Source organism: Pedobacter cryoconitis (assembly GCF_003259615.1).
GTDB lineage: Bacteria > Bacteroidota > Bacteroidia > Sphingobacteriales > Sphingobacteriaceae > Pedobacter > Pedobacter cryoconitis.
Genome location: NZ_QLLR01000013.1, coordinates 57,672 through 115,342, shown reverse-complemented (window position 1 = coordinate 115,342; position 57,671 = coordinate 57,672). Strand labels below are relative to the sequence as shown.

The 57,671-nt window shown below is 42.1% G+C and carries 40 protein-coding genes (2 of these 40 cut by a window edge); 16 read left to right on the top strand and 24 right to left on the bottom strand.

Features of this window, described 5'->3' with window-relative positions:
- A protein-coding gene (mgtE, locus tag LY11_RS14280; RefSeq protein WP_111634342.1) for a magnesium transporter crosses the window boundary here: on the top strand, positions 1–269 show its end. The gene continues 1,105 nt to the left of window position 1, outside the view; only the last 269 of its 1,374 coding nucleotides appear in the window; the start codon falls outside the window, past its left edge; the stop codon is at positions 267–269.
- A gap of 181 nt (positions 270–450) precedes the next feature.
- Here the strand turns inward: mgtE and ychF are convergent, their stop codons facing one another.
- Entirely contained in the window at positions 451–1,545 is a 1,095-nt protein-coding gene (gene ychF, locus LY11_RS14275) for a redox-regulated ATPase YchF (RefSeq protein WP_111634341.1), read from the bottom strand.
- 132 nt (positions 1,546–1,677) lie between these two features.
- Here ychF and LY11_RS14270 point away from each other — a divergent pair, with 132 nt between their 5' ends.
- The gene (locus LY11_RS14270; RefSeq protein ID WP_111634340.1) at positions 1,678–2,160 is read left to right on the top strand and encodes a DUF5362 family protein; all 483 of its coding nucleotides are present in this window, start codon (positions 1,678–1,680) and stop codon (positions 2,158–2,160) included.
- Positions 2,161–2,187: 27 nt separating this feature from the next.
- On the opposite strand, the gene LY11_RS14265 is transcribed toward LY11_RS14270, so the two are convergent.
- The 8 genes from LY11_RS14265 to tatA all read right to left on the bottom strand — a co-directional run bounded on the left by LY11_RS14265 (position 2,188) and on the right by tatA (position 11,240).
- Complete coding sequence (locus LY11_RS14265; RefSeq protein ID WP_111634339.1) at positions 2,188–2,874, bottom strand: YgaP-like transmembrane domain; 687 nt, start codon at positions 2,872–2,874, stop codon at positions 2,188–2,190.
- A gap of 2 nt (positions 2,875–2,876) precedes the next feature.
- The gene (locus LY11_RS14260; RefSeq protein WP_111634338.1) at positions 2,877–3,122 is read right to left on the bottom strand and encodes a hypothetical protein; all 246 of its coding nucleotides are present in this window, start codon (positions 3,120–3,122) and stop codon (positions 2,877–2,879) included.
- Between the two features lie 205 nt (positions 3,123–3,327).
- Entirely contained in the window at positions 3,328–6,477 is a 3,150-nt protein-coding gene (locus LY11_RS14255; RefSeq protein WP_111634337.1) for an efflux RND transporter permease subunit, read from the bottom strand.
- Between the two features lie 30 nt (positions 6,478–6,507).
- Positions 6,508–7,611 (bottom strand): efflux RND transporter periplasmic adaptor subunit, encoded by a 1,104-nt coding sequence (locus LY11_RS14250; RefSeq protein WP_111634336.1) that lies wholly within the window; start codon positions 7,609–7,611, stop codon positions 6,508–6,510.
- A gap of 7 nt (positions 7,612–7,618) precedes the next feature.
- Positions 7,619–8,908 carry a TolC family protein gene (locus LY11_RS14245; RefSeq protein WP_111634335.1) on the bottom strand — a complete coding sequence of 430 codons (1,290 nt, stop codon included), beginning with the start codon at positions 8,906–8,908 and terminating at the stop codon, positions 7,619–7,621.
- Between the two features lie 69 nt (positions 8,909–8,977).
- Complete coding sequence (locus tag LY11_RS14240; protein WP_111634334.1) at positions 8,978–10,342, bottom strand: sensor histidine kinase; 1,365 nt, start codon at positions 10,340–10,342, stop codon at positions 8,978–8,980.
- 8 nt (positions 10,343–10,350) lie between these two features.
- A complete protein-coding gene (locus LY11_RS14235) occupies positions 10,351–11,028 on the bottom strand; it encodes a response regulator transcription factor (protein ID WP_111634355.1) in 678 nt (225 codons plus the stop codon).
- 50 nt (positions 11,029–11,078) lie between these two features.
- On the bottom strand, positions 11,079–11,240 hold the full coding sequence (gene tatA / locus LY11_RS14230) for a twin-arginine translocase TatA/TatE family subunit (RefSeq protein ID WP_111634333.1): 162 nt from the start codon (positions 11,238–11,240) through the stop codon (positions 11,079–11,081).
- Between the two features lie 219 nt (positions 11,241–11,459).
- On the opposite strand from tatA, the gene LY11_RS14225 reads away from it, so the two are divergent.
- From LY11_RS14225 to LY11_RS14190, 8 genes are all read left to right on the top strand, one after another.
- Positions 11,460–11,906 carry a DUF1016 N-terminal domain-containing protein gene (locus tag LY11_RS14225; protein WP_111634332.1) on the top strand — a complete coding sequence of 149 codons (447 nt, stop codon included), beginning with the start codon at positions 11,460–11,462 and terminating at the stop codon, positions 11,904–11,906.
- Positions 11,907–12,135: 229 nt separating this feature from the next.
- Complete coding sequence (locus LY11_RS14220; protein WP_068402759.1) at positions 12,136–12,582, top strand: KTSC domain-containing protein; 447 nt, start codon at positions 12,136–12,138, stop codon at positions 12,580–12,582.
- Positions 12,583–12,789: 207 nt separating this feature from the next.
- A complete protein-coding gene (locus LY11_RS14215; protein ID WP_111634331.1) occupies positions 12,790–13,416 on the top strand; it encodes an alpha-ketoglutarate-dependent dioxygenase AlkB family protein in 627 nt (208 codons plus the stop codon).
- A 146-nt stretch (positions 13,417–13,562) separates the two neighbouring features.
- The gene (locus LY11_RS14210; RefSeq protein WP_111634330.1) at positions 13,563–14,165 is read left to right on the top strand and encodes a TetR/AcrR family transcriptional regulator; all 603 of its coding nucleotides are present in this window, start codon (positions 13,563–13,565) and stop codon (positions 14,163–14,165) included.
- A 72-nt stretch (positions 14,166–14,237) separates the two neighbouring features.
- Entirely contained in the window at positions 14,238–14,675 is a 438-nt protein-coding gene (locus LY11_RS14205; RefSeq protein ID WP_111634329.1) for a DoxX family protein, read from the top strand.
- A gap of 54 nt (positions 14,676–14,729) precedes the next feature.
- Positions 14,730–15,332 (top strand): hypothetical protein, encoded by a 603-nt coding sequence (locus LY11_RS14200; RefSeq protein WP_111634354.1) that lies wholly within the window; start codon positions 14,730–14,732, stop codon positions 15,330–15,332.
- A gap of 89 nt (positions 15,333–15,421) precedes the next feature.
- On the top strand, positions 15,422–17,851 hold the full coding sequence (locus LY11_RS14195) for a PIG-L family deacetylase (protein WP_111634328.1): 2,430 nt from the start codon (positions 15,422–15,424) through the stop codon (positions 17,849–17,851).
- Positions 17,852–17,990: 139 nt separating this feature from the next.
- Positions 17,991–19,688 (top strand): sodium:solute symporter, encoded by a 1,698-nt coding sequence (locus LY11_RS14190; RefSeq protein ID WP_111634327.1) that lies wholly within the window; start codon positions 17,991–17,993, stop codon positions 19,686–19,688.
- Here the strand turns inward: LY11_RS14190 and LY11_RS14185 are convergent.
- The 6 genes from LY11_RS14185 to LY11_RS14160 all read right to left on the bottom strand — a co-directional run bounded on the left by LY11_RS14185 (position 19,685) and on the right by LY11_RS14160 (position 43,979).
- Positions 19,685–21,703, bottom strand: a complete 2,019-nt coding sequence (locus LY11_RS14185) for a tetratricopeptide repeat-containing sensor histidine kinase (RefSeq protein ID WP_170132686.1) — start codon at positions 21,701–21,703, stop codon at positions 19,685–19,687. The two genes, LY11_RS14190 and LY11_RS14185, sit on opposite strands and share 4 nt — an antisense overlap.
- Before the next feature lie 147 nt (positions 21,704–21,850).
- Positions 21,851–22,198: a hypothetical protein gene (locus LY11_RS14180; protein WP_146610847.1), complete on the bottom strand. Its 348-nt coding sequence runs from the start codon at positions 22,196–22,198 to the stop codon at positions 21,851–21,853.
- Between the two features lie 99 nt (positions 22,199–22,297).
- Positions 22,298–23,314, bottom strand: a complete 1,017-nt coding sequence (locus tag LY11_RS14175; protein WP_111634324.1) for a PorP/SprF family type IX secretion system membrane protein — start codon at positions 23,312–23,314, stop codon at positions 22,298–22,300.
- Between the two features lie 55 nt (positions 23,315–23,369).
- Complete coding sequence (locus tag LY11_RS14170) at positions 23,370–40,028, bottom strand: T9SS type B sorting domain-containing protein (protein WP_262510927.1); 16,659 nt, start codon at positions 40,026–40,028, stop codon at positions 23,370–23,372.
- Positions 39,937–42,624, bottom strand: a complete 2,688-nt coding sequence (locus LY11_RS27175) for a DUF11 domain-containing protein (protein ID WP_111634322.1) — start codon at positions 42,622–42,624, stop codon at positions 39,937–39,939. The genes LY11_RS14170 and LY11_RS27175 overlap by 92 nt, the downstream gene beginning before the upstream one ends.
- A 503-nt stretch (positions 42,625–43,127) precedes the next feature.
- Positions 43,128–43,979 carry a DUF2911 domain-containing protein gene (locus tag LY11_RS14160; protein ID WP_111634321.1) on the bottom strand — a complete coding sequence of 284 codons (852 nt, stop codon included), beginning with the start codon at positions 43,977–43,979 and terminating at the stop codon, positions 43,128–43,130.
- A 113-nt stretch (positions 43,980–44,092) separates the two neighbouring features.
- On the opposite strand from LY11_RS14160, the gene LY11_RS14155 reads away from it, so the two are divergent.
- Positions 44,093–44,707 (top strand): DUF4142 domain-containing protein, encoded by a 615-nt coding sequence (locus LY11_RS14155; RefSeq protein WP_111634320.1) that lies wholly within the window; start codon positions 44,093–44,095, stop codon positions 44,705–44,707.
- A 109-nt stretch (positions 44,708–44,816) separates the two neighbouring features.
- On the opposite strand, the gene LY11_RS14150 is transcribed toward LY11_RS14155, so the two are convergent.
- Positions 44,817–46,625, bottom strand: a complete 1,809-nt coding sequence (locus LY11_RS14150) for a hypothetical protein (protein ID WP_111634319.1) — start codon at positions 46,623–46,625, stop codon at positions 44,817–44,819.
- Between the two features lie 165 nt (positions 46,626–46,790).
- Between LY11_RS14150 and LY11_RS14145 the strand changes: the two genes are divergently transcribed.
- The 5 genes from LY11_RS14145 to hemN all read left to right on the top strand — a co-directional run bounded on the left by LY11_RS14145 (position 46,791) and on the right by hemN (position 51,326).
- Entirely contained in the window at positions 46,791–47,117 is a 327-nt protein-coding gene (locus LY11_RS14145) for a hypothetical protein (protein WP_111634318.1), read from the top strand.
- A 45-nt stretch (positions 47,118–47,162) separates the two neighbouring features.
- Positions 47,163–48,347 carry a PAS domain-containing sensor histidine kinase gene (locus LY11_RS14140; RefSeq protein WP_111634317.1) on the top strand — a complete coding sequence of 395 codons (1,185 nt, stop codon included), beginning with the start codon at positions 47,163–47,165 and terminating at the stop codon, positions 48,345–48,347.
- A gap of 18 nt (positions 48,348–48,365) precedes the next feature.
- Positions 48,366–49,430 carry a response regulator gene (locus LY11_RS14135; RefSeq protein WP_111634316.1) on the top strand — a complete coding sequence of 355 codons (1,065 nt, stop codon included), beginning with the start codon at positions 48,366–48,368 and terminating at the stop codon, positions 49,428–49,430.
- Positions 49,431–49,513: 83 nt separating this feature from the next.
- A complete protein-coding gene (locus tag LY11_RS14130; RefSeq protein ID WP_111634315.1) occupies positions 49,514–49,972 on the top strand; it encodes a Rossmann-fold NAD(P)-binding domain-containing protein in 459 nt (152 codons plus the stop codon).
- Positions 49,962–51,326, top strand: a complete 1,365-nt coding sequence (gene hemN / locus LY11_RS14125; RefSeq protein ID WP_111634314.1) for an oxygen-independent coproporphyrinogen III oxidase — start codon at positions 49,962–49,964, stop codon at positions 51,324–51,326. The genes LY11_RS14130 and hemN overlap by 11 nt, the downstream gene beginning before the upstream one ends.
- A gap of 16 nt (positions 51,327–51,342) precedes the next feature.
- On the opposite strand, the gene LY11_RS14120 is transcribed toward hemN, so the two are convergent.
- The 8 genes from LY11_RS14120 to LY11_RS14085 all read right to left on the bottom strand — a co-directional run.
- On the bottom strand, positions 51,343–52,020 hold the full coding sequence (locus LY11_RS14120; protein WP_111634313.1) for a sulfite exporter TauE/SafE family protein: 678 nt from the start codon (positions 52,018–52,020) through the stop codon (positions 51,343–51,345).
- Entirely contained in the window at positions 52,017–52,442 is a 426-nt protein-coding gene (locus LY11_RS14115) for a FixH family protein (RefSeq protein WP_111634312.1), read from the bottom strand. Before LY11_RS14115 ends, LY11_RS14120 begins: the two co-directional genes overlap by 4 nt.
- 3 nt (positions 52,443–52,445) lie before the next feature.
- On the bottom strand, positions 52,446–53,843 hold the full coding sequence (ccoG, locus tag LY11_RS14110; protein WP_111634311.1) for a cytochrome c oxidase accessory protein CcoG: 1,398 nt from the start codon (positions 53,841–53,843) through the stop codon (positions 52,446–52,448).
- Between the two features lie 3 nt (positions 53,844–53,846).
- Positions 53,847–54,683, bottom strand: coding sequence for a cbb3-type cytochrome c oxidase N-terminal domain-containing protein (locus LY11_RS14105; RefSeq protein WP_111634310.1), 837 nt, complete (start codon positions 54,681–54,683; stop codon positions 53,847–53,849).
- Complete coding sequence (locus tag LY11_RS14100; protein WP_068402726.1) at positions 54,667–54,846, bottom strand: hypothetical protein; 180 nt, start codon at positions 54,844–54,846, stop codon at positions 54,667–54,669. The genes LY11_RS14105 and LY11_RS14100 overlap by 17 nt, the downstream gene beginning before the upstream one ends.
- 8 nt (positions 54,847–54,854) lie before the next feature.
- Positions 54,855–56,966, bottom strand: a complete 2,112-nt coding sequence (gene ccoN, locus LY11_RS14095; protein WP_111634309.1) for a cytochrome-c oxidase, cbb3-type subunit I — start codon at positions 56,964–56,966, stop codon at positions 54,855–54,857.
- A 68-nt stretch (positions 56,967–57,034) separates the two neighbouring features.
- Complete coding sequence (ccoS, locus tag LY11_RS14090; protein ID WP_111634308.1) at positions 57,035–57,229, bottom strand: cbb3-type cytochrome oxidase assembly protein CcoS; 195 nt, start codon at positions 57,227–57,229, stop codon at positions 57,035–57,037.
- Positions 57,226–57,671: the 3' portion of a heavy metal translocating P-type ATPase gene (locus LY11_RS14085; RefSeq protein WP_111634307.1), read on the bottom strand. It continues 1,945 nt past the right edge of the window; the window shows 446 of its 2,391 coding nt (coding positions 1,946–2,391); its start codon lies off the right edge, out of view — the gene reads right to left on this strand; it ends in the stop codon at positions 57,226–57,228. Before LY11_RS14085 ends, ccoS begins: the two co-directional genes overlap by 4 nt.

Below are 57,671 nucleotides of genomic sequence, written 5' to 3'. Positions count from 1 at the left end.
TAGGTTTCCTGAGAATTTTTATCTGGACATTATTCTCTAATTTATATGGGCCGCATTGGGCATTGATAGGTGTTACCGTAGGTGTAGCTCTTGTAGGTGTTGTATTGTGGGGCTCTCTTGCAGGATCCATGTTACCGTTATTGCTTAAAAAACTAGGGGCTGACCCTGCAACTTCATCGGCTCCTTTTGTAGCTACACTGGTTGATGTTACCGGGCTGATTATTTATTTCTCCGTAGCGGTGATGTTCCTGACCGGGGTATTATTGTAAATAAAGACTATTTTTACTAAAATATACTTTTCTGATAGCCGCATCAATTTTAAAACTGATGCGGCTATTTTTACTTTGTTAATTCCTATAAAGAACTATAGGATAAACCTGAATTGCAAGCGCGCAGGTATAATAATTATGGCCTGCCTGAACAACAGGCCATAATTCATTTATCAATTGATTATACGTTGAAACGGAAGTGCATAATATCACCATCCTCAACTACGTAAGTTTTACCTTCAACACCAAGTTTTCCGGCATCCTTACAAGCATTTTCTGACCCTAAAGTAATGAAGTCATTATATTTAATTACCTCAGCACGGATAAATCCTTTTTCAAAGTCTGTGTGGATTACACCAGCAGCCTGAGGCGCAGTAAAACCTTTAGTAATTGTCCATGCTCTTACTTCCTGAACACCTGAAGTGAAATAAGTATATAAGTTCAGTAGACGGTAAGCCGCAACAATCAGTTTATTTACACCAGATTCAACTAATCCTAAGTCAGATAAAAACTCCTGACGTTCTTCATAGCTTTCCAGTTCAGCAATTTCAGATTCAATTTTAGCAGAGATAATCAATACTTCTGCGTTTTCGCCTTTTACATTTTCCTTTACCAGGTCAACATAAGCATTGCCATTAATAACAGAATTCTCATCTACATTACAAACGTACATGACAGGTTTCTGCGTTAATAAGCCTAAATCCTCGATAAATTCGAAATCTTCTTCAGTCAAAGCTGCTGAACGAACAGACTGTCCACTCTCTAAATGAGGTTTGATCACACTCAGGATTTCGAAAGTCTTTTTAGCGTCTTTATCTGTTTTAGCCAGTTTCTCAACTTTCTGAATACGTTTCTCTACCGTATCCAAATCCTTAAGCTGCAATTCAGTATCGATAATCTCTTTATCACGGATAGGATCAACAGAACCATCCACATGGATTACATTTCCATCGTCAAAACAACGAAGAACATGAATGATTGCGTTGGTCGCTCTGATGTTTCCTAAGAACTGGTTTCCCAATCCTTCACCTTTGGATGCACCTTTTACCAAACCAGCGATGTCAACAATTTCGATTGTATTCGGAACTACGCGATTTGGTTTTACCAGCTCAGCAAGCTTGGTTAAACGCTCATCAGGAACCGTAATGATACCAATATTAGGTTCGATTGTACAGAAAGGAAAATTTGCAGCCTGAGCTTTTGCGTTTGATAAACAGTTAAATAAGGTGGATTTTCCAACATTTGGTAAACCAACTATCCCACATTGTAATGCCATGAATGATTTTTTTCTTGATTTGGCGCAAAGGTATCAATTTTTTTAAATCCATCCTGCAATAAACTTGTGGTACACCCAAATATTCTTTATGTTTAAAAAATTAAAATAGATTTTTCAATACAATATAAGATCATGGACAACTTTGAAGAAATAAAACCAGAATTGCAGGAGGATGCGGAGGTTGATGCATTATGGATTACGGAAGATATACGCAGCTATATCTATGATGCAGCGAAATGGACCAGGTTTCTATCAATTGTAGGGTTTGTACTTACGGCAATGTTTGTGATGTCTGCTTTTAGTGTAGGCGCAATGTTATCTACTTTAAGCACCACCATGCCAGGTAATCCAATGTTGAAATTAGGATCTACGGTATGGACAATAATTTATTTATTGTTTGCATTATTGCAGTTCTACCCGAGCTTTTTGCTCTATAAATTTTCTACTTCGGCCACTAAAGCTGTTTTATTTGCCGATCAGCCAAGTTTAGGTGAAGCGATCAGCAAGTTGAAATCATTTTTTAAGTTCTGGGGGATACTAACTATTGTAATCATCGCACTTTATATACTGATGATCGTTCTATTTGTCACTACAGGAGGACAAGCGCCAGCTTAATCATTTATAAAATTACCTGTATAATATTTATACAGGTAATTCTACCTGGTGTTTAAAGGTTTTGATTTCCTTAGTCAGCAAATGCTCTAAATAAGGATTTAATAACCTGGCAACACCTATTCCAAGGCCTCCTGCAGGCGGATGATAAGAAATAATAATCTTAAGGACAGTGCCCAATCCATCCGCAGTTTCCTCAAATTCTACTTTTCCAACATGACGCAGGATAGAGTCGGCAGTGGATTTCCAGCCAATCAAATGTCCGGGTTCATCTTTTACAATTTCTGCCTTCCAGTCTACCGGGATTAAATTTCCGAGCACCTTACTCTTCCAAAGAGATAAATGTTCATCGATCATCTTCACATCCATCAGGTAATTTAAACTTCCTGGGAGGTTTTTCAGATTTCTCCAGTAGCTATACACTTCAGCAGCAGGCCTGTCGATCACAAATTCACCACGCACGTTAATGGCTTGTGGCCGCCTCGCATCAATGCCTAATTGCTCGTAAAACAGGCAGTGCCCGGTAAAACCTCTGTAGGTAAGGTATGCGCCGTATAAAAATCCAGGCCTGAATGGATTACTCAGGCTTCTGCTTAATAAAACAGCTCCCGCAAATACAGAAACAAATCGTTCTGTTAAACCTACATTAGAATATTCATGTTTTTCAATAGAGAACTTACCTGAACGTAATTTAAGATGTGTCTTTGGCGCTTCCATAATTATGATTTATTTTCAATTTTATGTCCAATGCTGTCTATATCTTCCTGACTCAGGTCGCCCCAGAGCTGCTCCCATTTACCATCTTCATCACGTCTGATTTGAGTGAGTTGCTCACCCTTGGATTTACAGATAAAATATTCAACGCCATCGCTCGTTTCATCTGGCTGTACCTGAATGGTTTGATTTGCCCCATTCAGCTCTACTGTAATTTCAAATTCCGGATTGTGTAATTCTAAATCTGCCATAGTTTAATTGCTTATTCAATTTACTTAACACCTCAACAGCGGGACTGTTTCACAAAAGATAGATAAAAATTAAAAAGGGGTAGCCGCTTTCGCGGTACCCCTTTAAAGTGTTTGCACAATTGAGCTTCAAAAATCTGCCAATCCTTTGGCTCAATGCAAACACAACCCTAACCAACTGAAAAAAAGTTTTTAGGATTGCGCATCCTTAATGATGCGCTACTCCCGCCGTATCCCTGGTTTCTGTCAGGTGTCTGGCTTTTTTATGGTAAGCCCAATAAAATACAATCGGGTATACAAACAAACTAAATAAGGTATTCGTGATTAAACCTCCGATTACTACAATCGCTAAAGGTTTTGAAGCTTCAGAACCAATCCCTGTTGATAATGCAGCAGGCATAAGGCCAATTGCAGCCATCATAGCGGTCATAATTACCGGACGCAGCCTGGTCGCAATACCATCCTTCAAAGCATCTGGGAATGACCAGGTAGGGTGGTACTTCAGCTCTGCAATATTCGACTTGAATTTGGTCAGTAGAATTACCCCGTTCTGTACACAGATTCCGAATAAGGCTATAAAACCAATACCTGCCGAAATATTAAAGTTGACACCGGATGCCAGCAGGGCTAAAACCCCTCCAACCATGGCAAAAGGAACATTGTTCAGAACCAGCAATGAATCTTTGATATTCCCGAATAAAATAAACAGGATAAAGAAGATCAGCAATAAACTGATTGGAACTGCCTGGGACAATCTTGCAGTAGCACGCTGCTGATTTTCAAAATCTCCTGCCCATTGTAATTTATATTCTTTAGGCAATTTGATTGCTGCGTTTACTTTTGCCTGCGCTTCTGCAATAGTACTTCCCATATCTCTTCCTCTGATCGAGAATTTAATCGCACCATACCGCTGGTGTTTATCACGGTATATAATACTTGGGCCGGTTACTTTTTTAATCGTGGAAATTTCACTCAACGGTACTTTTGCACCCGAAAGACTTTGTATTCTCAGGTTACCAATAGATTCCTCATTTTGTCTGAAGGAATCCGGATACCTGATCCTCAGGTCAAACTTACGTTCTCCCTCATAAATCTGGGTCGCTGCTTTACCGCCAATCGCCATTTCAATAACTGCGTTCGCATCTTCAGTTCTTACCCCATAAAGTGCCATTTTAGTCTGATCAAGGTTGATCTGCAATTCAGGCTGTCCTAAGTTCCTTAAGATCCCTAAATCTTCAATTCCTTTCACGGTTTTCAGGATATTTTCGATTTTCTCTTCTTGTTTCTCAATGAAATGAAAGTCATTTCCAAACATCTTCACTACAATTGATCCTTTTACACCAGATACCGCTTCTTCTACGTTGTCAGAGATCGGCTGAGAGAAGTTAAGACTAATCCCAGGATAACCTTTTAACCGCTCCTGCATGCGTTCAATGAGCTGTTCTTTACTCTCTTTGCGCTTCCATTCATCCTTCGGATAAATATCTACCAGGAATTCCATATTGTAAAATCCTGTCGCGTCTGTACCATCATTAGGTCTTCCGGTTTGAGATACGACTTGTTTGACCTCATCAAAGTGAAGGAAGATCTTACGGATCTCATTAGATAGTTTTTTAGTTTCATCTAAGGATATACTCAGCGGCGCACTTGCACGGACGTAAATAGAACCTTCATCGAGTGATGGTAAAAACTCTGTTCCCAGGAATTTAAAACTGAATAAACCTAAAACCAGGATAACCACTGATATGCCGAATACGAGTTTCCTTGCTTTGAAACAAGTATTGTAAAACCTGATTGTTCCGTTGGTAATGGCACGCAGGAAGAAGTTGTTTTTCTCTTTTACATTTTTATTCAACAGGACACTTGCCAGTGCGGGTACCAGAGTAAAAGTGAGGATCAATGCACCCAGTAAGGCAAAACTTAACGTCCATGCCAATGGAGAGAACATTTTCCCCTCAACTTTCTCAAAGGTAAAAATAGGTAGTAACCCTGTAATGATAATTAGCTTGGCAAAGAATATACCTTTACCATTCTCTAAACATGCTCTTTTAATGATCCCCAATTTACTCAGGCCATTGAATTTTTTCATTCCGGAAGCTTGCGCACGGTGATCCAGGGCAACGAAAATCCCCTCGACCATCACCACGGCCCCGTCTATAATAATACCGAAGTCAATCGCCCCCATCGACAGTAAGTTGGCAGACATTCCCTTTAATTTTAAACAAATAAAGGCGAACAGTAAAGCCAGGGGAATGATAATAGACACGATCAGCGTAGTCCGCCAGTCTGCCATAAATAAGAACACAATAACGGTAACGAAGATAATCCCCTCCATCATGTTGTGCATTACTGTATGGATTGCAAAGTTAACCAGGTTTTCTCTGTCATAGAAAGTGCTGATCTTCACATCCTGTGGCAGAATATTATCATTAATATCTTTAATCTTCTCTTTTAATCTGGTCAGGACCTCGCTTGGGTTTTCGCCTTTACGCATCACTACGATCCCTTCAACAACATCAGGGTCGTTATCCCGGCCTACTTGACCTAATCTTGGTAGAGCACTCTCTGTAACGTCTGCAATAGTTTTTACATAAACTGGTGTTCCGTTTACATTGTCTACAATCACGTTATTGATTTCATCAATGTTATTCAGTACGCCAATTCCGCGAACTACGTAAGCTTGACCGCCCTGATTGATTACATCACCGCCTACGTTGATATTACTTTTGGATACCGCATCAAAAAGTTCAGAGGCAGTTACACCGTATTGTATAGATTTCTGCGGGTCAACTGTGATCTGGTAGGTTTTAACCTCTCCACCAAAGCTCACTACATCGGCAATGCCAGGTACAGAAAGCAATTCTCTTTGAACTACCCAGTCCTGCAATGTTTTTAATTCCCGGATTGACTTCTTATCGCTTTTTAAAGTATAACGGAAAATTTCACCTGTTGGCCCGTAGGGAGGTTCAACTTCAGGATTTACTCCTGCAGGAATATCTGCTTCGGCAATGTGATTGTTAACCTGGACCCTGGCAAACGCATAATCTACATCATCTTCAAAGGTTATTTTTACAATGGATAACCCAAATAGTGAAGAAGAACGGATACTGGTTCTTTTTTCGGTTGGGTTCATCGCTATTTCAAGCGGTCTGGTTACAAACTTTTCTACCTCTTCGGCACTACGTCCAGGCCATTGGGTAATGATCGTAATATTCGTATTGGTTACGTCCGGAAAGGCCTCGATGGTCGTGTGCTTAAAGCTCAGGTAACCAGCCAGGATCATCACCAGGGTAGCAAAGAATATGAAGATCTTGTTTTTTAGGGAAAAACCTATGATCGTCTTAATGAATTTATTCATTATAGTGAATTTTTATCTGGTGTAAGAAAATTAGTCTTTAAGGCTTTCGTAAAGGAATACCTGCTTGGAGGCGACAATACGGTCACCTGGTTGCAGCCCTTTGCTGATATAGGCCTTATCGCCCGATTTTCTCCCTATTTCTACTTCTTGTATGCGTACTTTTTTTACTTTATCCAGTACTAGGACGTAATTTTTATTCTCGTCGAAAATGATGTTGTTTGCATTGATAGAAGGCAGGTTGACATCAGATTTTGAAGCGATTTGTACCGTAGCCATCATTCCTGGCTTTAATAAGTAACCTGGATTCGGAATACTTACCCTCGCGTGCATCACTTTACTGTCTTCATCAAGGATATTGTAAATCTTATCAATCTTTCCTGTGAAAACTTTATCAGGGTAGGAGAGAATAGAGATTTTTACGTTATCGCCTTGTTTAACACTGGAAATATCAGATTCATAGATATTGATCAAACCCCATACGGTCGATAAATCAGCTACGGTAAATAAACTCTGGCTATTGTCTGGTCTGAGCTGCATATTGCTGTTTACATTTTTCTCAATGACGAAACCTGAAATTGGTGATTTCAAAGTATAAGTTCCATTAGTGCTTCCACCGTTCAGGTTCAGCACTGCTTTACTGCGTTTTTCTTCTGCTTGTTTAACGAGGTAATTATTTTTAGCTTCTTCCAGATCTCTGGCAGATGATAAGCCGCTTTTATAGAGATCTTCAGCAAGTTTCATGCTTCTTGCTGCATTTCTCAGTTCGGCAGAAGAACTGATCGCTTCTTTATCAAATCCGGCCATTTCGGCACTTCCCATGGTGGCTAATACTTGTCCCTTGCTCACCCGGTCACCGAGTTTAACTGGCACTGAACGTACATTTCCACTCACCATCGGGAATATTTTCGCTGTGGTTTCATCATTTGGAGCTATCTTGGCAGAGAAGCTAATGTCGGTTTCACTGTTTGGATTTCTAACTGTATCAATCAGTAATCTGTTGATCAGGGAATCAGTAACAGCAAATTTTTCATCTTTAGGTGGTTCTTTAACGTGTTCTGTACAGCTTTGTAAAAATAACAAAGCGGCTATTACGCCAATGGTCAGCCTGCTGAATTGTTTGATTTGGGTTTGCATGTGTGTATTATTTGAAAATTGTAGTACCAGTTACATAATTGATTTCTTCCTTGGCATTCATTCGCTGATATTTCAGGTCGTTCATTTGCAGGGTGCTTTCTTTATAGGAGTCATAGAAGTCCATAAATTCCAGCAGGCTCAGGTTTCTGCTTTTGAAGTTCTTAATCACTTCTGTGATCAGCTTATCAAAATCACTGCTAAAGTTTTTATCGAAACCTTTGTATAAACTCTCCGTTCTTAAGGCTGATTTATAGCTATTAAAGACTTCGTTTTGTAAGGCAGATTCCTGCTGGTTCAATTGGTTTTGTCCGGCATTAATCGCAATTTTCGCTTTTTTGATCTCTCCCTGGTTTCTGTTAAATAAAGGAAGTGGGATGTGCATGCCTAATCCGGTGTAATTATTTGGATAACTTCCCTGCAAATCATAGGTTAAAGAAAACTGCACGTCAGGTACTGCGTTCGCTTTTTGTACGCTGAGGGCTTTTTGAGCATATTCAATTCCGGTTTGCGTCATTTTCAAATCTGCACGGTTGGTACGTGCTGAATCCAGCAGATTGGTGTAAACTGCTTTATCTAATTGATAAGCTTGTTCTTCTGAAGGGTCCATCACCAACATTAAATTCGCATCTGGTTTAAGGTTAGTCATCAGTTTAAGGTCTGTTTCCATATCCTCAATACTGTTTTCCAGGTTATTGTATTCTGTTTGCAAACTATAAACCAGCGATTTGATCCTGATAATATCCTTCATCGCGATATTTCCCATTTTCAATTGCTGTTCTGAAGCGGAAAGCAGTTTTTGCAAAGAGCCGATCTGTTGTTGATAAAGCTTTGCAGATTGCTGTGCGTAATAAGTTTTATAGAAGTTAGAGCGCAAATTAAATCTTAAAGTGCGCATCAGATCGAAATATTGGTATTCTGCTAATTTTACACCTGACTTAGCAAGCTGAATGTTTTTATTTCTTTTTCCGGCAAGTTTAATCAATTGAGAAATTGAAGCTTGATACTCGCCGTCTGTTTTCGAAGTTTCAAAGAATCTCTTGGTCTTGGAATTGTATAATTGGGTTTCTACATTTAATTCTGGATTATCAAATAATTTGGCGGTAATGATTTCTGCCCTTGCCTGATCTGTCTGATAGTTTTGGGCAATTAATTGATAATTGTTTTGTATAAATAGCTTTTCTGCTTCGGGCAGACTGATTTTGAGCGTGTCAGTTGCCTGAGCTGCTGCGTTTTCGGAGAAGCCTAGCAGAGCGAAGCCGAAGATTAACAGTTGATATTTCAGGAAGTTAGAGGTCATTTGCTTAATATTTTAAACAAATCTAATTTCGAGAAATTAAAGGTGAATTAAAGGGATATTAAAAACTGATTAAAATGAATGAAATTCAATACGGAAAGTAGTACCAATACCATTAGATGACGTTACTGTGATTTTTCCATTAAACAGCGTGATGATTTTATGCGCCATATATAAGCCCATGCCATTGCCTGCATGTTCTGATTTGTGTGAGGAACTGTAAAAGGGTTTAAAGATTTCCTCCAATTTAGCTTCGGGTATGCCTACGCCATGATCACTTATCGTTACTGTCATTCCTGCGGGTGAAATATCCAGGTTGCAGCTAACTTGCTGGTCATCTGAGAATTTAAAAGCATTGCTGATAATATTGTCCAGTGCAATTTGCAGCAAGGTAGGGTTTGCAGTAATGATTAGCGGTGCATCATCAGTCATCGGCAGGTTTGTCATTTCTACCAGCAGCTTGTTTGGGCCTTTATGCTTGTTCCATTCTGCTTGCAATTGCCAGATCAGCTCATCCATACGGATTTGCTCAGCGAGTGAAGAACTATATTCGAGATCGGCCTGTGCGAGATTAAAAAGCGCAGTGATGATATTTTCCAGTTTTTCTGCATCTTCCAGAACCGAGTGAAGTGCTTTTTCATAATCTTGTTTCTGGCGATCTTTGGAAAGCGCAATTTCAGCTCCGATAATCATCCGGGTAACGGGTGTCCGCAGTTCATGAGAGGCGTTGGCAACAAATGTCTTTTGTAAAATAAAAGAGTGTTCCAAATGCTCCATCAGGTTATTGAAATTCTGTGCCAGTAAAGTGATCTCGTCTTTATTGGTTCCTTCTTCTACTCTGAAATGGAGGTTGTTTGACTTGATTAATTTGACCTGGCCGATGAATACATCAAGCGGAGATAATATTCTTTTAGCGATCCATCTGCCAGAAAGCAGCAGACCAAGAAAGATGATGATAAATACGCCAATCATCACTTTTAATAACTTATGGATTCTTAGCGTTGTACCTTGATCAATCGCAGAGGCGAGGATCACAAAATCTCCCTGGTTATCTTTATAGAAAATTCCGACTACCTGTCTTTCTCCTTCTTTGAAACGGACTTTTCCCATTTCTCTAACTTTATCAATAGTCTGACTGCTCCAGAATTGCTGGTCATCACCAATAAAAGCGGCACTGTTTCGCTCATTGTAAATGCGGATGACTTCTCCGTTCAGTTTTTCCAGATACTGTGTTCTTACTTTATTCAAAGCTTCATCTGAAATTTCATCTGCTTCAAGGTAAAGTTTGGCCGTGACCATAGTCCTGTCGGTCAGGCGGTCAAAAAACTCTGACTCCATTACTTTTTTGAAGGTGAAGTAGGTCACGGATAGTACACATAGGAGTGTAATTGTACTGATCAGCGTAAAATATAAAGCCAGGCGGTCTTTGATCTTCATGGAATTGTTTACTTCATGATATAACCCATACCAATTTTCGTATGAATTATTTTCTTGTCAAATCCCTTTTCGATCTTATTGCGCAGGAAGTTTACATAAACATCTATCACATTAGTGCCGGTATCAAAACTAATATCCCAGGCATTTTCCGCAATGTATTGTCTGGATAAAAGACGGTTTGGATTTTTAAGGAAGAGCTCAAGCAGCGTAAATTCTTTCGCAGTAAGTGTAATGTCCTTACCTGCACGCTGAACAGTCTTGGAATAGGTATCCATAAGAATATCTTCAAAACTAAGGGTGTGTTTGAGCTGACTTTGTACGGTTTGCTGTCTTCTGAGCATAGCCTCAATGCGGGCCAGCAATTCTTTGAAATGGAAAGGTTTGACCAGGTAATCGTCAGCACCGGAATTGAGCCCCAGTACTTTATCATCAATGGAACCTAATGCGGTTAGCATCAGGATGGGAACTTCTTTATTGGTTTGTCTGATCTGACGGCAAACTTCAATGCCGTTCATACCGGGCATCATTACGTCAAGGATCAACAGATCGAATTGCTCTTCCTGAAAGGTATAAAGGGCCATTATGCCATCAGGGATAGTAGTGACATTATAATTATGTTCTTCCAGTCCGGTTTTAACCAGGCTGGCTATTTTTACATCATCTTCTGCTAATCCGATATTAAACATTTGCTGCTCGGGGTTGGTTGAGCTACAAAGGTAACTATCTAAATCCAAACTCATTCATTCCCTTTTTGACCGTCTTTAAACTCTTTAACGCCCTGGCCCAGGCCTTTCATCAGTTCAGGAATTTTTTTACCTCCAAAAAGGAGTAACACAACAACCAGGATAACAAGGATTTCTGGGGTGCCCAATGCGGCTAAAATAGGGTGCTGAAGCATATTATTTTGATTAGTGGTGAGATTTAAAGTCTGTCCGGGTTTTATGAATATGGGCCGGACAGGCTTATGGTGTGTTTTGTTTGAACAAAAGTAAAATGGGATAATTAAAGTCTTGTTAAAACGGGATTAAAATGAGGTTAAAATGTTGAAGGTTAAGGAATTTGTTAGTTTTTTGAAATTAAATTAACTCTAATTGAACGATGTGGGGTAAATAGGGTTATGAACAATTACATAGATGAAATCAAGTTAATATTAAGTAAGGCAAGGCAGAAAGCTTATACAGCTGTAAATACAGCGATGGTGGAGGCATACTGGGTAATAGGCAAACGTATTGTTGAACAAGAACAGCACGGGGCAGAAAAAGCAGTTTATGGAGAAGCGATACTGAAAGAACTTTCTAAAGCTTTGACTTTTGAATTTGGGAAAGGATTTTCCTATGCTAATCTTCGTAATTTTAGGCAATTTTATCTTATTTATCCTGATAATGAGAATTGCTACACACTGTGTAGCAATTTGACATGGAGTCATAACAGGCTTATTATGAGGATTGAGGATAAAGAAGCGAGAACTTATTATTTAAGTGAAGCGGCAGAGCAAGGTTGGAGTGTTCGCACACTTGAACGCAATATTAATACCTTCTATTATCAAAGACTTTTATCGTCCTGATTGCAGAAGTTGAACGTGAAAAAGTGAAATTAAATCTGTTTAACAGTGACGAAGGTTGCATTGAAAGCCTGATTGGACCAGATTAAAATATTGTTAATCACTATTAATCAAAGCTTAATCTTTCTTTCCCATATAAAATTGTACCTTTGCAAAATTGTTAGTCATTATTATGGGTTGATCCTGAATTTCAGCCTGTTAAATGTAGACAATAATTGCATTAAATATATTTATGAAGAAGATTGTCGATTACAGAAAATTGTTAGGTGTTCAAAAAGATGCCGAGCTGAAAGAGCTTAAAACCATTTACAGAAATTTAATGAAGGAATATCATCCTGATAAATTTCAAGAAAGTGATGAAGCTAAATTAGCTGCTGAAACAAAAAGTAAAGAAATTATTGAAGCCTATCATTTCCTGGTTAGCATTGCTCCTGAAACACTTGCTGGCTCAATTGAAGAATATACAAGTACAATCACTTCATGTGGTATTGCTGATTATAACTGGGCTGGCCTGGTACTTACCGTTCATTTCCTTGATGGAAGCGGATACGAGTATTTTGAAGTTCCAAAAGCAATTTATGTGAAATTGGTCAATGCAGATTCTCCAGGAAGATTTGCACGTCGTCATATCTTCAATTCTTTTCCTTACAGAAACATAGTAAAATTAGAAACAGCTTAATTCCTGTTCTGATTTAACGAATAGATTCACTTATCCTGTTTCGGCAGGATAAGCTTATACCGTCGGTCAGCGTGCTTTTTGTAGCCTCCTATAAAGAACATACTGGCCGATAAATTTTTAAGTATTTCCCGCAACAATAATAAGCTGCATGATTGTTCAGCATAAAAGACGTTATTTGATCCTGCAAAGTATCTCAATTCGTACATTATGCAACATCTGATTGACGCAGATCACCACAACATCCTCCCATCACATGGCGAGGCATTGTTATTCCCGGATTTCTTTACTACACAAGAGAGCGATAGTTATTTTGACCATTTTAAGCATGATATTTCCTGGATACAGGAACCTGCCGTTCAATTTGGTAAAAAGAAAATGGAACCTCGTTTAACGGCTTTTTCCGGTGATGAAAATGCGGAATATCATCAGGGGAGCTTAATGCTGAAAGCCCGGTACTGGACTGTACCTTTGTTAAATATCAAAACGAAACTCGAAGCTAAATTTGAAACTTCATTCAATGAATGTTTACTGAACTATTATCGGGACGGAAAAGATTATATGGGCTGGCACCGGGATAATGCGCATGCTCTAGGAGAATACCCTGTTATTGTTACGGTGAGCTTTGGGGCAACAAGAATTTTTCAGTTCAGGGACTATAAGGAAAAGGTACCTGTGGTTTCTCTGGAACTGGATCATGGTAGTGTTTTATTCATCAAAGGACAAACTCAGGAATTTTGGGAGCAGCGTTTACCTAAAACTTCTATTTTGGTTGGGCCAAGAATTAATTTAATTTTCAGGCTGATGCTGAAAAAGGGATTTTCTGATCATCTCTAACCTATCGTATTAAAATAGCTCTTTACAGCAAAATAGCTCCGTTCATCAATGTGCAATTGTTGCAGCTAAGTCAAAATTCCCTGTCCTTTCTGAATGATAAAATAATAGGCTTACATTTGCTAACAGTGTTAACTTAGGTAGATCAAATGGGAATAGTGGAGCGCAAAATGCGTCATAAAGAAGAAATCCGTACTGGAATTCTGGGTGCTGCATGGCATATGGTAGTAACTGATGGCTGGCAATCACTTTCCATCCGGAAGATAGCCGATGCCATAGAATATAGTATTCCGGTTATCTATAATCACTTTGAAAATAAAGAAGCGATATTGCTTGAATTTTCCAAAGAAGGTTATCAGAAATTAGCTTTAGCCTTGCAAGAGTCAAAAGACTCAGTGACTTTACCTGCAGACCAGCTGAAAGTGATGGCAATTGCTTATTGGGATTTTGCTTTTGAAAATAAAGAATACTATCAATTGATGTTCGGTCTGGGAATTCCAGCATGTGAAATGGTCAATCAGATCACAGAAATTAAAGAAATGACCAGTATCCTGGTTTCTACTATACGTGAGGCCTTAATCCAGGCTAAGAATGAAGAAGCTGACTATTTCTTAAAATATCATGGCTACTGGTCCATCCTGCATGGTCTTGTTTCTATACAAATGATTGAAAACAGTGGTAAAACTGATGCTTTTAAAAAGATGATTTTAAAAGATGCAATCAGTGGGTTCTGCAGATCCCTTGCTTTATAAGAAGCGGCAGGATTGTTGTTGGTTCAGGGAAAAATATTAAGTTTACGCTTAAATTAAAACTCATACAGACCGATGAACAGATTATTTAACACGAATTACAATCACAGAGGCCTTGATTTTGTTTTACTGATCTTAAGGATTGGTGTAGCTGGTCTGATGCTTTCTCATGGAATACCTAAACTTGAATTGCTGCTTGCCGGTGGTGAAATTAAATTTATGGACCCTATTGGCCTTGGTGATACTACGACTTTGGTTTTAGCTGTTTTTGCAGAGGTAATCTGTTCGGTATTAATTCTTCTGGGCGTTGCCGTACGTTTAGCTGTCCTTCCTTTAATGGTGACTATGCTGATCGCTATATTTGTTGCTCATGGTAATGATGGACTCAAAGAAAAGGAACTGGCTATCCATTATCTCCTTACTTACATTGTTTTGTTATTTGCTGGTGGTGGAAGATTGAGCATTGATAGTATCATCAGCCAGAAGTCTGCCAGAGCCAGAAGAAGTTACTAGCCGGGCAATAATTCCCGGTTAAACCGTTATTAGTAGAATATTAAAGAAATGTATATGAACAGGATAGTATTGATTTGCCTGACGGTAATGACAGTGATGGGATGCGGCGTGAATAAACAAGCACAGCAAATCAAAGCACTTGAAAATTGTAAGTACAGAATCGTTTCGGCTGAAAATCTTTCAGTGGCCGGAGCAGATGTGAAGAAAATAGTAAGTGGTCAGGATATTAACCTGGCAAGCTTACCAGGTTTGGCATTCGGACTGCTTAGAAGAGACGTTCCTTTTCGCGCCAGGCTAAATATGGAAATTTCTAACCCTTCAGGTAACCTTGCTGCAATCAATCAATTTGAATATAAAGTGCTGATCAATAAACAAGAACTGGCTAACGGTTTTGTGAATCAGCAGGTAAGTATTCCTGCAGGTCAGTCTGTAGTTGTACCGGTAGATTTGAATGTGAATGTTTACCAGTTTATTTCTAACCAGAAAGTAATGTCTGAAATTTCAGATTTCTTACGTGGTGGTGCAAATGGCGGCTCAGAAAGAAAAGGATTGGTGACGCTAAAAATCAGACCTAGTATTATGGTAGGAGGGGTTTTAGTGAAATATCCTGGTTTTATCAGCATCGATAAAGAAGTGAGCAGTAAAATCCTGCTATAATTTGACAACATTGTTACCAACATTTATTTCCAAATAAACGGATAGACAGGGTTATTTTAATTATTTTCGACAATTGATCTAACCCTGTTATGCGGAATCGTCTGTTTTTTCTTTGTTTACTATCCTATGCCCCATTTTTTGGTAAAGCCCAGCAAGTTGAACTCAATGCTGCGGAAATCAGGCAGGGATTAGCCAGCTTAAACGTTACTGGAAGTGTGCTATATATTGCTGCACATCCTGATGACGAAAATACCCGGCTACTGGCTTATCTCTCTAAGGAGAGAAAAGTAAGGACTGGTTATTTATCATTGACCAGGGGTGATGGCGGACAAAACCTGATAGGTACCGAACAAGGAGAGCTATTAGGATTGATTCGTACGCAGGAACTCTTGGCTGCAAGGCGGATGGACGGCGCAGAACAGTTTTTTACCCGGGCAAATGACTTCGGTTTCTCTAAAAATTCGGCAGAAAGCTTTAAGATATGGAATAAAGAACAGATCCTTTCAGATGTGGTCTGGGTGATCCGTAAGTTTCAGCCGGATGTGATTATTACCCGTTTCCCGGAAGATGCACGTGCAGGTCATGGGCATCACGCAGCCTCGGCAATTCTTGCCAGGGAAGCTTTTGTTGCTGCTGCAGATCCCAAACGTTTTCCTGAACAGCTTAAACAAGTTAAAGTCTGGCAGGCGAAACGGATTTTATGGAATACCTTTAATTTTGGTTCTACCAATACCACTGCCGATGATCAGCTGAAAATTGACGTGGGTGTTTTTAATCCTTTATTAGGAAAAGGTTATGGTGAAATTGCAGCCGAAAGCCGCTCTAACCATAAAAGCCAGGGCTTCGGATCTGCAAAACAGCGTGGCTCAGCTATAGAATTTTTTAGCCCGGTAGGTGGTCAGGCAGCCAAAACAGATCTGTTTGACGGGATTAACCTGAACCTCGATAGAAATAAAGGAACAGAAAAAGCACAGCAAATACTCAATGGAGTGATTGCTGATTATGATTCTTCAGATCCTTCAAAATCCATCAATGCCTTATTACAATTGAGAGAAGAAGTCAAAGATTTGCCTTTTAAACATCAGCAGCTGGATGAATTGATTTTAGCCTGTGCAGGTATCTGGATAGAAACTACGGTTCCAGAACCATCTTATGCGATTAATGATTCAATCCCTGTCACTATCAATGCAATATCAAGGGTGCGAAAATATTTTCCGATTCGAATTTCTTTACAGGAATTAAATCCGGAGCATACAGAAGAATTGATTCCGAACCACATGCTGACCGGAGAAACTAAAATCTCAGCCCGTCAAATCGGTTTGACTCAGCCTTACTGGCTGGAGAAAAAACATCCTATAGGCAGCTATATCATTGATTCTTTGAAAAACCTGAGTTTACCTGAAGCTGTAGCTCCTGTTGCCGGAGTATTCAGGGTATTATTTGGCAACCAGGCTATTGAAGTTACACGACCACTGGTCTATAAACATACCGATGCGGTAAAAGGAGAATTATATCAGCCATTAGTGGTTGCGCCTCCTGTTACAGCTACGCTGGCCGAACATTCTTTTGTCTTTACCAATAATTCTCCTAAAACAATTACTGTACAGTTAAAGAGTTTTGAAGCAAATGCTAAAGGGGTACTTCAGCCGGCTATTCCTTCCGGATGGAAAGTTACTCCGGAAAAGGTTGATTTTGACCTTCGTGAAAAAGGGCAGGAGCAGAATGTTGAATTTACGGTTACGCCTGCTGGTCAGGTTTCTGAAGGTCAGCTCTCTTTCTCTGTAAAGGTGGATGGAGAAACTTATCAAAAAGGACTGAAGGTGATCGGATATGATCATATTCCGGTACAGACTTTATTTCCTGTGGCAGAAGCCCGGGTGGAAAGAGTTGATTTGAAATTTGCCGGTAAAAGAATTGGCTATATCGCAGGTGCCGGAGATTTAATCCCGGAGTCACTGATGCAAATCGGCTACCAGGTGACCAGACTAACTGAAAATCAGGTCATCAATGGTAATCTTTCTGGTTATGATGCGATTATTACTGGTGTACGCTTGTATAACATCAATGATAAAATAGCACTCATGCAGCCAAAGCTAATGAGTTATGTTAAAGAAGGTGGTGTTTTACTGGTTCAGTACAATGTAAATTCACCGCTGAAAATTACAGAGCTTGGTCCTTATCCTTTTCAGCTTAGCCGTGACAGGGTCACTGAGGAAGATGCGAAAGTTACTTTTCTGAAACCTGCTCACCCGGCGTTAAACTTCCCTAATCAAATTACAGCGAAAGATTTTGAGGGCTGGATTCAGGAACGCGGTTTATATTTCGCTACTGGCATTGATGCACATTATACCCCGATTTTACAGATGAATGATACCGGAGAACAAGCAAGTAATGGTTCATTGCTAGTTACTGATTTTGGAAAAGGTAAGTTTGTTTATACTTCTCTGGCCTTTTTCAGAGAGCTGCCTGCTGGTGTTCCCGGGGCATACAGATTATTTGTGAACCTGATTTCTAAATAATACAGCACAAAATGAAAACTGAAAAACGCAGCACTGAATTGCCACCTTTTGTGAAAAGCTGGAAACAGTTTTACTGGTTGCTGGCAGGTTGGCTGGTTTTCCTGATCCTGTGCTTTTACCTATTTACCCGATACTTTGAATGAGTTATACTGACTGGGCAGTTTTATGCTGTACACTGATTGCAATTGTCTCTTACGGCGTTTACAAGAGCAGAGGTGCAAAGGACATTGATGGATATTTATTGGGGAACCGATCTTTGCCATGGTATAGTGTGTGTCTGTCTGTGATGGCTACTCAGGCCAGTGCGATTACTTTTTTATCAGCTCCGGGACTGGCCTACTCGTCAGGAATGAGCTTTGTACAATTTTACTTTGGTTTGCCTCTAGCCATGATTGTGCTGTGCGTAACCTTTGTTCCTATATTCCACCGGCTAAAAGTTTATACAGCTTATGAATACCTGGAACAGCGTTTTGATTTAAAAACCCGTGCATTGACTGCTTTTCTGTTTTTAATACAAAGAGGTTTGTCCACAGGGATTACCATTTATGCGCCTTCTATTATCCTGTCCACTATTTTAGATATTAATACGACGTATACCACTTTAGTTATTGGAGGTATTGTAGTCGCTTATACTGTTTATGGGGGCACTAAAGCTGTATCCTATACACAAATGCTGCAAATGAGTATTATCTTCTGCGGATTATTTGCTGCTGGAATTATGGTTGTTCATTTACTGCCGGGGGATGTTGGATTTGGTAAAGCCATTAGTATTGCCGGGAAGATGGGCAGAACCAATGCAATCGATTTTAAGTTTGACTGGAATAATCCCTATACGGTCTGGAGTGGATTAATAGGTGGTTTTTTCCTTCAGTTATCTTATTTCGGAACAGATCAGAGCCAGGTTGGGCGGTACTTAACAGGTGCATCTGTAAGTGAAAGCCGATTGGGCTTACTGATGAATGGACTCGTGAAAATACCGATGCAGTTTCTGATACTTTTGATAGGTGTACTCGTTTTTACTTTTTATCAGTACAATAAACCACCAGTATTCTTTAATAGTTTTGAGCTGAATAAACTGGAGAAAAGTAAATATAATCCGCAGCTGGACCAGCTGAAAAAGGATTATGAGAAAGCCTTTGAAGAGAAACAAACAGAAGTTAATAAATTGAATGATGCCTTAGATCAGCAGAATAAGCCTGTAATTGATCAGCAAAGAATTGCATTGAAGAAAGCTGATGAACAAACCAAGGTGGTTCGTAAACAAGTCACCGATCTGATGCTGCAAAATGATCCCGGTGCTGATGTCAATGATAACAATTATATCTTTCTAAGTTTCGTGACCAAGTATCTGCCTAAGGGGCTGATAGGGCTGCTTATTGCGATTATATTCCTGGCTTCTATGGGGTCTACTGCAAGTGCTTTAAATTCACTGGCTTCTACCAGTGTAATTGATATTTATAAAAGATTAATCAATAAGAATGCGACCGAAGAAAACTATCTGAAAGCATCAAGGTGGTCAACAGTTATCTGGGGATTGGTTTGTATCGCAATGGCTTTATATGCCAGTAAAATAGGAAACCTGATTGAGGCTGTTAATATACTGGGTTCTTATATTTATGGAACTATCCTTGGTGTATTCTTAGTAGCTTTTTACTTGAAACATGTCAATGGCAGAGCAGTTTTTTATGCTGCTATTGCAACTGAGGCTGTTGTTTGTATTTGTGGCTATCAGAAAGTAGTGGCTTATTTATGGCTGAACGTGATCGGCTGTTTGCTTGTAGTATTGCTTTCCTTGTTCTTCCAGGCTGTATTAAAGAAAAAAGAAATCACTACTTAAACGGGAAGCTCTACATAAAATACGGAACCCTGGCCCGCTTCACTTTCCACCCATATTTTTCCTCCATGCCGCTCAATAATTTGTTTGGAGATAGCCAGGCCCAGCCCAAAGGGTTGTTCGCCTGCTGTGCCAGATCTTTTAGCCTGACCAAACATGTCAAAGATCTTGTTTTGAATAGCAGTTGGTACGCCTATACCATGATCCTCCACGGCAATTAACACTGAGTCTTGTTTTTCTTTCAGGCTCACTGTAATCGTTGCTGATTCGGGGCTGAACTTAATTGCATTTCCAATCAGATTACTCATTACCCGCCACATTTTCTCCATATTCAACGGAATGATCACCTGTGTTCCATATAAAACCAACTGCTGATTTTTCTCCTTTGCTTTATGGCGGAGCAGGTTCACACAGTAATTAAGCAGTACATATAAATCAACGGGTTCTTTCTGAAGGTTTTCTATTTTACTATTTGATTTCAGCAAGTCATTCACAAGTGAAAGGGAGTTTTGTCCTGAAGTCTTAATCATGCCGAGCATTTGCAGATCATCTTCAGAACGGTCTTGTTCCAACAGCATTAAATTGGCCATAGAAGTAATGTTTCCAATTGGATTCCGGAGGTCATGTGCTACAATCATCATCACCCTGACATTTTCCTCCTGACTTTGTTCCAGCGAGTCTAGGGTCTGCTGCATATTTATATTTTGTTCACTGATTTGTTTATTCAGTTTCCTGGAACGTTTTAGGTTATGCCAGATAAAAAAGAGGATAATCATAACCATCAGCATGCAAATAACCGCAGCTGAGAGATAGGCTGTTTTTAACTGATTGTCCTTATTCAGCAGCTTCATCCGGTACTTTTGTGCAGTATCTTTAAATGCCTGATCTATATCTATATTCTTTTGATGTTTATCAATCTTATAGATAGAATCGCGGCCTTTATGATATTTTTTCAGATAAGGATAGGCGGTTAAAGGTTCTTTTCTTTTATCATGATATTCATACCTGAGCCTGAACCAATTTAAACGGGTACCAAAGTTTAGCTGATTCGCACCTGGTTTACTGGATAAATAAACCTGCAATTCATTTAAAAGGCGATCTGCTTTTTTAAAATTTGAATACCTGATATACAATTCCGCTAATTTAAGTTTAGCAGTTTGTGCATCCTGAATATCATAACCCGGATGGTCATTAATCAAAATGCTCTGTGTCAGGAATTTTTCCGCCTCCTCATAATTGTTGTTTCTGGCATAGATACCGCCGAGGTTCCCATAGATTACTCCATTGGCAGAAGAGATAAAGGATTCCCTTTTAGAGAATTGATCTTTTTTACTGGCGATGAATGTTAATGCTTTCTGGTAATAAAAAATGGCACTATCCGGGTGACCTGATCTTTCAAAACACATGGCTATAGTATTCAGGTTGGTTTGCGGAAAGATAAAGAGGCGATCAAATCCCATATTCGGTTTGCAGTCTTTATTTTCTGCGATAGCTTCTTTAAAATAGGGAATAGCTTTATGATACTGTTCCTGTGAAAATCTCACTAAGCCCAGCTTATTGCTGAAAATAGAGAGCGAACAATCTTCCAGGTTCTTTAGCGCAAAAGACCTTCCATCGTAATAACTTTTAAATGCTTCAGTATATCTTTTTTCTGCCATGAACACTTCCCCAAGAAAGAAAAGTCCATTTGCGTATTCTTCTTTATATAACTTTTCATGACCTTTTAAAATGTGGAATATACTATCGGTATAAAGCCGGGCTTTATCTGTATCGAAATCATAATGCAGGTAAATGTTTATCAGGTTCTCATATTTTCTATAAGTGTCCTTAATGCCTGGATTTGCAAAAGAGTGGTAGGCAGAATCGAGATACACTGCGGCTTGTTTAGGCTGGCCATGACCAATAAAGGCAGATGCCTGATTAATGACCGTATCGAAATGTGCTTTATGGTTTTCAGGAGGCCCGGGTACAGGATTACAGGATACAGCGATCAGGGTATAAGCTATACACAGCAGCAAAATAATGTTTTTACATATTCCTTGAATACGGAGGGGGGCTTGGAAGAACATGATACGGGTAGGTAGTTAATGTAGTCGGAAGTTATACATTAATCATTCCATTTGATAATAATCCCTGAAAGAGTTTATCTCTTTTAAGGATTCAGGTTAATTAAATTCCAATAATGGTTGTTCATAAATATTCAGCGCTATGGTCGTCCCATTGTCTATGTAAGTAATCTCAAGGGTTGCTGAACCTGAAGTAATTGAGCCACTGGAAACGACTGCAGGAAAATGCTTATTCTGAACATAATCATACAGATCAATTTGCTCAATTTTCGCTGTCCGGCGTTCTCCAAATAGTGCAATTCTAAACTGCCCGTACATTATATCTCCAAAATAAACCTTTTCTCTTTTCGATTCTGTAAGGGATCTGGTTTTAGCGTTTGCTGTCTGTATGGAAAGAGAGCCAATCATACTGCAAACGAATACTGATGTTAAAATTAATCTTTTCATATATTGTCTTTTATATATTGAATATAATGAATTTTAATTTCAATTAAGATTCATTATATTATACTTAATATTTACACTGTCCAGACTACGAGGACTCCATTAAAAATAGCGGGGGCTGCTTGTTCTTCTCTTATTGAACAATAAGTACCCAATAGAGATTTCATGCGTCCCGCTTTGATAGTTGGCTAATCTGCCTGTCGTAAAATCATAAGCATAGCCTAAACGTAATCTGTCGGTTGCCATAACTTCTGCCATTATACTAAAAGCATCTGCATTTTCTAAATCACTCTGCAAGGCACTTTTGCTCCATAATTTAACTCCTGTACGATAAGAGCCTCCTAACCAGAAGCGGTCAGCATATAAAAAGAAAACATTGAAATCAAGATTGGTTGGCCCTTTAAAATCGTCTTTGATCATAATTGAAGGTTTCATCTTAATATCTTCTTTTAAAGTTAGCATAGTACCAGCTGTAAAGTAATAATGCCTGGTTTTCTTAATGGAAAGATTGCCATAGTCATTGCTTCCTATAAAAATATTATCATACATATTGTTTGGGAACAGATCGAGTACCGATAAACCGGCATAGAATGTTGGATTGTAATAGTAAATACCAAAGTTGGCATTGGGTTTCAATGTACTCACTTTACCAACCGGGATATTCGGGTCATTCTGGTCAATAGGTGAGAACTTGTTTCCATCAATGGAATATTGATTAACCCCAATACCCAGTCCCAGAGATAGCCTGCTATCATCTTCATCATTCAATCTTATTCTATAAGCGTAGGAGCCATAGAATGATAAAGACTGCTGCGGCCCTAGTTTATCATATAATATCTGGGCACCCAGTCCTACGGTTTTACTACCGGATAAGTTTGCGACTCCGTCTATCGAAGCTGTTCCTGTTTCCGGTGCCCCGGGAAAACTGACCCACTGTTTCCGGTAGGTAGTATTCAGGTACATGTCTTCTTTGTAACCCGCATAGGCAGGGTTGACGCTTAAACCATTAAATATGTACTGGCTGAACTGTATGTCCTGTTGTGCAGTAGCTACCAGGCTGGAAGTTGTAAAGAACAACAGCAAAAACAGTTTCGATCTCATTAATCTAACCTTTCTCATAATATAAGTCTTTTATAAGAGTCCCGGGCTTACCGGGACTCAATCTATCGTTCTGTTATTTTAATAATTCAATCCAACCTTTATAGCCTTTGGTATTCTGACCTGTTTTCAGCTGAAGTACATAGTAGTAAGTACCTCCGCTTAAGCCTTCGCCCGTCCAGCTGTTATCATAATTTGTAGCCCTGTAAACCTGGTTACCCCATCTATTGTAAATCAACAGTACAGATCCTGGATAATGTTCAATTCCCGGAATGACAAGCCTGTCATTTTTACCATCGCCATCTGGTGTAATTACGTTTGGAATGATAATGTCAGGCAGAATTGAATTTAATGGACTAGTTGTACAGTTAGGGCAATTAGAAGAATTAGAGTTGTTCGTTCTGCTGTTGACCACTACTGTATTGATTAAACTGCCTGTGAAGGTTACTGGCGTTTGAACGGTTACCTCATAAACTGCTGTCAATCCGTTTGGCAGAACAGCTATAGTTTCATTGAGATCGGTCGTTCCGCCAATATTAGGGTAGGTTAATCCGGTTACCGGTATTGCTGCCCATTTGGTAATCCTGGTTCCGGTAGGAGCCACATCCTTGATGTTCACATCAAGCGCATCATTTGGTCCGTTATTGGTCACTTTGATGGTGTAGATGACTGCGTCTCCTGTCACAAAGTTTTGTTGTGCAGGGTCTTTCAGTGTTTTAACTACCACTAGTGTTGCTTGTGGACTAGAGTTGATTGGTGCGGTGGTGCAAGTGGTACAAGGTCCCGGAGTAGGATCGGTTGTTGTACTGGTTGCAGTTACCGAGTTACTCAGGTTACCAGTAAAGGTAACCGGGGTTTGAACAGTAACGTAGTAAGTGGCAGTTTTTCCGTTAGCTAAAGTGGCCAGCGTCTCATTCAGATTTCCTGTACCCGATGTATTCGGATAAGTAACTCCTGCAGAAGTTATGGCAGTCCAGTTACTGATCGTTGTTCCTGCCGGAGCAATATCCGTGATGGTTACCGCTGCTGCATCACCCGGACCGTTATTGGTCACGTTGATTCTGTAAAGAACTGCCTGACCAGGAACAAAACTGGTTTGTGCTGGGTCTTTCAGTGTTTTAACAGTATTCAGGTGAGCCTGGCCACTTGCTGGTAATCCTGGGGTTGTACAAGTAGTACAAGGTCCCGGAGTTGGGTCGGCCGTGGTACTGGTTGTCGTTACCGAGTTGCTGAGCGTACCTGTGAAGCTGGTCGGTGTCTGAACAGTCACGTCGTAGGTTGCAGTCAGTCCGTTGCCTAAAGTTGCTATAGTTTCATTCAGGTTACCGGTGCCCGAAGTATTCGGATAAGTAACTCCTGCAGAAGTTATAGCAGTCCAGCTACTGATTGTAGTTCCTGCCGGAGCAGCATCAGTGATGGTTACTGCAGCTGCACTACCTGGGCCGTTATTGGTCACATTGATTCTGTAAACGACTGCCTGACCAGGAACAAAACTGGTTTGTGCTGGGTCTTTCAGCGTTTTAACAGTATTCAGGTGTGCCAACTCGCTTGCAGGGAGTGGTGTGGTGGTACAAGTAGTACAAGGTACTGGATTAGGGTCGGTAGTTGTACTTGTAGCAGACACTGAATTGCTCAGGTTACCTGTGAAGCTGGTTGGTGTCTGAACGGTCACATCGTAAGTTGCAGTCAATCCGTTGGCTAAGGTAGTCAGCGTTTCGTTCAGATTACCTGTGCCCGAAGTATTCGGATAAGTAACTCCTGCAGAAGTTATAGCAGTCCAGCTACTGATTGTAGTTCCTGCCGGAGCAGCATCAGTTATGGTTACTGCAGCTGCATCACTTGGGCCATTGTTGGTTACATTAATAGTATAAACGACTGCCTGACCAGGAACAAAATTAGCTTGTGCTGGATTTTTCAACGTTTTCACGATGTTCAGATGTGCTCTGGCTCCCGGTGTTGTTGTTGCCGTAGCAGTGTTATTACCCGTAGCCGGATCATTTTCTGTACCTGTAATGGTTGCGGTATTCACATAAGAACCAGCTGCATTTACAGTAGCTGTAATGGTTAAGGTAGAGGTTGCTGCATTGGTTAAAGTACCGATAGTCCACAGACCCGTTGCGGGAACATAAGTTGTACCCGCTGGTGGGGTAGAGCTTACGTAGGTGTAACCCGCAGGCAATAGATCAGTAACCACGATACCTGTACCGTTACTTGGGCCATTGTTAGTAGCAACCAGCGTAAACACGACGTTGCTTCCAATTGCTGGATTGGCATTATCTACCGTTTTCACCAGGTCTAAATTAGTGGTTGCTGTAGGGGCAGGCGTTGCTGTTGATGTATTGTTACCCGGAGCCGGATCATTCTCGCTACCTGTAATAATTGCAGTATTGGCATAAGGGCCGGTTGCATTTACTGTAGCAGTGATGGTCAGTGTCGAGGTCGCAGCATTCGTTAAAGTACCGATTGTCCACAGTCCGGTTGCAGGAACATAAGTCGTGCCCGCTGGTGGCGTAGAGCTTACGTAAGTGTAACCCGCAGGCAATAGATCTGTAACCACGATTCCTGTACCGTTACTCGGGCCATTGTTGGTGGCAACCAACGTAAACACGACATTGCTTCCAACAGCAGGAGTTGGGTTATCTACAGTTTTTACCAGGTCTAAATTGGCTGTTGCTGTAGGGGCAGGCGTTGCTGTTGAAGTATTATTGCCCGGGGCCGGATCATTTTCTGTACCTGTAATAGTTGCCGTATTCGCATAAGGGCCAGCTGCATTTACAGTAGCAGTAATGGTTAGCGAAGAGGTAGCACCATTGGTTAAAGTACCAATTGTCCACAGTCCTGTTGCAGGAACATAGGTTGTACCCGCTGGTGGCGTAGAACTTACGTAAGTATAACCTGCAGGCAATAGGTCTGTGACCACGATACCCGTGCCATTACTTGGGCCATTGTTGGTAGCAACCAGCGTAAACACGACATTATTTCCAACAGCAGGCGTAAGGTTATCTACCGTTTTCACCAGGTCTAAATTGGTGGTTGCTGTAGGGGCAGGCGTTGCTGTTGAAGTATTGTTGCCCGGAGCCGGATCATTTTCTATACCAGTGATAGTTGCGGTATTGGCATAAGGGCCAGCTGCATTTACAGTAGCAGTAATGGTTAGCGAAGAGGTTGCACCATTGGTTAAATTGCCGATTGTCCACATTCCAGTTGCAGGAACATAAGTTGTACCTGCTGGTGGCGTAGAACTCACGTACGTGTAACCCGCAGGCAATAGATCCGTAACCACGATTCCTGTACCGCTACTTGGACCATTGTTAGTGGCAACCAGTGTAAACACGACATTGCTTCCAATTGATGGGGTTAGGTTATCCACCGTTTTCACCAGGTCTAAATTGGTGGTTGCTGTCGGAGCAGGCGTTACCGTTGAAATATTGTTACCCGGAGCCGGATCATTTTCTGTACCTGTAATAGTTGCAGTATTGGCATAAGGGCCGGTTGCATTTACAGTAGCGGTAATAGTCAGTGTTGAGGCCGCACCATTGGTTAATGTACCGATTGTCCACAATCCACTTGCCGGAACATAAGTTGTGCCCGCTGGTGGGGTAGAGCTCACATAGGTGTAACCCGCAGGCAATAGATCCGTAACCACGATTCCTGTACCATCACTTGGGCCATTGTTGGTAGCAACCAGCGTAAACACAACATTATTTCCAACAGCAGGGGTCAGGTTATCTACCGTTTTTACCAGGTCTAGATTGGTGGTTGCGGTCGGAGCGGGAGTCGCTGTTGAAGTATTGTTACCCGGAGCCGGATCGTTTTCGTTACCTGTAATAGTTGCAGTATTGGCATAAGGACCAGCTGCATTTACGGTAGCGGTAATAGTCATTGTCGAGCTGGCAGCATTGGTTAAAGTACCGATTGTCCACAGCCCTGTTGCCGGAACATAAGTCGTACCCGCTGGTGGGGTAGAGCTCACATAGGTGTAACCCGCAGGCAATAGATCCGTAACTACGATTCCTGTACCATCACTTGGGCCATTGTTAGTTGCAACCAAGGTGAAGGTTACATCTGTACCTACCGCAGGATTGGCATTGTTTACAGTTTTCACCAGGTCTAAATTGGTAGTTGCAGTCGGAGCAGGCGTTGCCGTTGAAGTATTGTTACCCGGAGCCGGATCATTTTCTGCACCTGTAATAGTTGCAGTATTCGCATATGAACCAGCTGCATTTACAGTAGCGGTAATGGTCAGTGTCGAGGTGGCACCATTGGTTAATGTACCGATTGTCCACAGTCCAGTTGCCGGAACATAAGTCGTACCTGCTGGTGGGGTAGAACTAACGTAAGTGTAACCTGCAGGCAATAGATCCGTAACCACGATTCCTGTACCGTTACTTGGGCCATTATTAGTGGCAACCAGGGTAAACACGACGTTATTTCCAACAGCAGGGGCCGGGTTATCCACCGTTTTCACGAGGTCTAAATTGGTAGTTGCAGTCGGAGCAGGCGTTGCCGTTGAAGTATTGTTACCCGGAGCCGGATCATTTTCGTTACCTGTAATACTAGCAGTATTGGCATAAGAACCAGTTGCATTTACGGTAGCGGTAATGGTTAGCGAAGAAGTAGCACCGTTAGTTAAGGTGCCGATTGTCCACAGTCCCGTTGCAGGAACATAAGTTGTACCCGCTGGTGGAGTAGAGCTTACGTAAGTGTAACCCGCAGGCAATAGATCCGTAACTACGACTCCTGTGCCATCACTTGGGCCATTGTTGGTAGCAACCAGCGTAAACACAACGTTATTTCCAACAGCAGGGGTCGGATTATCCACTGTTTTCACCAGGTCTAGATTAGTGGTTCCAGTCGGAGCCGGAGTTACTGTTGATGTATTATTACCCGGAGCCGGATCGTTTTCGTTACCTGTAATAGTTGCAGTATTGGCATAAGGACCAGCTGCATTTACGGTAGCGGTAATAGTCAGTGTCGAGCTGGCAGCATTGGTTAAAGTACCGATTGTCCACAGCCCTGTTGCAGGAACATAAGTTGTACCCGCTGGTGGGGCAGAACCTACGTAAGTATAACCCGCAGGCAATAGATCCGTCACCACGATTCCTGTACCATCACTTGGGCCATTGTTAGTGGCAACCAAAGTAAAGGTTACATCTGTACCTACAGCAGGGGTCGCGTTGTTTACAGTTTTCACCAGGTCTAAATTGGTAGTTGCAGTCGGAGCCGAAGTCGCTGTTGAGGTATTATTACCCGGAGCCGGATCATTTTCTGTACCTGTAATAGTTGCAGTATTGGCATAAGGGCCAGCTGCATTTACAGTAGCAGTGATGGTCAGTGTTGAGGCCGCACCATTAGTTAAAGTACCGATTGTCCACAGGCCACTTGCAGGAACATAAGTTGTACCCGCTGGTGGGGTAGAACTTACGTAAGTGTAACCCGCAGGCAATAGATCCGTAACCACGATTCCTGTGCCATCACTAGGGCCATTGTTAGTAGCAACCAGGGTAAACACAACATTATTTCCAACAGCCGGGGTCGGGTTATCCACTGTTTTGACCAGGTCTAAATTGGTAGTTGCAGTCGGAGCCGGAGTTACTGTTGAGGTATTATTACCCGGAGCCGGATCATTTTCTGTACCTGTAATACTAGCAGTATTGGCATAAGAACCAGCTGCATTTACGGTAGCGGTAATGGTTAGCGAAGAAGTAGTACCATTGGTTAAGGTACCGATTGTCCACAGTCCCGTTGCAGGAACATAAGTTGTACCTGCTGGCGGCGTAGAACTTACGTAAGTATAACCCGCAGGCAATAGATCTGTAACCACTATACCCGTACCATCACTTGGGCCATTGTTAGTAGCAACCAGGGTAAACACAACGTTATTTCCAACAGCCGGAGCCGGGTTATCCACCGTTTTTACCAGGTCTAAATTGGTGGTTGCGGTCGGAGCCGGAGTTACTGTTGATGTATTATTACCAGGAGCCGGATCATTTTCGTTACCAGTAATGGTTGCAGTATTCGCATAAGAACCTGCTGCATTTACCGAAGCGGTAATGGTTAGCGAAGAGGTAGCACCATTGGTTAAAGTACCGATTGTCCACAGGCCGGTTGCCGGAGCATAAGTTGTACCCGCTGGTGGCGTAGAACTCACGTAAGTGTAACCCGCAGGCAATAGATCTGTGACTATGATACCTGTACCATCACTCGGGCCATTATTAGTGGCAACCAGTGTAAACACGACGTTATTTCCAACAGCAGGGGTCAGGTTATCCACCGTTTTCACCAGGTCTAAATTGGTGGTTGCAGTTGGAGCCGGAGTCGAAGTCGAGGTATTGTTACCCAATATCGGATCATTTTCATTACCGGTAATAGTTGCAGTATTCGCATAAGAACCTGCTGCATTTACGGTAGCAGTAATGGTCAGGGTAGAAGTAGCGCCATTAGCCAGTGTACCGATTGTCCACAGGCCAGTTACAGGAGCATAAGTCGTACCCGCTGGTGGCGTAGAACTCACGTAAGTATAACCAGCCGGAAGCAGGTCAGTAACCACGATTCCGGTACCATCACTCGGTCCATTGTTGGTGGCAACCAGTGTAAAGACTACATTGTTTCCAGCAGCAGGTGTAGGATTGTCTACTGTTTTCACCAGTGCTAAATTGGTGGTTGCTGTAGGAGCCGGAGTTGAAGTAGAGGTATTGTTACCTAATATCGGATCATTTTCGTTACCTGTAATAGTTGCAGTATTCGCATAAGAACCAGCTGCATTTACCGAAGCGGTAATGGTCAGGGTAGAAGTAACACCATTAGCCAGTGTACCGATTGTCCACAGACCAGTTGCAGGAGCATAAGTTGTACCCGCTGGCGGCGTAGAACTCACGTAAGTATAACCAGCAGGAAGCAGGTCAGTAACCACGATTCCGGTACCGTCACTCGGGCCATTGTTGGTGGCAACCAGTGTAAAGACTACATTGTTTCCAACAGCAGGGGTCGGGTTATCCACCGTTTTTACCAGTGCTAAATTGGTGGTTGCAGTCGGAGCCGGAGTCGCTGTTGAAGTATTGTTACCCAATATCGGATCATTTTCGTTATCTGTAATAGTTGCAGTATTGGCATAAGAACCAGCTGCATTTACCGAAGCGGTAATGGTCAGTGTCGAGGTAGCACCATTGGTTAAAGTACCGATTGTCCACAGGCCACTTGCCGGAACATATGTTGTACCCGCTGGTGGCGTAGCACTGATGTAGGTATAACCCGCAGGCAATAGATCCGTAACCACGATTCCTGTACCGTTACTCGGGCCATTGTTGGTGGCAACCAGTGTAAAGACTACGTTATTGCCAACAGCAGGGGTAGGATTATCTACCGTTTTCGCCAGTGCTAAATTGGTGGTTGCTGTCGGAGCAGGAGTCGAAGTCGAGGTATTGTTGCCCGGTATCGGATCATTTTCGTTACCAGTGATACTAGCAGTATTGGCGTAAGAACCAGTCGCATTTACCGAAGCGGTAATGGTCAGTGTCGAGGTGGCACCATTGGTTAAAGTACCGATTGTCCACAATCCAGTTGCCGGAGCATAAGTCGTACCTGCTGGTGGGGTAGAGCTTGCGTAGGTATAACCTGCCGGAAGCAGATCCGTAACTACGATTCCCGTACCATCACTTGGACCATTGTTAGTAGCAACCAGGGTAAATACGACGTTATTGCCAACAGCAGGGGTAGGATTATCTACCGTTTTCGCCAGTGCTAAATTGGTGGTTGCTGTCGGAGCAGGAGTCGAAGTCGAGGTATTGTTGCCCGGTATCGGATCATTTTCGTTACCAGTGATACTAGCAGTATTGGCATACGGACCAGCTGCATTTACGGTAGCGGTAATGGTCAGGGTAGAGTTTGAACCATTGGTTAATGTACCGATTGTCCACAGGCCAGTGGCCGGAGCATAAGTTGTGCCCGCTGGTGGGGTAGAACTCACATAAGTATAACCCGCAGGCAATAGATCTGTGACTACGATTCCCGTACCATCACTAGGGCCGTTGTTATTGGCAACCAGGGTAAATACGACATTATTTCCAACAGCAGGAGTCGGGTTATCTACCGTTTTCACCAGGTCTAAATTGGTGGTTGCTGTAGGGGCCGGCGTTGCTGTTGAAGTATTGTTACCTAAAACCGGATCATTTTCTGTACCTGTAATGGTTGCAGTATTCGCGTAAGAACCAGCTGCATTTACTGAAGCAGTAATGGTCAGTGTCGAGGTGGCACCATTGGTTAATGTACCTATTGTCCACAGCCCTGTTGCAGGAACATAAGTTGTACCCGCTGGTGGCGTAGAACTTACGTAAGTATAACCCGCAGGCAATAGATCTGTTACGACAATTCCTGTACCGTCACTTGGGCCGTTGTTAGTAGCAACCAGGGTAAATACGACGTTATTTCCAACAGCAGGGATAGGATTATCTACCGTTTTCGTAAGGGCTAAATTAGTGGTTGCAGTTGGTGCTGGTGTTGCTGTTGAAGTATTATTACCCGGAGCCGGATCATTTTCGTTACCTGTAATACTAGCAGTATTCGCATAAGAACCAGCTGCATTTACCGAAGCGGTAATGGTCAGTGTCGAGGTGGCACCATTGGTCAATGTACCGATTGTCCACAAACCAGTTGCCGGAGCATAAGTTGTACCCGCTGGCGGTGTAGAGCTTGCGTAAGTATAACCCGCAGGCAATAAATCAGTAACCACGATTCCTGTGCCGTCACTTGGGCCATTGTTGGTAGCAACCAGTGTAAAGACTACATTGTTTCCAACAGCAGGGGTCAGGTTATCCACCGTTTTGGCCAGAGCTAAATTGGTGGTTGCTGTAGGGGTAGTGGTCGCGGTTGAAGTATTATTACCCGGAGCCGGATCATTTTCGTTACCGGTAATAGTTGCAGTATTCGCATAAGAACCAGTCGCATTTACGGTAGCGGTAATGGTCAGGGTAGAAGTAGCTGTATTAGCCAGTGTACCTATTGTCCACAGGCCAGTTGCCGGAGCATAAGTTGTACCTGCTGGTGGCGTAGAACTTACGTAAGTGTAACCCGCAGGCAATAGATCTGTAACCACTAGACCCGTACCATCACTTGGGCCATTGTTAGTGGCAACCAGGGTAAATACAACATTATTTCCAACAGCAGGCGTGGCATTATCTACTGTTTTTGCCAGCGCTAAGTTTGTTGTAGATGTTGGAGCAGTAGTTACTGTAGCCGTATTATTTCCAGCGACAGGATCACTTTCTGTTCCTGTAATAGTGGCTGTATTTGCATATGATCCGGCAGCATTAACAGAAGCCGTAATTGTCATACTTTTTCCTGTACCAGTTGCCAGTGCATCAATTGTCCATACACCAGTTCCAGGAATATAAGTTGTACCTGCCGCAGGCGTTGAACTTATATAAGTATAACCAGAAGGCAATAGATCAGTTACCACAATACCAGTACCATCACTTGGGCCTTTATTATTGGCAACTAATGTAAATACAACATTATTACCTACAGCCGGAGTAGAATTATCTACCGTTTTTAAGATTTCAAAATCTGCTTGTTTTCCAACAGATGTTGAAGCTGTACTGGTATTATTGGCCAGGTTGAAATCGACTACTGCACCAGAAGAAGTAACAGTTGCCGTGTTGTTTATTGTTGCCGCACTTGGTGAAGCACTTACAATTCCATTCACTGTAACCAGAATATAATTTGCAGGATCAGCTGCAATATTTCCAGTTAGGGCGATATTACCCGATCCTGATAAAGGAGGGATAACGGTAGCAGTACCAGCAGTTGTCACAGCCCATGTTGGATTTTGTATATCTGCCGGAATTAAATCATTAATCGTTAATCCATTTACATCTCTCGGGCCAGCATTGCTTACTTTAATCGTGTAAGCAATAGGTGAGCCTGCGGTGGCTGTTTGAGGGCCGCTTTTTTCAATAACCAGATCAGTAGACTGGTTAACAGCCGTAGTTACAGAACTTGTAGGCGCAGAAGTTGGCGTTGTTACTGTAACCGTATTTGTAAAAGAAGGTAATGCAGCTGAATTGATTGTTCCCTGAATAACAAGAGTTATAGTTCCCGGTACAGGAATGTCTCCTGTAATATTTATAACAGGACTTGTTCCCGTATTTGGTCCAAGGAATGTTGCTCCGCCAGCTGCACTGACTGTCCAGTTGCTTACCGTTACAGAAGTTGGGACATTGTCGGCAATCACTGCACCAGTTATATCTCCCGCACCTCCATTGGAAACTACAATAGTATAAGTGATCGGATCACCAATATTAACAGTAGTAGGACCATTTTTAGAAACCCTTACATCTGCTGAGTTGTTGACTGTTGTACCAACTGAACTGGCATTTGAACTTCCGTCAGGATCGGTAACAGGGCTGCCCGCAGGGAAAACTGCGGTAGCTGTATTGGAGAATGTAGCCCCATCTGCTGTAGCAGGATTAACCGTTCCGTTAACCACAATATCAATGACACCAGTTCCGGATGGAATACTTCCGGTGATATTAATATTACCTGTTCCACTTGGAGCACTTACCGTTGCCAGATTTTGTGTGGTTGCTGTCCAGGTTGGTGTTAAGATTTGCGCAGGAATTACATCTTGAATAACTACTCCCGGTGCATCACTTGGGCCATCATTGATAATATGCAGCGTATAAGAAATGGCCTGACCGGCTGCAATATTTGCAGGGCCTGATTTAGTAATACGAACATTGGCCAATCTGGAAACTGTTGAGGTAACCGTACTTGTTGCCGGTACCGGATTATTAACCCCAGGCTCAGGAGTGGCAGTCGCTGTATTTACCAGCGAAGTTCCCGTATAAGTAGAACTAAGCAGTCCATTGACCACTACTTGCACAGCGGCTGTTCCTGCAGGAATCTGAGCAAGCAGATTCACATTGCCAGTTCCTGTAGCAGCGCCGTTAATAACTGCCCCATTTGATGGGGTAGCTGACCAGGTTACTCCAGTTAAGCCGGCTGGTACGTTGTCAATGATGTTTACATTGTTGACATCCGAAGGTCCGGTATTTGTTACATTAAGAGTGTAACTTACATTACTTCCTGCGGTTAATGTTGCAGGGCCTGTTTTTTGGATTTTTACATTGGCATCCTTAGTGATTGTTGTAGTTACCGTATTGGAATTGATGACAGGACTTCCGGCAGTATTTACAACGGCAGTATTAGTCACCGAAGCCGCAGCGGATGAAGAAAGGACAGTTCCTGTAATATTAATACGAATCTGATTTCCACCACCAGCAGGGATATTACCAGTTACAGCAACATTGTTATTCAGGCCGGTTGCTCCTGTAGTTACAGTTGCAGTGCCTATTCCTGTTGCTGTCCAGCTTACACCTGTTAGCGTAGCTGATACATTATCAATAATAGATTGCGCCAGTGCATCTCCCGTACCATTATTGCTCACAGTAACAACATAATTAACTACACCTCCTGCACTTACTGTTGCAGGTCCTGTTTTTGTAAGCTGAAGACTTACCGGAGTTGTAATGGCAGTAGAAGTATTATTTCCTGTTACAGGATCACTCTGTCCACCAGTTATAGTTGCCGTATTCGCATAGTTTCCTGTTGGATTTACAGTAGCTGTAATCGCCAGAGAAGCATTGCCGCCATTGGCTAAATTACCAATAGTCCATACCCCGGTTCCGCTGTTATAGGTTCCGGTTGACGGAGCAGCAGAGACAAAAGTATATCCTGAAGGTACCAGGTCGTTAACAGTAACTCCTGTTGCATTGCTTGGCCCTGCATTACTTGCTGCTAAAGTGAAAATAACCTGATTTCCGGCATAAGGAGAAGGATTATTTACAGTTTTAACAATACTTAGATTGGTAGTTGCAATTGGAGTTGGTGTTACCGTTGCAATATTATTTCCAGGGATACCATCGATTTCAAGACCAGTGATGACCGCAGTATTGCCATAAGGGCCAAACGGATTTACAGTCGCGGTAATAGTCATGGTCGCAGAAGCGCCGCTGGCTAAAGTACCAATTGCCCATGATCCCGTTAGCGGAACATATGTAGTGCCTGCCGGAGGCGTAGAACTCACATAGGTATAACCAAGTGGCAGCAGGTCAGTCACTACAGTTGCTGTACTCGGGCTCGGGCCATTGTTGGTCGCTACAAGTGTAAATACGACATTACTTCCAACTGCCGGAGTAGGGTTGTTCACTGTTTTGACAATTGATTTGTCCGCGTTCGGAACAGGTATTGGTAAAATTGTAGAAGTATTATTTAATGTAACCGGGTCAGTTTCCGTACCGGTAATTGTTGCTGTATTGGCATAAGGCCCGGTTGCATTCACTGTAGCAGTAATGGTCATGGTCGCATTCGCCCCATTTGCTAAAGCCCCGATAGTCCAGATGCCGCTTGCAGGAACATAAGTTGTACCAGCAGGTGGGGTAGAACTTACATAAGTATAACCTGCAGGAAGTAAATCGGTCACTATAATTCCAGTACCGGGGCTTAACCCGTTATTCGTGGCAACCAGTGTAAACACCACGTTGCTGCCTACAGGAGGCGTTAAATTATCCACTGTTTTGACAATAGATCTGTCGGTAACAGCTACCGGTACTGGTGTGTTTGTTGAAGTATTATTGCCAGCAGCCGGGTCATTCTCGTTTCCTGTAATGGTGGCTGTATTGCCATAAGGGCCAGTCGCATTCACAGTAGCCGTAATTGCTAAGGTCGAACTTAGTCCGGCTGGTAAAGTACCAATGGTCCATAACCCTGTTGCCGGAACATAAGTTGTGCCGATAGCTGGAAGAGAACTTACATAAGTATAACCTGCCGGAAGCAGATCAGTAACGGTAATTCCAGTACCAGCACTTGGCCCGTTGTTCGTTGCAACGAGTGTGAACACCACGTTGGTTCCTACAACAGGATTTGGATTACTTACTGTTTTCACGATCGAGCGGTCTGAGGCAGGTACCGGAACAGGTGTACTCGTTGAAGTATTATTTCCAGGAACCCCATCAATTTCAAGACCTGTAATCACCGCGGTATTGGCATAAGGGCCAACCGGGTTTACAGTCGCAGTAATAGTCATGGTTGCGTTTGCTCCGCTGGCTAAAGCGCCGATTGTCCATGCTCCGGTTAGTGGTACATAAGCAGTACCTGCCGGAGGCGTAGAACTCACATAAGTATATCCAATCGGAAGCAGGTCAGTAACCACGGTCGCATTACTGGTACTCGGCCCATTGTTGGTCGCCACCAATGTAAACACGATATTGCTTCCAACTGCCGGAGTTTGGTTATCGACTGTTTTGACAACTGATCTGTCCGTAGCCGGAACAGGGATTGGTAAAATTGTAGACGTATTATTCAGTGTAATAGGGTCACTTTCAGTTCCGGTAATGGTTGCAGTATTGGCATAAGGGCCGGTTGGATTTACGGTGGCGGTAATGGTCAGCGTAGCATTATTACCCGCTGCTAAAGCCCCAATAGTCCATAAACCTGTTGCCGGAATATAAGTTGTACCTGCTGGCGGAGTAGAGCTCACATAAGTATAACCAGCAGGAAGTAAATCGGTCACCGTAATTCCTGTACCTGGGCTTAACCCGTTATTAGCGGCAACCAGTGTAAATACCACATTGCTGCCTACAACAGGGGTTAAGTTATCAACTGTTTTTACGATAGCCCTGTCAGTAACTGGTAATGGAACAGGGGTTACAATTGAAATGTCATTTCCAGGAACTGCGTCTATTTCAAGACCCGTAATCACTGCTGTATTGGCATAAGGGCCTACAGGGTTTACAGTTGCGGTAATAGTCATGGTTGCAGAAGCGCCACTGGCTAAAGTACCAATTGCCCATGATCCGGTTAGTGGTACATAAGCAGTACCTGCCGGAGGAGTAGAGCTCACATAAGTATAACCAATTGGTAGCAGATCAGTCACTACAGTTGCCGTACTCGGACTTGGGCCATTGTTAGTCGCCACTAGTGTAAACACAACATTGCTTCCAACTGCCGGAGTTGGGTTATTCACTGTTTTGACAACTGTTCTGTCTGTATTAGGAACAGGTACAGGTAAAATTGTAGCTGCATTGTTGAGCGTAACCGGGTCAGTTTCTGTACCGGTAATGGTTGCTGTATTGGCATAAGGCCCGGTTGCATTGACTTTAGCGGTAATGGTCATGGTCGCATTCGCCCCATTTGCTAAAGCCCCGATAGTCCAGATGCCGCTTGCAGGAACATAAGTTGTACCAGCAGGTGGGGTAGAACTTACATAAGTATAACCTGCAGGAAGTAAATCGGTCACTATAATTCCAGTACCCGGGCTTAACCCGTTATTCGTGGCAACCAGTGTAAACACCACGTTGCTTCCTACTGGAGGAGTTAAGTTATCCACTGTTTTGACAATAGACCTGTCGGTAACGGCTACCGGTACAGGTGTATTTGTTGATGTATTATTTCCAGGAGCCGGATCATTCTCGTTTCCTGTAATGGTTGCTGTATTGGCATAAGGGCCCGTCGCATTCACAGTAGCCGTAATTGCTAAGGTTGAACTTAGTCCGGCTGGTAAAGTACCAATGGTCCATAACCCTGTTGCCGGAGCATAAGTTGTGCCGATAGCTGGAAGAGAAGTTACATAGGTATAACCTGCCGGAAGCAGATCAGTAACGGTAATTCCAGTACCAGCACTTGGCCCGTTGTTCGTTGCAACGAGTGTGAACACCACGTTGGTTCCTACAACAGGATTTGGATTACTCACTGTTTTAACGATTGATCTGTCTGAGGTAGGTACAGGAACAGGTGTACTGGTTGAGGTATTGTTTCCAGGAACCCCATCAATCTCAAGACCTGTGATTACCGCAGTATTAGCGTAAGGGCCAACCGGGTTTACAGTAGCAGTAATGGTCATAGTAGAAGAAGCTCCGCTGGCTAAAGCACCTATTGTCCATGAGCCGGTTAGCGGTACATAAGCAGTACCTGCCGGAGGCGTAGAACTTACATAAGTATATCCGATCGGAAGCAGATCAGTAACCACAGTTGCATTACTGGTACTCGGGCCATTGTTGGTCGCCACAAGCGTAAACACGACATTGCTTCCAACTGCCGGAGCAGCATTGTTTACTGTTTTGACAACCGACCTGTCCGTAGTTGGAACAGGAATTGGCAAAATCGTAGACGTATTGTTCAGTGTAATAGGATCACTTTCATTTCCTGTAATGGTCGCAGTATTGGCATAAGGACCAGTTGGATTAACTGTAGCAGTAATGGTCAAGGTAGAATTTGCTCCACTCGCTAAAGCCCCGATTGACCATAAACCTGTTACAGGAGTATAAGTTGTACCAGCAGGTGGGGTAGAACTTACATAAGTATAACCAGCAGGAAGCAGATCTGTCACTGTGATTCCAGTACCATCACTTAACCCATTGTTTGCTGCAACCAGTGTAAACACAACGTTGCTGCCTACAGGTGGAGTCAGGTTATTCACTGTTTTTACAATTGCCCTGTCGGTAACTGGTAACGGAACAGGGGTTACTGTAGAGAAATTGTTTCCGGGAACCGCATCTATTTCAAGACCCGTAATCACTGCAGTATTAATATAAGGACCAACCGGATTTACAGTCGCGGTAATAGTCATGGTTGCAGAAGCGCCGCTGGCTAAAGTACCAATTGCCCATGATCCCGTTAGCGGAACATAAGTAGTACCTGCCGGAGGCGTAGAACTCACATAGGTATAACCTATTGGCAATAGATCAGTCACTACAGTTGCCGTACTCGGGCTTGGGCCGTTGTTTGTCGCTACCAATGTAAATACGACATTACTTCCAACTGCCGGGGCAGGGTTGTTCACTGTTTTAACAACTGTTCTGTCTGTAGCCGGAACAGGGATTGGTAAAATCGTAGACGTATTATTCAGCGTAACCGGGTCAGTTTCCGTACCGGTAATGGTCGCTGTATTGGCATAAGGTCCTGCTGCATTGACTTTAGCAGTAATGGTCATGGTCGCATTTGCACCATTCGCTAAAGCACCGATAGTCCACAAACCTGTTCCGGGTGTATAATTTGTCCCGGCAGGCGGAGTAGAACTTACATAAGTATAACCCGCAGGAAGCAGATCTGTTACTGTAATTCCAGTACCCGCGCTTAACCCGTTATTAGCGGCAACCAGTGTAAACACGACATTGCTGCCTACCGGAGGCGCTAAGTTGTCAACAGTTTTGACAATAGCCCTATCTGTAACAGCTACTGGTACAGGTGTGCTGGTTGCTGTATTATTACCAGCAGCCGGATCATTTTCGTTTCCTGCAATAGTCGCTGTATTGGCATAAGGGCCAGTCGCATTAACAGTAGCAGTAATCGCTAAAGTTGAACTTAGTCCGGCTGGTAGGGTACCAATGGTCCACAAGCCTGTTGCCGGAGCATAAGTTGTTCCCAGAGCAGGTAAAGAAGCTACATAAGTATAACCTGCCGGAAGTAAATCTGTAACTGTAGTTCCAGTGCTTGCACTTGGTCCGTTATTCGTTGCAATAAGTGTGAACACTACATTGGTTCCTACTACAGGATTAGGTGTATCGACTGTTTTTACAATCGACCTGTCTGTGGTGGCTACCGGAACAGGTGCACTCGTTGAAGTATTGTTTCCAGGTACCCCATCAATTTCAAGACCTGTAATCACCGCGGTATTGGCATAAGGGCCAACCGGGTTTACTGTCGCAGTAATGGTCATGGTCGCAGAAGCTCCGCTGGCCAGAGCGCCGATAGTCCATGAACCCGTTAGCGGTATATAAGCAGTACCTGCAGGCGGCGTAGAACTTCACATAGGTATAACCTATCGGAAGCAGGTCAGTCACTACAGTTGCCGTACTCGGGCTCGGGCCATTGTTGGTCGCCACCAATGTAAATACGACATTGCTTCCAACTGCCGGAGCAGCGTTGTTTACTGTTTTAACAACCGATCTGTCCGTAGTCGGAACAGGGATTGGCAAAATCGTAGCCGTATTATTCAGCGTAACCGGATCACTTTCATTTCCTGTGATGGTCGCAGTATTGGCATAAGGACCAGTTGGATTTACGGTCGCAGTAATGGTTAAGGTTGAATTTGCCCCATTTGCTAAAGAACCGATCGTCCACAAACCTGTTGCAGGGGTATAAGTTGTTCCAGCCGGAGGGGTTGAACTCACGTAGGTATAACCTGCCGGAAGTAAGTCTGTAACTGTAATCCCTGTACCAGGGCTTATCCCGTTATTGGTGGCAATGAGTGTAAACACTACATTACTGCCTACAACAGGGGTTAAGTTGTCAACCGTTTTTACAATTGCCCTGTCGGTAACCGCTACTGGTACAGGTGTGCTCGTTGCGCTGTTATTACCAGCGGTCGGGTCGTTTTCAATTCCCGTAATGGTGGCAGTATTGGCATAAGGACCAGTTGCATTTACGGTAGCAGTAATTGTCAATACTGCGCTTGCTCCATTTGGTAAAGTACCAATGGTCCACAAACCTGTTCCCGGAACATAAGTTGTTCCCAGCGAAGGAAGAGAAGCCACATAAGTATAACCTGCAGGAAGTAAATCAGTGACCGTGGTTCCTGTACTTGCACTTGGCCCGTTATTAGTTGCTGTTAAGGTAAATATGACATTCGTTCCTACAGTCGGAGTTGGGTTACTGACTGTTTTTAAGATGGAACGGTCGGCAACAGCAGCCGGGGTGATGGTGACCGAAGAGGTGTTATTGGGTGTTACCGGATCGTTTTCGATACCTGTAACTACAGCAATATTCGTATAAGGTCCCGTTGCATTAACCCTGGCTGTAATGGTCATCGATGCACCAGCTGTACTTGCCAGGTTTCCAATAGCCCATAAACCAGTCAGGTTAACATATGTGCCCGCAGTAGGGGTAGTATTGCTGATATAAGTAAAACCTGCCGGAAGCAGATCTGTTACCGCAACTCCTGTGGCCGGACTAGGGCCGTTGTTCAAAGCATTTAAAGTGAAAACAACATTACTGCCTACTACAGGTGTTAAATTGTCTGCGGTTTTAATGATCTGGCGATCCGTTACCAATACTGGTACCGGGGTTATAGTTGACGTATTATTTGCAGCGACCGGATCATCCTGGTTTCCACTAATCGTGGCTGTATTCGCATAGGGCCCGGTTAAATTTACTTTGGCTACAATACTTAAAGTGGCTGTACCCGTACTTGCTGTAAGGGCACCTACATTCCAAACACCGGTGCCGGAATTATAGGTTCCGGCAGATGGTGTTGCACTTACAAAGGTATAACCCGCGGGGAGTAAATCATTGACGACTACTCCTGTTGCATTATTATTTCCGAGATTACTTGCCGTTAACGTAAAAGTCGTATTGCTGCCAATTGCAGGTGTTGCACTGCTTTGTGTTTTAACAATAGATAAATCTACCGGTGAATCCAGGGATACACCAATTACAGCAGCATCACCCGCGCTCTGTGGATTGGCTGCCCATATAGTTCCTGGCCCGGTTGACCTTAAGAATACCCTTAAGGTGATTGTGGTAATATTTCTACCGCTGAACAATACACTTCCGCAGGCGCCACCAGCACCACAAGCTGCATTTGGAGCAGTTGAACCATTATTAATCTGATTACCACTTACAGTTAATTCTGTAGAACCAGATAGTTTGGACATGGTAATGCCAGTGGTTATTAAATTATATTCCTGCGTTAAGGAGGTAACAGCCGTACCTGAAGTAACAGAGCCTCCCATTCCACCAATATGCAGAACAGGATTACTAACCGGCCTGCTGAAAGTAATTGTTAAATCCGCCATCTGGACTCTGCCAGGAACTGCTAAACCAGCATTTCTGACTACAGTTGAAGAAGCAAAAAGTGTTATACCATAGTTATTAGCTGCGCTGATCCCATTGGCCGGTCCGCCCGCATTTAATGGACTTGAAGTAAAAGTAGCATCTGTTGAACCGCCAAAAGCCCCTATATTCTGAAACAAGGGGCTTGTTGCATATTGATCACTTCCGGTTGTAGTTGTACCCCCAAAGAAAAGACCTGGATTAACCGCTAATGGAACCAGCGGATAGGAGGCAGTGTTAAACTGCTGATTACTGAGACTATAGGTGACCGTGACGGGTGAACCGCCTGCATTATAAGCTGCTGAAGTTGTTCCGGTTGGATTATTCGTGTTCTCTAACAATGTAAAGGTTTGTGGAAGAACAGAAGGGCCTGTCGTTGTGGTGCTGCCTGAGCCAGCAAACAACTCAAGAGTCTTCGGATTTTGAGCCAGACTCAAAAACGGGAAGAAGAAAAGAGAGAGCGCAAATAGTTTTGCAGACAGGGGTAATGTTAATAGTCTTTTCATCGCAGAAGAGCTTAATACTTCTATGGCGGTATTACCATATAGTAATGGCTACGCTGAATTCTATATCACCCTCCCGATTTTTAGAGAAAAATCTGCCTTACCGTAAAATTTTTGACGTAGCTGTTTTAATATTTAAAAGAAAATAATTTATGATGGAGTGGTTGTAATCTTAAAAGATTACAACCCAGATAACCTGAAGGAACTGAAATGTCAATTGGATAATGAACAGGTCTCTGGTTTCTTTTGAGAAGGAGAGTAGCGTTTTTTCATAGGTATAGATTTAGGCGTTAATAGGTCTGAAATTGGTTTTAACTAAGATTATCTGTGCATGGCAAAACATTAATTATGGTCTTATACTTTTAAAATTAGAAATAAATAATTAATTGATTAGCTGATATTTCTGTTCAGTTTGTTCATTATAGTTAATGTAAAACTTGCAGGAATAAAGGCACAAAAAAAGGGGTGTGCCCTAAGACACACCCCTTTTTTGAGTTTGGTAAAATTTATTTCTTTGCGTCAGCCAATAGCGCTGTATTTAAACGTATATATTCAGGGTTTTTAATCTCTGTAGCTATTTTAATACCAGCTGCTGCACTTTCCGCTGCACCTTTTTTATCGCCCATTTTAAGTTGAACACGGCCTTTCCATAATTTGATCCACGGCCCCTTACCACCATCAGCTGCGTCTGCTGCATTCATCCACTCCATTGCTTTGTTCAGGTCTTTTCCATTTTCCAGATAGTAAATAGCTGACTGGAAGTATGGTTTCTTATCGCCTTTCATCGCTTCATCAATACTCGCCATTACTTTGGCATCAATATCTGTAGTCATATTGATAGGTACTACAACATTTTCCCAGGCTAATTGCATCACTGCTTTTGTTGGTAATACATCAGTAAACCCAATTGTAAATGTTTCTGCTTTATCTTTTGCAGTACCTGGTTTAACTTTGAACCTTAAAAAATCTTCTGATTCTTTGTAGTCATAAGCGCCCCATTGTTTGGTGTTTTTGTTTAAAATTACTGTCCATTCAGTTTTGCCGGGAATAGTAAATAAAGCATAATCACCCGCAGGTACTGCCTGACCTTCTAAAGTCACGTTATCCGTGAATGTAATTGTTGTTGCACTGTTTGCACCTGTACGCCAAACTGACCCATAAGGTTCAAGTTCTCCGAATACTTTACGTCCTTTAGTATTTGGACGGGAATATTTAACTGTTATTTTTCCAAGGCCGAAATCCTGTATTAAGGTTTGGCCGGAACTTGGTTGAGGGATATTAATTCCTTGTGCTTTCAAATCAGCATTTAAGCCGATAGCCAGCGCAACCAAAAGTGTTGTTTTGAGTATTGTGTTCATTAGAATAAGTTTTGTTTATACGAAATTACAGTTATGTTTTGATTTATAATAGAAACCTTTTCCAGCTATAACTGTTAATTGGTGTAAACAAAACTTATTTTAATAATACGATTATGAAGCAATTAAGTTTATTTGGCTTGTTAGTTATTGGTGCCTGTTCTATTCAGGCCTGTACAAGTCCGGAGAACCGTGGCACTAAAGGCGATTCTACCGCCATGGATTCCAGCAAATCAGATAGCTCGAAAATGGGCTCAAAGATGAGTGGTACAACACCATCCGATCCAACCAATCAATCTAAAGTTGACGGGGATGTAGCAACCTTCATGGAAAAAGCTGCACTTGGTGGAATGATGGAAGTTGATTTAGGAAAGATTGCCCAAAAATCAACTAATCCGGAGGTGAAAGCTTTTGCAGAAGAAATGGTTAAAGACCACTCTAAAGCAAATGCAGAACTTAAAGCCATAGCAGAAAAAGATAAAATCATTTTGCCTTCGGCATTTCCTGCTGAAGACAAAGCGCATATGGATATGATGAAAACTATGACAGGTACTGCCTTCGATCATCACTATATTGATATGATGGTAACCGATCATGATAAAACCATTACCTTATTTAAAGGTGCAGCGGCTTCCACTTCAAAAGAAGTGAGTGACTTTGCTAAAAAAATGCTGCCAATTATTACCGGCCATTATGAAAAAGCAAAAGCTATTCAGGCGAAGCTGAAATAATAATCCTGTTTAAATCCGTGCATTGATTTTGTTTAAACCTCTGCATGCGCAATATAAAAACAGCATAAAAAGAAAGGGCATTTTGTTGAATACAAAATGCCCTTTCTTTTTATCCCTGAACGCTGACAGGGTCAAGTACCTGTGTAATTAATCTTAACTTTTCTTCCGCCTTTTGTAACTGCTGATGCAATTCCTGTGTAGCTATATCTGTCTGAAGTTTTAATTCTGGAATCAGTTCTCTGTAATAATCAATGCCCTTAAATAATTCTGCCCTGAACTTCTCAAAATACTTGGTCTTTTTCGCATTCAGATCATGTAGCTGCGCAGTCAGATCTTTTTTTAGATAATCAACATATAAATGCAGTTCATTGATAAATAAATTCGGACGATTAAATTTAAAAGTAATCGGTTCCCTACCATATATATGACTGATCATTTCTTTCAGCGTGTATTGCTTAGAAAAATAAGCAAGATTAGGGCCCGGGCAAATACTCACTGCTTTATTTTCTCTGGGCTTTAACAGGTCGTTTTTCAAATAAGCAGAAGCACAAAGCCCTTCACACAAACATATTTTTTCTGTAATGGCTTCAAACTTCTCTGCAAAAAGTGCAGGATCAGGTTCTGTTGCTTCTAACTGTTTAATCTTCAGGCGCTGATATTCCCGGGAAGCCGTACAGATAGGCAATTCAGTAAATTCCGTATTCGTAGAAAGGAACTTTTTAGTACAAGGGCTGCCTGGTCTTCCTTTTGCTATCCGTTGTAAACGCTGCTGTTCAATCGTACTGTTTTTGAAATTGTTGAACAATACACCCAGAGGCGAAGAATTGCTGACATAAAAGTCCTCCTGCTGTGCATTTGCCAAAGCCTCCAAAGTCTGCTCATCCACATTAGTTGCTTCCGGAACCAGCAGAAAAGGGCTTCCCCAGCCCGTGGCATCCAATTGATAATAATTAAGCAGGAAATCATTTTCCCCGGCCGTACCAATTCCTCCCTGAGCAGTAAATTTAAGCACTGGAGTTTCCACCAGGGAAATTCCTTTATTTAATAATGCAGCCTGATAAATACCGGATAACTCTTCACGCAGCTCATTTCGCTTTTGTTTAAATTCCTCTAGTATCGGCCCTAACAATAAACCCTCTGTCGCAAAAGCATGGCCCCCGCAATTTAAACCAGATTCTACTCTGAATTCCGTTACCCATAACCCTTTTTTTGCCAGCATTTTTGCCTGTATCAATGCTGACCTGAAATCACTAACCTTCAGGATGATCTTCTTTTTAATCTTCCCTTTTGCATCCGGGTAAAAGTCGATGCAGTTCTCCATATAAGTATATAACCTTGGATTCAAACCCGCCGATATGACCACAGCAGAAGATAAAGTGCTGTTTCCGAAACCGCGCATCGCTGCCAGTGCATCTGTATAATCATTACCCAGGTTTTCCTGGTTAGCCGTATAATTGGCCTTATCTACCTTAGACATGATGTTTACATCAATATTCCCGGCTTTCATTTGCTGACGCAGATTGTCCTGTAAACTTGCTTTCACCGTACCTTCTTCCAACTGGATCATTTCCAGATATTGACCTTTCAATACAGAATTTTCCGGAAGAAGTTCAAAATAGGTGTGTATAGCTGCGCCTTCGTTAAAAGGCTCAGCTCTTAAAGCCTCAAACTGCTGATCAACCAATTTACCAATCAAATCAAGGTAGGCCGTAACCCGCCTTGCACGGCCATCACTTTCTTCCTTTTTGATCAAAACGTAATCAAGTTTATTTGCTTCGGAATGAAACTTTCTCATTCGCTCTGTCAATTCATCATCAACGATAGAAAGGACTGAAGAAATACCATATTTAGCTACTTTTAAAGGAGTGTCAATGGAGTAACCTAATCCCAAAACGGGTATATGAAAAGTGTGGTTCATGCAATTCTATTTTATCTGTAGGACGGCAAAATAGCGGAGAAATCCGGGGATAAAATATGACATGGATCATTATTTTTTATGATTTATGCTTGCGCCCTGCATGACAAAAGTCATAGATAAGGCCGGCCGGGGTATAGATATTTGTGGTAAGAAAAACAACATATTATGGCAACTTTAACCTTAAATACAGCCCCATCAATCAGTCTATGGTCTAAATACTTAAACTTTGCTGATAGTCAGAAACCTAATCACTTAGGCTGGTTTTTAGTCTCTATCGTTTTACACGCGACCATCCTTGTTCCGCTGACTTTTGTACTCGTTTACTCTTTAGGTGGCTATGTGATCCCATGTTTGGCAGTGAGTATGCTGATTTTCTTTGCGAACATCGTGGCAAATATGAGCAGTGCAAGCACCAGGGTAACCATAGGTGTATTTTACCTGAGCCTGTTGATCCATGCAGCGATCCTTTTAATTACTGTCGCAGGTATATAAACAAACAGTCTCTTCATAGATTTTCTATATTTGTAAAAATCGATTATGGAAAAAGCAAGGTTATTAGAGGCAATTATTGAGACAGCCATCGATGGAATTATTACCATTGATGATAGAGGGAAAATAGAAAGCCTTAACCCTGCAGCACTTAAACTTTTTGGGTATACCATTGAAGAAGTAATCGGACAGAATATCTCTAAACTCATGCCTGAACCAGACAAAGGCAGGCATGATGGTTATCTTGCCAATTATCATGATACTGGTGAAAAACATATCATCGGTAAAGGCAGAGAAGTTAAAGGGCTCCGGAAAGATGGCTCGACATTTCCTTTCAGGCTTGCCGTTAGCGAAGTACAGTATGAAAGCCGTAAAATATATACCGGATTCATTCATGACCTGTCTAAAGAAAAAGAAGCGGAAGAACGGTTACAGGACTATGCTGCCGAACTTGAAAATCTGGTTGAAGAGCGGACTAAATCATTGAAAAAAACGGTGACTGCTTTAAGAGAAGCCAAAGAGGAAGTAAGTTTGTCACTTGAAAAAGAGAAAGAACTGAACCAGATGAAAAGCAGGTTTGTTTCTATGGCATCACACGAATTCCGTACCCCCTTGAGTTCAGTACAACTTTCTGCTTCACTCATTGAAAAATACGCACAGCCCTTTCAGAATGCAAATATTGAGAAACACGTACATAAGATAAAGAATGCGGTCGGTAACCTGACCACTATACTTAACGATTTCCTGTCTTTAGAAAGACTGGAAGCAGGAAGGGTAGAACCTGCATTTCAGCCCTTTGATCTGGTTAAATTATCAGAAGAAATTACCGAAGAAATGCAGATGATCGCCAAGCAGGACCAGAACATTATTTATCAGCATACAGGGTTGGAAAGCATGGTCTTACTCGACCAGAACCTGCTGAAAAACTGTATGATCAACCTGATCAACAATGCTATCAAATATTCAGGGGAAAACACTTTTATTGAGTTTAACACTGAGATCACAGAACATCAGTGCCTGGTTACCCTGAAAGATAACGGTATTGGTATTCCCGACACCGACCAAAGACACTTATTCCAGCCATTTTTCAGGGCACATAATACAGGAAATATTCCAGGTACAGGTTTGGGCCTTAATATTGTGCTCCGGTATGTAGGTCTGATGAATGGTGAGGTACAATTTGAAAGTAAAATTAACGAAGGAACTAAATTCACCCTATCTTTCAACAAATAGGGAGAATTTCAAGCATAAATGGAAAATAAGAAACAAAGGATATTAATTATTGAAGACAATGATGATATCAGAGAAAGCACAGCGGAAATACTAGAACTGGCCGATTACGAGGTTTTCCAGGCAGATAATGGCAAAACAGGAGTAGAAATGGCGCATAGTCATTTACCAGACTTGATCCTTTGCGATATTATGATGCCTGAACTGGATGGTTATGGCGTACTTTATCTTTTGAATAAAAGTCCTGAAACAGCTGCTACCCCTTTTATTTTTTTAACCGCAAAAGCCGAAAGAATGGATATGCGTAAAGGGATGGAAATGGGCGCAGATGATTACCTGGTGAAACCCTTCGACGATGTTGAACTGCTCAATGCCATAGAAAGCCGGTTTAGCAAAAGAGAAAAACAAGAACTTTTCTACAGCAAGTCAATTGATAAATTAAATACCCTTGTTTCCTATAGTCAGGGCGTGAAAGAGCTTGATAAACTCATGCAGGACCGTAAAGTCCGTACCATTAAAAAGAAGCAGATCATTTATTACGAAGGAGATACCGTTTCTGGAATTTACCTGGTCTTAAGCGGAAAGGTGAAAACCATTAAACTTACCGAAGATGGCAGAGAACTTTTAACAGGAATGTATGGTGCTGATGAATATTTCGGTATCCCGGCTTTGCTCTTGAACGAACCCTATGCTGAAACTGCAGAGGCTTTAGAAGATACAACAGTATGCCAGCTTCCAAAAGAAATGCTCGAAGAATTACTGAACCGTTACCCCGATGTGGGCAGACAATTTATCCACATTCTTTCGAATAACCTGTTGGATAAAGAAGAACAGTTGCTGCAATTAGCTTATCACTCCGTCCGTAAAAGGATGGCAGAGGTATTATTACGCCTGTGTAAACTTGAAAAACAAGAAGGGCAGATTAACCTTAAGATCTCCAGAGATAACCTCGCAGCAATGGCAGGAATGGCTACCGAAACCGTCAGCCGTATTTTAAGTGACTTCAAAGACGAAGGTATTATCGAAAGAAAAGGAAGCCAGATCGGAATCCTTGATCAGCAGAAACTTCAACAAATGAAAAACTGATCCAGATCATATTTATGGCTGACCAGCCTCATTCTCTCCGGCGTGTTTTCGGGTTAATTTTGCTCATTAACAAATCGATCCGAATGAGAGTAGTAGCCTATAGTATAAAATCTTTTGAAAAAGAGCCACTGGCAATAGCCAACCATAAAAAACACGATATTACGTTAATATCCAATTCATTAAGTCCGGATACAGTGAGCTATGCGGCAGGAAAAGAAGCTGTTATTGTCTTTACAGATGATGTAGTCTCTGAAGCCGTGATCAATAGCCTGGCTGATCTGGGCGTGAAGTATATCGCAACCCGGTCTACTTCCACCCAGCATATCAACCAGGAAACCGCAGCCCTGCGTAATATTAAAATCGCGAATGTTCCGGCAGTTTCTTTAATGGGAGATACCACAGATGAACTATCGCTTGCTTTAGCCAGAGAAACCATCTTAAACCTTGATAAATGGCAGCAGAACCGTTGTTTAGGCTCAGCTTGTGTTTGTTCCAAAGCCTGCGATCAGGTTCACCCTAAAACACCTGATCATGAGCATTAAAACACTGATTGCGAAATACCATGTTGCCGCGCCCCGTTATACCAGTTACCCTACAGTTCCTTATTGGGATACCGAAGGATTTGATCAGGAAAAATGGGCTTATGCAGTTCGAAAATCATTTACCCATAGTAATCAACAGGATGGCATCAGTATATATATCCATCTGCCTTTTTGTGAAAGCCTGTGTACCTATTGCGGATGTAATACCCGGATTACACGGAATCACAAAGTAGAACACCCTTACCTTGAAACCGTCCTGAAGGAATGGAAATTATACCAGAAATTATTTGATAGTAAACCTGTAATCCGCGAGTTGCATTTAGGAGGAGGGACACCTACATTTTTTAGTCCTGAAAACCTGAAACTACTGATTGACGGAATCCTTAATCAGGCGATTATCCATGAGGATGCGGAATTCAGCTTTGAAGCGCATCCGTCCAATACCACCCAGGCACATTTAACTACCTTATATCAATTAGGATTTGGGCGCTTAAGCTTGGGTATTCAGGATTTTGACCCTAAGGTACAGCTCGCGATTAACAGGATACAAAGCGTTGAAGAGGTCGCCTTAGTGACGCAGCAGGCTAGAGAAGCAGGCTATCATTCCATCAATTATGATTTGATTTATGGCCTCCCTTTGCAAAATATTGAAGGACTATCTGATACGATCTCTTCCGTATTAACCTTGCGTCCGGACAGAATAGCCTTTTACAGTTATGCCCATGTGCCATGGGTAAGGCCCGGACAGCGCAGGTATACAGAACTGGATCTTCCTTCGGCTGAATTAAAACAGGAATTATATGAACTGGGGCGTGAAATGCTGAAAGCAGGAGGTTATGTGGAGATTGGTATGGATCATTTTACAACGACCACTGACAGTCTGTTTAAAGCTGAACAAGAAGGTAAATTACACCGTAATTTTATGGGTTATACCCATCAGTATAGTAAACTGATGATCGGACTGGGCGTGTCTTCTATCAGTGATAGCTGGACTGGCTTTGCTCAGAATGTGAAAAAAGTAGAAGATTATATCAGTTTGGTCAATGAAGGTAAAATACCTGTTTTTAAAGGGCATATCCTGGATCAGGAAGACCTGGTGATCCGAAGACATATCTTAAACCTGATGTGTAAAGGAGAGACCTCATGGGCTAAACCAGAGGAGCAAAGTGCAGGCTTCAGTGAAGGTCTGGAAAGAATGGCTTTAATTGCTGATGATGGTCTGGTGATGATCAGAGGTAACGGGTTAAAAGTAACCGTATTAGGTAAAAGATTCTTAAGAAATATCTGTATGGCACTGGATTCAAGACTTTACGCCAATCAGCCACAGACCCAATTATTCAGTATGGCCGGATAAGACGATCAAATCCGGATCAGTTACATATAGCAGTTCCGGCTCCGGCCGGGCTCAAATATGGAATATTCAATTCCATTCCCCGAAGGATAAACCAGATGCCCAGCATAACCATTAAATAGGGAATCATTTGATTCAGCTTTCTTCTGAAAATCGCAGAAGTAAAACCAGCACTTATCCCGGCGATAAACATCAGCGGGACTGTTCCCATTCCATACCAGAACATATATTCAACAGCTGTATTCACACCTCCTGTATTCAAGGCTCCGGTCAAAGCCAGGTAAACTAAACCACAAGGCAGAAAACCGTTCACAATCCCAATAATCAGGTGATTCGCTTTATGCTTTAACGCGTAGCCAAATAACTGGTTAAAGGGTTGCAATAACTTCCCGTTCATCCTTCCGGCAGAGAAATTAAACAGCCTTGAAGCTGCGGCAATCAAAATCAATATACCACTCAAAATACTGATATATTGCTGCGCACCTGCCAGCCAGATTTGCCGGCCAATGAGGCCGGTTATAGCGCCTAAAATACAATAGGAGATTATTCTGCCACCCTGATAACTTAATTTATCCAGCACCAGGAACCCCCAGCCTTTTTTCAAGGTGGGGACTGCAAAAGCCAGTGGGCCGCACATCCCTAAACAATGCACACTGCCCATCAAACCTATCAGAAATGCTAAATACTGATCACTCATTTGATATTAATTTCCTGTTCGGCGAGATATTTTTTAGACTGGCTTTCCCATTCCACAATCAACCGCCACGATCCTTTCGGTAAATGTTGCGCAGGAATCAATACCTGTCTGTTTTGATCTGTTTCAAAATTCATTGCCCTGTCCAATCTTTTATCTGAGGTACGCATCAGGCGTAAATTCCCTTTAGCCTGTTCCTTAAAAACAAGGCTGATTGTTTCTTTGCTTACCACTATTTCTGGCTTTGCATGATCAATATTTACCTGTTCTTTCAGGTTATAGACTTTGTCGTAATTGATCCCTTTTTCATAATAATCATTGTCTACCAGTGCATCAGTTTTACTGTTAAACATAATGACAACCAGTACGATAATGAAACTCATGAAAGTGCCCATGCCGAGCAGTACTTTTATTCCCCAATTCATAATTTATTCGTTTGCAGGTGCAATAAATGTGGTCTTAAACTGTCCGGCAACTTTATGTTCAGACATGAGTTTAAAACCTATAGCTGTTTTATATTTCTGAATAGACTTTTGCGGAAGGATTACAAAAAAAGTAAGCTTGATTGTTTCCCCGGGTTTCACCATGTTCTCCTTCTGGATATACTGTAATTTAGCTTCCTTGTTATCGGGAACAATCTCAAATTTTATTGGACGGGTCGTTTTATTCATCAGCTCTGAATTGTACAGATTGCTGACGGTTTTATCTTTGTCCCGAAGTTGGTATAGAGTTCCGCTTGCCCGAAGGATCGTCGTTTCCACATCACTGCGGCTGATCAGCAAATAAGCCAGTACGGCCATTAGCATAAACAACACCCCGGCATAACCATAAATCCGTTTATTCAGGTGAAAAGGTTTTTTTGTTGCAATCTCATCTTCAGACTTAAACCCGATTAACCGCAGCGGACGGTCAATTTTCTCCATCACCATATCACAAGCATCAATACAAGCGGTACAGTTCACACATTCCATTTGGGTACCATTTCTTATATCTATTCCCGTAGGACAAACCTGTACACATAACTTACAATCGATGCAGTCTCCCTCTGGCTGCTCTACCTCTTTAACCCTTTTTCCACGAGGCTCACCACGTTGATAGTCATAAGCCACAATGATACTTTGATTGTCTAACAATACCCCTTGCAAGCGTCCATATGGACAAGCTACCGTACAAACCAATTCCCTCATTCTTGAAAACACGAGGTAAAATGCCATTGTAAATACACAGATTGCAATAAATCCGGAGATATGCAGCGAAACAGGTTCCGTTATTATTTTCCATAATACTGCTGTGCTGATCAGGTAAGAAAGAAAGATATTGGCAATCAGAAAAGAGATCGCCAGGAATACCCCATGTTTAGTTGTTTTCTTCCAGAACTTATCAAAGTTTAACGGGCCTTCATCCAGTTTCTTTTGTTTCAGATGATCACCTTCTATCCAGTTCTCAATTTTGCGGAAAACCATTTCCAGAAAGATAGTTTGAGGGCAGGCCCATCCGCAGAAGACCCTGCCAAAAACTACCGTAAACAACACCACACCAATGATGAAAATCAATAAAGCCAGTACAAAAAGGTAAAAATCCTGTGGCCAGAAAATTATTCCAAAGAAGACAAACTTCCTTTCCAGCACATTCAGCAAGATCAGCTGTTCTCCATTTAACTTTAGAAATGGAGCAGAAAACAGCACGGCCAGGAAAAAGTAACTGACCGCAGCGCGGTACTGATAAACCTTTCCTTTGATAATTTTAGGATAGATCCACTTTCTCTTTTTCCCGTCATCGGTAATCGTACCGGGCTGATCTCTGAAATGTGCAGGACTTTGTGACATAGCTTATTCTTTGTTCCCTTGTGGGGCTTTCGCTCCCGCAGGTTTTGTTCCCTGGAGTGACAAAACGTAGTTCGTTAAGTCAGATATTTGTTGTGCACTGAGTGATTTTTCCCAGGCAATCATTCCCTTTTCAGGAACACCATATTTAATCGTTTTGAAAACATCTTTTGCTTTTCCGCCATGCAGCCAATATTCATCAGTCAAATTAGGCCCTACAATACCTTCTCCATGTTCTCCATGACAGGGCGTACAACGGTTGGCAAACAATGATGCCCCATTTTTAACGATGGCTTCATCCTTGCTTTGTTCCATATTGTTCTCATTTACAGCGTTTTTTGCATTTGCCGGATTAGCCAGGAAAGCAACTTTGGACTCTGCGGCCTGTTCTATTTCTGCGATATATTCCTCTTCCTGCGATTTACCATAACCCAGTACATCATACGTCAGTAAATAACCAATTGCGAAAATGATCGTTCCATAAAATAAGATCATAAACCAGGCAGGCGTAGGGTTATTCAATTCGGCTATCCCGTCGAACTTATGTTCCATGACCAGGTTTTTTTCCTCTTCCATCGGTTTCAGCTGCATCAGCTTAGTCCAGATAGAAGGTTTTTTGTCTTCGATTGCCTGTAATGCTTCCTGTTCCAGTCTTCTTCTTTCTTTTTCTTCTGGCGTTGCAAAAGGAGTCGGACTGACAGATTCTTTTACATAAAACTTAATCACCTTTAGCATTAATATCGCCACGCAAAGGATCATAACCGCAGTAACGAGCATTAAACCGATCACAATATCAGCCGATGTACTTCCTGTAGACCAGTTGCTGTTAATTACCTCTTTCATCCTGATCATCTTTTATAGGGAGTTCGCTCATATATTTTATATCGTCTTTTTTCATGGTCAGCAATAACACGCCGACCAGTAAGAAAAATAGCATGAAGATGCCGAGTGAGCTGAGCAGATACCCTTGGTTTCCATCAACCTTATCTAAAAATTGCTTAAACATGTTTTGCTTTATTTGGCTTTAATATCAGTTCCAAGGCGTTGCAGATAAGCGATGATCGCGATGATCTCCTTATCACTTTTTACCTTAATGTTATTCTGTTGTAAATCGGTGGCTATCGCTTTGGCCTGCTTGTCCAAATCGGCATTGGCCTGATGCTCATAACCTTTTTCGTAAGGGACACCTAAAGTGCGCATCGCATTGATTTTTACGCGGGTCGTAGTGGTATCCAGTTTTTGCTCCGCTAACCATTCATAAGGAGGCATAATACTGCCCGGTGACATCGTTTGCGGATCATACAGGTGATTGTAATGCCATGCGTTACCATATTTTCCACCTTCACGCTGCAGATCTGGTCCTGTGCGTTTTGAACCCCATAAGAACGGATGATCATAAACAAACTCTCCGGCTTTACTATATTCCCCATAACGTTCAGTTTCAGAACGGAAAGGGCGGATCATCTGAGAGTGACAGTTAACACAACCTTCTCTGATATAAACATCGCGTCCTTGTAATTCCAGTGGCGTATATGGTTTTACACTTGCTATGGTCGGGATGTTAGATTTAATGGTAAACGTTGGCATCATTTCAATCATTCCGCCAATTAAAATTACAATTAAAGAAAGCACCATGAAGATCATTGGCTTACGTTCCAGCATGCGGTGTAATTTCTTGTCATCACCCTGTGCGACATAAACCGGAGCTAATGGTTGTGCTTCAGCAGCTTCATTCGCTACCAGCTTACCAGCTTTCATCGTTTTGATCAGGTTATAGGTCATCACAATTACACCTGTCAGATATAAGGCACCACCAATGGCCCTCATCACGTACATTGGTATAATCTGAAGCACTGTTTCCAGGAAATTAGGGTATTTCAACAGCCCTTCCGGTGTAAACTCTTTCCACATCAGGCCCTGCGTAAATCCGGCAAAGTATAAAGGAACAGCATAGAATATAATTCCCAGTGTACCAATCCAGAAGTGGAAAGAGGCTAATTTTACCGAGTATAAAGTTGTATTGTAAATTCTTGGGATCAGCCAGTATAAAATAGCGAAAGTTAAAAATCCGTTCCAGCCTAAAGCACCCACGTGAACGTGTGCAACTATCCAGTCGGTATAATGGGCAATTGCATTAATCTGTTTAAAGGCTAATAACGGGCCTTCAAAAGTCGCCATTCCATAGGCTGTTAAACCTACAACCATGAATTTAAGTTTTGGATCTTCTCTTACTTTGTCCCACGCGCCACGTAAAGTAAGCAACCCGTTAATCATACCACCCCAGCTTGGAGCAATCAGCATCACTGAGAAAGCAACCCCTAAAGATTGTGCCCAGGAAGGCAGCGAAGTATATAATAAATGGTGAGGGCCTGCCCAGATATAGATGAAAATAAGTGACCAGAAATGCAGGATACTTAATTTATAAGAATAAACAGGGCGGTTTGCCATTTTAGGCAAAAAGTAATACATCATACCCAGGTAAGGGGTGGTCAAAAAGAATGCAACTGCATTATGTCCGTACCACCATTGTACCAGTGCATCCTGTACTCCTGCGTAAACATAGTAACTTTTAAAAGCAGAGACTGGCAACTGGATAGAGTTAACGATATGAAGTACCGCTACTGTAACGAAAGTTGCAATATAAAACCAGATCGCCACATACATGTGTTTCTCCCGTCTTTTAATAATCGTACCAAACATGTTGTAACCGAACACTACCCAAATTATGGTAATGGCAATATCGATCGGCCACTCCATTTCTGCATATTCATGTGAACTGGTTAACCCTAAAGGAAGGGTAATTACTGTCGCAATGATGATTAACTGCCAGCCCCAGAAATGTATCTTGCTGAGTATATCGCTGTACATCCTGGCTTTGAGCAGGCGTTGCAGGGAGTAATAAACGCCCATGAAAATCGCATTACCTACAAATGCAAAGATTACCGCATTGGTATGCAATGGCCTGATGCGGCCGAAAGTCGTGTATTGAGAGCCCATGTTCATGGCAGGCTTGAAGAGCTGCATGGCAATCAGAAGTCCAATCGTCATTCCCACTATACCCCAGATGATGGTGGCTAATGCGAAGTTTCTGACGATCTTGTTGTCGTAGTGGAATTTTTCAGTCATGAGAAAAACTTGTAGTTGTTTATGGGGGTAAAAATAGCTGCTAGTGGTATCCTGGGGAGTGACAGGAGTTATCTTGTGGAATGATCTTCATCACTTTTTTCTTCGTTACCGGTTTCCTGAGGTTCTTCTTCTTCAAAAAGTACCCGCACACCGGGTGTGAAAAGATCATCATGCTGACCAGATTTATTCGCCCAGAAAAAGGCAAGCAGAAACAACAAAGCCAGCAGAATGCTGAAGCCAATCAGCATATAGATCATGTTCATAATAATTTGTTTTTACGGGCGTAAAGCCGGGCGGTTAAACTGGTGAAAAGAATAATGGTGATTGTACTCATCGGCATGAGTATCGCGGCCATCAAAGGGGAGAGCAAGCCTTGTACGGCAAAGAATAAGCCCACAATATTATAAAGCACAGAGATCCCAAAACTCATATGGATCACTTTGACTGCATCTTTTGCCTGTTTGATGAACTGCGGTATCTTTTGGAAAGCAGCCCCGTCCAGAATTGCATCGCATCCCGGAGAAAAGTTGTTAATATCGTCGGTAACTGCCACGCCTAAATTACTTTGTTTTAAGGCTCCGGCATCATTTAAACCATCGCCCAGCATCATTACTTTGGCGTTGTTTTGCTGGAGCTGAAGAATATAATCCAGTTTTTGCTGCGGACTTTGCTGGAAATGTAACTGTTGCACCCTTGGGAAAAACG

What these genes read in the sequence shown, in the direction of transcription:
- LY11_RS14190 (WP_111634327.1), top strand. Translation starts at nt 17,991, where the DNA reads ATGAGTTATACTGACTGGGCAGTTTTATGCTGTACACTGATTGCAATT.
- LY11_RS14155 (WP_111634320.1), top strand. Translation starts at nt 44,093, where the DNA reads ATGAAGCAATTAAGTTTATTTGGCTTGTTAGTTATTGGTGCCTGTTCT.
- LY11_RS14140 (WP_111634317.1), top strand. Translation starts at nt 47,163, where the DNA reads ATGGAAAAAGCAAGGTTATTAGAGGCAATTATTGAGACAGCCATCGAT.
- LY11_RS14200 (WP_111634354.1), top strand. Translation starts at nt 14,730, where the DNA reads ATGAACAGGATAGTATTGATTTGCCTGACGGTAATGACAGTGATGGGA.
- LY11_RS14240 (WP_111634334.1), bottom strand. Translation starts at nt 10,342, where the DNA reads ATGAAGATCAAAGACCGCCTGGCTTTATATTTTACGCTGATCAGTACA.
- LY11_RS14180 (WP_146610847.1), bottom strand. Translation starts at nt 22,198, where the DNA reads ATGAAAAGATTAATTTTAACATCAGTATTCGTTTGCAGTATGATTGGC.
- ccoN (WP_111634309.1), bottom strand. Translation starts at nt 56,966, where the DNA reads ATGACTGAAAAATTCCACTACGACAACAAGATCGTCAGAAACTTCGCA.
- LY11_RS14175 (WP_111634324.1), bottom strand. Translation starts at nt 23,314, where the DNA reads ATGAGAAAGGTTAGATTAATGAGATCGAAACTGTTTTTGCTGTTGTTC.
- LY11_RS14215 (WP_111634331.1), top strand. Translation starts at nt 12,790, where the DNA reads ATGCAACATCTGATTGACGCAGATCACCACAACATCCTCCCATCACAT.
- ccoG (WP_111634311.1), bottom strand. Translation starts at nt 53,843, where the DNA reads ATGTCACAAAGTCCTGCACATTTCAGAGATCAGCCCGGTACGATTACC.
- LY11_RS14120 (WP_111634313.1), bottom strand. Translation starts at nt 52,020, where the DNA reads ATGAGTGATCAGTATTTAGCATTTCTGATAGGTTTGATGGGCAGTGTG.
- LY11_RS14245 (WP_111634335.1), bottom strand. Translation starts at nt 8,908, where the DNA reads ATGACCTCTAACTTCCTGAAATATCAACTGTTAATCTTCGGCTTCGCT.
- LY11_RS14105 (WP_111634310.1), bottom strand. Translation starts at nt 54,683, where the DNA reads ATGAAAGAGGTAATTAACAGCAACTGGTCTACAGGAAGTACATCGGCT.
- LY11_RS14235 (WP_111634355.1), bottom strand. Translation starts at nt 11,028, where the DNA reads ATGTTTAATATCGGATTAGCAGAAGATGATGTAAAAATAGCCAGCCTG.
- LY11_RS14210 (WP_111634330.1), top strand. Translation starts at nt 13,563, where the DNA reads ATGGGAATAGTGGAGCGCAAAATGCGTCATAAAGAAGAAATCCGTACT.
- LY11_RS14220 (WP_068402759.1), top strand. Translation starts at nt 12,136, where the DNA reads ATGAAGAAGATTGTCGATTACAGAAAATTGTTAGGTGTTCAAAAAGAT.
- LY11_RS14160 (WP_111634321.1), bottom strand. Translation starts at nt 43,979, where the DNA reads ATGAACACAATACTCAAAACAACACTTTTGGTTGCGCTGGCTATCGGC.
- LY11_RS14115 (WP_111634312.1), bottom strand. Translation starts at nt 52,442, where the DNA reads ATGAATTGGGGAATAAAAGTACTGCTCGGCATGGGCACTTTCATGAGT.
- LY11_RS27175 (WP_111634322.1), bottom strand. Translation starts at nt 42,624, where the DNA reads ATGAAAAGACTATTAACATTACCCCTGTCTGCAAAACTATTTGCGCTC.
- LY11_RS14250 (WP_111634336.1), bottom strand. Translation starts at nt 7,611, where the DNA reads ATGCAAACCCAAATCAAACAATTCAGCAGGCTGACCATTGGCGTAATA.
- LY11_RS14195 (WP_111634328.1), top strand. Translation starts at nt 15,422, where the DNA reads ATGCGGAATCGTCTGTTTTTTCTTTGTTTACTATCCTATGCCCCATTT.
- ccoS (WP_111634308.1), bottom strand. Translation starts at nt 57,229, where the DNA reads ATGAACATGATCTATATGCTGATTGGCTTCAGCATTCTGCTGGCTTTG.
- hemN (WP_111634314.1), top strand. Translation starts at nt 49,962, where the DNA reads ATGAGCATTAAAACACTGATTGCGAAATACCATGTTGCCGCGCCCCGT.
- LY11_RS14205 (WP_111634329.1), top strand. Translation starts at nt 14,238, where the DNA reads ATGAACAGATTATTTAACACGAATTACAATCACAGAGGCCTTGATTTT.
- LY11_RS14100 (WP_068402726.1), bottom strand. Translation starts at nt 54,846, where the DNA reads ATGTTTAAGCAATTTTTAGATAAGGTTGATGGAAACCAAGGGTATCTG.
- LY11_RS14150 (WP_111634319.1), bottom strand. Translation starts at nt 46,625, where the DNA reads ATGAACCACACTTTTCATATACCCGTTTTGGGATTAGGTTACTCCATT.
- ychF (WP_111634341.1), bottom strand. Translation starts at nt 1,545, where the DNA reads ATGGCATTACAATGTGGGATAGTTGGTTTACCAAATGTTGGAAAATCC.
- LY11_RS14270 (WP_111634340.1), top strand. Translation starts at nt 1,678, where the DNA reads ATGGACAACTTTGAAGAAATAAAACCAGAATTGCAGGAGGATGCGGAG.
- LY11_RS14260 (WP_111634338.1), bottom strand. Translation starts at nt 3,122, where the DNA reads ATGGCAGATTTAGAATTACACAATCCGGAATTTGAAATTACAGTAGAG.
- LY11_RS14130 (WP_111634315.1), top strand. Translation starts at nt 49,514, where the DNA reads ATGAGAGTAGTAGCCTATAGTATAAAATCTTTTGAAAAAGAGCCACTG.
- tatA (WP_111634333.1), bottom strand. Translation starts at nt 11,240, where the DNA reads ATGCTTCAGCACCCTATTTTAGCCGCATTGGGCACCCCAGAAATCCTT.
- LY11_RS14265 (WP_111634339.1), bottom strand. Translation starts at nt 2,874, where the DNA reads ATGGAAGCGCCAAAGACACATCTTAAATTACGTTCAGGTAAGTTCTCT.
- LY11_RS14225 (WP_111634332.1), top strand. Translation starts at nt 11,460, where the DNA reads ATGAACAATTACATAGATGAAATCAAGTTAATATTAAGTAAGGCAAGG.
- LY11_RS14135 (WP_111634316.1), top strand. Translation starts at nt 48,366, where the DNA reads ATGGAAAATAAGAAACAAAGGATATTAATTATTGAAGACAATGATGAT.
- LY11_RS14145 (WP_111634318.1), top strand. Translation starts at nt 46,791, where the DNA reads ATGGCAACTTTAACCTTAAATACAGCCCCATCAATCAGTCTATGGTCT.
- LY11_RS14255 (WP_111634337.1), bottom strand. Translation starts at nt 6,477, where the DNA reads ATGAATAAATTCATTAAGACGATCATAGGTTTTTCCCTAAAAAACAAG.